This is a genomic window from Streptomyces hokutonensis (genome assembly GCF_000376565.1).
Lineage (GTDB): Bacteria > Actinomycetota > Actinomycetes > Streptomycetales > Streptomycetaceae > Streptomyces > Streptomyces hokutonensis.
In genome coordinates this window covers 55539-112212 of record NZ_BARG01000045.1, presented here as the reverse complement: position 1 = coordinate 112212, position 56674 = coordinate 55539, and the positions used below count along the sequence as shown (strand labels likewise).

Annotated in this window: 53 protein-coding genes (2 of these 53 only partly in view); 23 read left to right on the top strand and 30 right to left on the bottom strand. The window is 70.6% G+C overall.

What is annotated here, in order from left to right; translation table 11 throughout:
• Both efeB and SSP08S_RS27885 read right to left on the bottom strand, forming a co-directional pair.
• Positions 1–796: the 5' portion of an iron uptake transporter deferrochelatase/peroxidase subunit gene (efeB, locus tag SSP08S_RS27890; RefSeq protein WP_019070935.1), read on the bottom strand. Its footprint begins 422 nt before the window's first position; 796 of the gene's 1218 nt are visible here — the first part of the coding sequence; its start codon is at positions 794–796; the stop codon falls past the left edge of the window.
• Positions 793–2046, bottom strand: coding sequence for an EfeM/EfeO family lipoprotein (locus tag SSP08S_RS27885; protein ID WP_019070934.1), 1254 nt, complete (start codon positions 2044–2046; stop codon positions 793–795). The genes efeB and SSP08S_RS27885 overlap by 4 nt, the downstream gene beginning before the upstream one ends.
• A 463-nt stretch (positions 2047–2509) precedes the next feature.
• On the opposite strand from SSP08S_RS27885, the gene SSP08S_RS27880 reads away from it, so the two are divergent.
• The gene (locus SSP08S_RS27880; protein WP_245607971.1) at positions 2510–2788 is read left to right on the top strand and encodes a hypothetical protein; all 279 of its coding nucleotides are present in this window, start codon (positions 2510–2512) and stop codon (positions 2786–2788) included.
• 173 nt (positions 2789–2961) lie between these two features.
• Here SSP08S_RS27880 and rocD read toward each other — a convergent pair whose 3' ends face one another.
• The 3 genes from rocD to SSP08S_RS27865 all read right to left on the bottom strand — a co-directional run bounded on the left by rocD (position 2962) and on the right by SSP08S_RS27865 (position 5624).
• Complete coding sequence (gene rocD, locus SSP08S_RS27875; protein ID WP_019070932.1) at positions 2962–4188, bottom strand: ornithine--oxo-acid transaminase; 1227 nt, start codon at positions 4186–4188, stop codon at positions 2962–2964.
• On the bottom strand, positions 4185–4997 hold the full coding sequence (gene ddaH / locus SSP08S_RS27870; RefSeq protein ID WP_019070931.1) for a dimethylargininase: 813 nt from the start codon (positions 4995–4997) through the stop codon (positions 4185–4187). The genes rocD and ddaH overlap by 4 nt, the downstream gene beginning before the upstream one ends.
• 123 nt (positions 4998–5120) lie before the next feature.
• Positions 5121–5624: an Lrp/AsnC family transcriptional regulator gene (locus SSP08S_RS27865; protein WP_019070930.1), complete on the bottom strand. Its 504-nt coding sequence runs from the start codon at positions 5622–5624 to the stop codon at positions 5121–5123.
• Positions 5625–5701: 77 nt separating this feature from the next.
• Here SSP08S_RS27865 and SSP08S_RS27860 point away from each other — a divergent pair, with 77 nt between their 5' ends.
• The 4 genes from SSP08S_RS27860 (at position 5702) to SSP08S_RS27840 (ending at position 9906) form a co-directional block, all read left to right on the top strand.
• On the top strand, positions 5702–6451 hold the full coding sequence (locus tag SSP08S_RS27860) for a LytR/AlgR family response regulator transcription factor (RefSeq protein ID WP_019070929.1): 750 nt from the start codon (positions 5702–5704) through the stop codon (positions 6449–6451).
• A gap of 2 nt (positions 6452–6453) precedes the next feature.
• Complete coding sequence (locus SSP08S_RS27855) at positions 6454–6813, top strand: hypothetical protein (protein ID WP_019070928.1); 360 nt, start codon at positions 6454–6456, stop codon at positions 6811–6813.
• Positions 6810–8522 (top strand): sodium/solute symporter, encoded by a 1713-nt coding sequence (locus SSP08S_RS27850; protein WP_019070927.1) that lies wholly within the window; start codon positions 6810–6812, stop codon positions 8520–8522. The genes SSP08S_RS27855 and SSP08S_RS27850 overlap by 4 nt, the downstream gene beginning before the upstream one ends.
• A gap of 166 nt (positions 8523–8688) precedes the next feature.
• Positions 8689–9906 carry a sensor histidine kinase gene (locus SSP08S_RS27840; RefSeq protein ID WP_019070925.1) on the top strand — a complete coding sequence of 406 codons (1218 nt, stop codon included), beginning with the start codon at positions 8689–8691 and terminating at the stop codon, positions 9904–9906.
• A gap of 7 nt (positions 9907–9913) precedes the next feature.
• Here the strand turns inward: SSP08S_RS27840 and SSP08S_RS62590 are convergent, their stop codons facing one another.
• The 7 genes from SSP08S_RS62590 to SSP08S_RS27805 all read right to left on the bottom strand — a co-directional run bounded on the left by SSP08S_RS62590 (position 9914) and on the right by SSP08S_RS27805 (position 17673).
• Positions 9914–10072, bottom strand: coding sequence for a hypothetical protein (locus SSP08S_RS62590; RefSeq protein WP_019070924.1), 159 nt, complete (start codon positions 10070–10072; stop codon positions 9914–9916).
• A gap of 13 nt (positions 10073–10085) precedes the next feature.
• The gene (locus SSP08S_RS27830; protein ID WP_026178877.1) at positions 10086–11930 is read right to left on the bottom strand and encodes a serine/threonine-protein kinase; all 1845 of its coding nucleotides are present in this window, start codon (positions 11928–11930) and stop codon (positions 10086–10088) included.
• A gap of 25 nt (positions 11931–11955) precedes the next feature.
• Positions 11956–13296 (bottom strand): DUF6777 domain-containing protein, encoded by a 1341-nt coding sequence (locus tag SSP08S_RS56110; protein ID WP_019070922.1) that lies wholly within the window; start codon positions 13294–13296, stop codon positions 11956–11958.
• 118 nt (positions 13297–13414) lie between these two features.
• Positions 13415–14365: a cytochrome c oxidase assembly protein gene (locus SSP08S_RS27820; protein ID WP_019070921.1), complete on the bottom strand. Its 951-nt coding sequence runs from the start codon at positions 14363–14365 to the stop codon at positions 13415–13417.
• Positions 14366–14469: 104 nt separating this feature from the next.
• Positions 14470–15495: a 6-phosphofructokinase gene (locus SSP08S_RS27815; RefSeq protein WP_019070920.1), complete on the bottom strand. Its 1026-nt coding sequence runs from the start codon at positions 15493–15495 to the stop codon at positions 14470–14472.
• A gap of 189 nt (positions 15496–15684) precedes the next feature.
• Positions 15685–16413 carry a type 1 glutamine amidotransferase gene (locus tag SSP08S_RS27810; protein ID WP_019070919.1) on the bottom strand — a complete coding sequence of 243 codons (729 nt, stop codon included), beginning with the start codon at positions 16411–16413 and terminating at the stop codon, positions 15685–15687.
• A 21-nt stretch (positions 16414–16434) separates the two neighbouring features.
• The gene (locus tag SSP08S_RS27805; protein ID WP_019070918.1) at positions 16435–17673 is read right to left on the bottom strand and encodes a Mur ligase family protein; all 1239 of its coding nucleotides are present in this window, start codon (positions 17671–17673) and stop codon (positions 16435–16437) included.
• Positions 17674–17827: 154 nt separating this feature from the next.
• On the opposite strand from SSP08S_RS27805, the gene def reads away from it, so the two are divergent.
• Positions 17828–18373 (top strand): peptide deformylase, encoded by a 546-nt coding sequence (gene def / locus SSP08S_RS27800; protein ID WP_019070917.1) that lies wholly within the window; start codon positions 17828–17830, stop codon positions 18371–18373.
• A 66-nt stretch (positions 18374–18439) separates the two neighbouring features.
• On the opposite strand, the gene SSP08S_RS27795 is transcribed toward def, so the two are convergent.
• Positions 18440–19084 carry a TetR/AcrR family transcriptional regulator gene (locus SSP08S_RS27795; RefSeq protein ID WP_019070916.1) on the bottom strand — a complete coding sequence of 215 codons (645 nt, stop codon included), beginning with the start codon at positions 19082–19084 and terminating at the stop codon, positions 18440–18442.
• Between the two features lie 171 nt (positions 19085–19255).
• Between SSP08S_RS27795 and SSP08S_RS27790 the strand changes: the two genes are divergently transcribed.
• Positions 19256–20485 (top strand): acyl-CoA dehydrogenase family protein, encoded by a 1230-nt coding sequence (locus SSP08S_RS27790; protein WP_019070915.1) that lies wholly within the window; start codon positions 19256–19258, stop codon positions 20483–20485.
• 130 nt (positions 20486–20615) lie between these two features.
• Here the strand turns inward: SSP08S_RS27790 and SSP08S_RS27785 are convergent, their stop codons facing one another.
• From SSP08S_RS27785 to SSP08S_RS27775, 3 genes are read right to left on the bottom strand one after another with little or no spacing between them, the layout of a single operon-like run.
• Complete coding sequence (locus tag SSP08S_RS27785; RefSeq protein ID WP_019070914.1) at positions 20616–21137, bottom strand: cupin domain-containing protein; 522 nt, start codon at positions 21135–21137, stop codon at positions 20616–20618.
• A 7-nt stretch (positions 21138–21144) separates the two neighbouring features.
• Complete coding sequence (locus SSP08S_RS27780; RefSeq protein WP_019070913.1) at positions 21145–22359, bottom strand: cytochrome P450; 1215 nt, start codon at positions 22357–22359, stop codon at positions 21145–21147.
• 7 nt (positions 22360–22366) lie between these two features.
• Positions 22367–23431, bottom strand: a complete 1065-nt coding sequence (locus SSP08S_RS27775; RefSeq protein ID WP_019070912.1) for a type III polyketide synthase — start codon at positions 23429–23431, stop codon at positions 22367–22369.
• A 182-nt stretch (positions 23432–23613) separates the two neighbouring features.
• Here SSP08S_RS27775 and SSP08S_RS27770 point away from each other — a divergent pair, with 182 nt between their 5' ends.
• Entirely contained in the window at positions 23614–24198 is a 585-nt protein-coding gene (locus SSP08S_RS27770; protein ID WP_019070911.1) for a thiaminase II/PqqC family protein, read from the top strand.
• A gap of 47 nt (positions 24199–24245) precedes the next feature.
• Here SSP08S_RS27770 and SSP08S_RS27765 read toward each other — a convergent pair whose 3' ends face one another.
• From SSP08S_RS27765 to SSP08S_RS27745, 5 genes are all read right to left on the bottom strand, one after another.
• Positions 24246–24482 (bottom strand): DUF6213 family protein, encoded by a 237-nt coding sequence (locus tag SSP08S_RS27765; RefSeq protein ID WP_019070910.1) that lies wholly within the window; start codon positions 24480–24482, stop codon positions 24246–24248.
• Between the two features lie 25 nt (positions 24483–24507).
• Entirely contained in the window at positions 24508–25893 is a 1386-nt protein-coding gene (locus tag SSP08S_RS27760) for an NADP-dependent succinic semialdehyde dehydrogenase (RefSeq protein WP_019070909.1), read from the bottom strand.
• Positions 25894–25967: 74 nt separating this feature from the next.
• Positions 25968–26432, bottom strand: a complete 465-nt coding sequence (locus SSP08S_RS27755) for an NUDIX hydrolase (protein ID WP_026178875.1) — start codon at positions 26430–26432, stop codon at positions 25968–25970.
• Positions 26429–27967, bottom strand: a complete 1539-nt coding sequence (locus SSP08S_RS27750) for an ATP-dependent DNA ligase (protein WP_019070907.1) — start codon at positions 27965–27967, stop codon at positions 26429–26431. The genes SSP08S_RS27755 and SSP08S_RS27750 overlap by 4 nt, the downstream gene beginning before the upstream one ends.
• A gap of 99 nt (positions 27968–28066) precedes the next feature.
• Complete coding sequence (locus SSP08S_RS27745) at positions 28067–28996, bottom strand: NAD(P)/FAD-dependent oxidoreductase (RefSeq protein WP_043259751.1); 930 nt, start codon at positions 28994–28996, stop codon at positions 28067–28069.
• Positions 28997–29075: 79 nt separating this feature from the next.
• Here SSP08S_RS27745 and SSP08S_RS27740 point away from each other — a divergent pair, with 79 nt between their 5' ends.
• The 6 genes from SSP08S_RS27740 to SSP08S_RS27715 all read left to right on the top strand — a co-directional run bounded on the left by SSP08S_RS27740 (position 29076) and on the right by SSP08S_RS27715 (position 34430).
• Positions 29076–29657: a helix-turn-helix domain-containing protein gene (locus SSP08S_RS27740; RefSeq protein ID WP_019070905.1), complete on the top strand. Its 582-nt coding sequence runs from the start codon at positions 29076–29078 to the stop codon at positions 29655–29657.
• A gap of 196 nt (positions 29658–29853) precedes the next feature.
• Complete coding sequence (locus SSP08S_RS27735) at positions 29854–30831, top strand: NADPH:quinone oxidoreductase family protein (protein WP_019070904.1); 978 nt, start codon at positions 29854–29856, stop codon at positions 30829–30831.
• A complete protein-coding gene (locus tag SSP08S_RS27730) occupies positions 30828–32012 on the top strand; it encodes an acyl-CoA dehydrogenase family protein (RefSeq protein WP_019070903.1) in 1185 nt (394 codons plus the stop codon). The genes SSP08S_RS27735 and SSP08S_RS27730 overlap by 4 nt, the downstream gene beginning before the upstream one ends.
• Entirely contained in the window at positions 32009–33082 is a 1074-nt protein-coding gene (locus SSP08S_RS27725) for an acyl-CoA dehydrogenase family protein (protein WP_019070902.1), read from the top strand. Before SSP08S_RS27730 ends, SSP08S_RS27725 begins: the two co-directional genes overlap by 4 nt.
• Before the next feature lie 179 nt (positions 33083–33261).
• A complete protein-coding gene (locus tag SSP08S_RS27720; RefSeq protein WP_019070901.1) occupies positions 33262–34125 on the top strand; it encodes a phosphatidylinositol-specific phospholipase C/glycerophosphodiester phosphodiesterase family protein in 864 nt (287 codons plus the stop codon).
• Between the two features lie 110 nt (positions 34126–34235).
• The gene (locus SSP08S_RS27715; protein WP_019070900.1) at positions 34236–34430 is read left to right on the top strand and encodes a hypothetical protein; all 195 of its coding nucleotides are present in this window, start codon (positions 34236–34238) and stop codon (positions 34428–34430) included.
• A 20-nt stretch (positions 34431–34450) separates the two neighbouring features.
• Here SSP08S_RS27715 and SSP08S_RS27710 read toward each other — a convergent pair whose 3' ends face one another.
• From SSP08S_RS27710 to SSP08S_RS27695, 4 genes are all read right to left on the bottom strand, one after another.
• Positions 34451–35602, bottom strand: coding sequence for a phosphodiester glycosidase family protein (locus SSP08S_RS27710; RefSeq protein ID WP_019070899.1), 1152 nt, complete (start codon positions 35600–35602; stop codon positions 34451–34453).
• A 207-nt stretch (positions 35603–35809) separates the two neighbouring features.
• Positions 35810–36169, bottom strand: coding sequence for a DUF779 domain-containing protein (locus SSP08S_RS27705; protein WP_019070898.1), 360 nt, complete (start codon positions 36167–36169; stop codon positions 35810–35812).
• An 85-nt stretch (positions 36170–36254) separates the two neighbouring features.
• Positions 36255–39107, bottom strand: coding sequence for an ABC transporter permease (locus SSP08S_RS63635; RefSeq protein WP_019070897.1), 2853 nt, complete (start codon positions 39105–39107; stop codon positions 36255–36257).
• A complete protein-coding gene (locus SSP08S_RS27695; RefSeq protein ID WP_019070896.1) occupies positions 39104–39847 on the bottom strand; it encodes an ABC transporter ATP-binding protein in 744 nt (247 codons plus the stop codon). Before SSP08S_RS27695 ends, SSP08S_RS63635 begins: the two co-directional genes overlap by 4 nt.
• 208 nt (positions 39848–40055) lie before the next feature.
• On the opposite strand from SSP08S_RS27695, the gene SSP08S_RS27690 reads away from it, so the two are divergent.
• Together SSP08S_RS27690 and SSP08S_RS27685 are read left to right on the top strand one after the other, a co-directional pair.
• On the top strand, positions 40056–41327 hold the full coding sequence (locus SSP08S_RS27690) for a sensor histidine kinase (protein WP_019070895.1): 1272 nt from the start codon (positions 40056–40058) through the stop codon (positions 41325–41327).
• Positions 41324–42028 carry a response regulator gene (locus tag SSP08S_RS27685; protein ID WP_019070894.1) on the top strand — a complete coding sequence of 235 codons (705 nt, stop codon included), beginning with the start codon at positions 41324–41326 and terminating at the stop codon, positions 42026–42028. The genes SSP08S_RS27690 and SSP08S_RS27685 overlap by 4 nt, the downstream gene beginning before the upstream one ends.
• A gap of 6 nt (positions 42029–42034) precedes the next feature.
• On the opposite strand, the gene SSP08S_RS27680 is transcribed toward SSP08S_RS27685, so the two are convergent.
• The 4 genes from SSP08S_RS27680 to SSP08S_RS27665 all read right to left on the bottom strand — a co-directional run bounded on the left by SSP08S_RS27680 (position 42035) and on the right by SSP08S_RS27665 (position 46633).
• Positions 42035–43036 (bottom strand): MerR family transcriptional regulator, encoded by a 1002-nt coding sequence (locus SSP08S_RS27680; protein WP_019070893.1) that lies wholly within the window; start codon positions 43034–43036, stop codon positions 42035–42037.
• The gene (locus SSP08S_RS27675) at positions 43023–43703 is read right to left on the bottom strand and encodes a HEAT repeat domain-containing protein (protein ID WP_019070892.1); all 681 of its coding nucleotides are present in this window, start codon (positions 43701–43703) and stop codon (positions 43023–43025) included. Before SSP08S_RS27675 ends, SSP08S_RS27680 begins: the two co-directional genes overlap by 14 nt.
• Before the next feature lie 102 nt (positions 43704–43805).
• Positions 43806–45701 carry an ATP-binding cassette domain-containing protein gene (locus tag SSP08S_RS27670; RefSeq protein ID WP_051105999.1) on the bottom strand — a complete coding sequence of 632 codons (1896 nt, stop codon included), beginning with the start codon at positions 45699–45701 and terminating at the stop codon, positions 43806–43808.
• Positions 45702–45751: 50 nt separating this feature from the next.
• Positions 45752–46633 (bottom strand): phosphotransferase, encoded by an 882-nt coding sequence (locus SSP08S_RS27665; RefSeq protein ID WP_019070890.1) that lies wholly within the window; start codon positions 46631–46633, stop codon positions 45752–45754.
• Between the two features lie 529 nt (positions 46634–47162).
• Here SSP08S_RS27665 and SSP08S_RS58295 point away from each other — a divergent pair.
• The 3 genes from SSP08S_RS58295 to SSP08S_RS27650 all read left to right on the top strand — a co-directional run bounded on the left by SSP08S_RS58295 (position 47163) and on the right by SSP08S_RS27650 (position 50226).
• On the top strand, positions 47163–47621 hold the full coding sequence (locus tag SSP08S_RS58295; protein WP_019070889.1) for a TetR/AcrR family transcriptional regulator: 459 nt from the start codon (positions 47163–47165) through the stop codon (positions 47619–47621).
• 94 nt (positions 47622–47715) lie between these two features.
• Positions 47716–49383: a choline dehydrogenase gene (gene betA, locus SSP08S_RS27655; protein ID WP_019070888.1), complete on the top strand. Its 1668-nt coding sequence runs from the start codon at positions 47716–47718 to the stop codon at positions 49381–49383.
• A 6-nt stretch (positions 49384–49389) separates the two neighbouring features.
• Positions 49390–50226 (top strand): methylenetetrahydrofolate reductase, encoded by an 837-nt coding sequence (locus SSP08S_RS27650; RefSeq protein ID WP_019070887.1) that lies wholly within the window; start codon positions 49390–49392, stop codon positions 50224–50226.
• 28 nt (positions 50227–50254) lie between these two features.
• Here the strand turns inward: SSP08S_RS27650 and purU are convergent, their stop codons facing one another.
• Entirely contained in the window at positions 50255–51127 is an 873-nt protein-coding gene (purU, locus tag SSP08S_RS27645) for a formyltetrahydrofolate deformylase (RefSeq protein WP_019070886.1), read from the bottom strand.
• Between the two features lie 220 nt (positions 51128–51347).
• On the opposite strand from purU, the gene SSP08S_RS27640 reads away from it, so the two are divergent.
• The 4 genes in view from SSP08S_RS27640 to SSP08S_RS27625 are tightly spaced (at most 20 nt apart) and all read left to right on the top strand, a layout consistent with a single transcriptional unit that may run on beyond the window.
• Complete coding sequence (locus SSP08S_RS27640) at positions 51348–52817, top strand: aldehyde dehydrogenase family protein (RefSeq protein ID WP_019070885.1); 1470 nt, start codon at positions 51348–51350, stop codon at positions 52815–52817.
• 20 nt (positions 52818–52837) lie between these two features.
• Entirely contained in the window at positions 52838–53926 is a 1089-nt protein-coding gene (locus tag SSP08S_RS27635) for a quaternary amine ABC transporter ATP-binding protein (RefSeq protein WP_019070884.1), read from the top strand.
• Complete coding sequence (locus SSP08S_RS27630) at positions 53926–55932, top strand: ABC transporter permease (RefSeq protein ID WP_019070883.1); 2007 nt, start codon at positions 53926–53928, stop codon at positions 55930–55932. The genes SSP08S_RS27635 and SSP08S_RS27630 overlap by 1 nt, the downstream gene beginning before the upstream one ends.
• A gap of 14 nt (positions 55933–55946) precedes the next feature.
• On the top strand, positions 55947–56674 hold the 5' portion of the coding sequence (locus tag SSP08S_RS27625) for an ABC transporter substrate-binding protein (RefSeq protein WP_019070882.1). Its footprint extends 244 nt past the window's final position; only the first 728 of its 972 coding nucleotides appear in the window; the start codon lies at positions 55947–55949; its stop codon lies off the right edge, out of view.

The following is a 56674-nucleotide window of genomic DNA, read 5'->3' as shown; positions in this document are numbered from 1 at the left end:
CCCAGAACTCCACCAACATCCTTATCAGGCGTACGACTTGATAGCTTCCGCCGGTCGTCCACGCCGGTTCGCCGCCGCCGGCCCCCACCCATACGAGGTCGTTCATCGCGCGGGCGTCGGTCACCTCCGGGTTGGCGATGCCGTCCTTGAAACCGAGGTGGTTGCGCGGGGTGCCCGAGGGACGCGGCGGGCTGATGAAACCGTCCGTCCGCCACCGCACCTGCATGCCCCCACGCGTGTGCCGGGCGACATCGCGCAGGGCGTGCAGCACGGTGTCGGAGGTGTCGGCGCAGAACTGCACGCTCAGATCACCGTGACACCAGGCGGAGTCGAGGTCGTCGTCGGGGAAGGCGGGCATCGCGGTCAGCCGGCGGGGCACGCGCTTCGCGAGCCCGTAGCGGTCGTCGAAGAGCGAGGCCCCGACGCCGACCGTGACGCTCAGCCGGTCGGCCGGGAGGTCCGGGCCCAGGGTGCCGGAGTCGGCGGGCGGCGCGGTGATGCCCAGGTCCTCCGGACTGCCGCCGGAGGTCAGGAAACGCGCCCGGTCGGTCAACGTCCGCAGTAGATCGGAGAGTTCGGCCCGGTTCTCGGCGGTCGTGTCGAAGGAGACGAACGCTGTCGCGCGCTGGGCGGGGGTGATGATGCCCGCCTGGTGGAGCCCGTGGAAGGGCACGCGCGCGGCCGTATCAGCCGCGGCCGACGCCGTACCCCGGTCGGCGGCCACCAGACCGGCACCGGCCACGGCCGCCGCGCTCGCCAGGAATCCCCGGCGGCCCACCTCGTTCACGCGCTTCACGCGGTCCTCCGTACGTCCGTGAGGGCGGCCACGTCGGCCAGCCGCTCCACCAGTCCGCCGAGGTCGGAGTCGACCTTCTCCCTTTGCGGACGGGTGAGTTGAGCCAGCGGCGTCCACTTCCCGGAGTGGTCGAAGCCGTCCAGGGTGTGCTGCGCCCGGTCCATCCAGTCGCCGAGTTCGCCGTAGCCCGCGTCCCGGGTCTTCAACAGCGGGGCCAGGTATCCGAGCAGTACGCGGGTGCCGCCGAGGTTGGCGCGGGCGGTGGCCAGGTTGGTGCCGCTGCCGTAGTCGGTGCGGCCGGTCAGCTCGAACTGCACGGTGTTCTCCAGGATTTCGTGCGCGCGCAGCCCGGTGTCGGCCGGGTCCATCCGCTGGCTGGGCCAGCTGCTCTCCAACGCGTGGACGTCCTTGGCGAGTTGATCGGCCGGTCCGCGCAGAGCGCTCGCCGACTCGCCGTGCCACAGCCCGTACTCGACCCGGTGGAACCCGGTGAACCCGGCGTCGCGCACCCCGCCGTTCAGTCCGGCCGTGGTGCCGTTGATCGCTCCGTCGGAGTCGCCGAACGTGCCGTAGGCGGCGCCCATCCGCTCGTAGACGAGATGCGCGGGCAGCCAGGCCTTGCGGGCCGCCGCGAGATCGCCGCGATCGACGGCGGCCTTCAACACGTCGGTCTTCTGGGCCAGTTCGACGGTCCGGCCCTGAATCCACTTCTGATAGGCGAGCGTGGGCGGGATCAGCTCCTGCTGGGTGATCGGCACGGCCGCCGGTCCGCTCTTCACCTTCGACCCGGTGATCCGCACGGTGGGTCCGGTCACGGCGTCGGCGTCGTCGGGCAGACACTTGAAGGCGTACGAACCGTTCCCCAGGGTCACCCCGAGCGGCCGCACCGTCCCCGGTGCCAGCCCCTCGACCTCGCCGTAGACCGCGCCGGTCGTCGGATCGGTCAGATACACCTCGGCCGCCGTGCTCGACGTGTTGTGCAGCTCGAAGACCTGGTGTCCGGCTTGCGGATGCGTCCAGCCACTGCCGCAGCCCGAGGTCGCGACCTCGACGGTGGTGTGCGGCGGCCCGCCGGCGGCAGCGGTCGCCTTCCCATCCGATCCGGATCCCCGGGCCGCCAGCACACCGGCCACCACGGCCGCGACGGCGACCAGGGCACCGGCCGCGAGCAGGACGGTACGGCGATGTCCGGCGGCGGGAGCGGGCTCGGTCTCAGGTTCGGCTTCGGCGCCGCGCGCGGTTCCGGGCACGCCCGGCCTCCAGGGGGAGTCGTACGAAAGATGGCGGTACCAGCGATCTTATGAGGGCGTCACGGCCCCCACCGCGCCCCTTGACCCTGTCCTGACCGGAGGGCGGGCGAGAATTCGCCCGGGGTTCACCCGGGGGTCCGTGACCACCACGGTCCGCTGCGCGGCGCTGCACGGTGGGCTACTGCGGCCCCGCCCGCAGACGCGGCCCGGCCGGGACCGTCGCCGTGATCGGGACCGCTCGGCCGCCATCACACGGTCCCGCGCCCGGGGCCGGGGGATTCCGGATCGTTCCCGGCGGAGCAGCGGGACGGCGACGCCCCGCTGCCGGCCGAGGCCGAACACGATTCGCTGTTCCTGGTGGCGGTCCGCACGGGTGGCGGAGCCGGTGCGCGGGAACAACCCGGGCCCGTCCGGCGCTGCTCCTGATACCTCGCCGGGTATTCAGAGAAGGGTCGTGGACGAGATGATTCGGTCAGGGCAGGAGTCGCTCCCGCCGTCGGGTGAAGCGCCGTTGGTGACCACCTGCGGTCGGCAGGTCGCGGTGAAGCGGCTGCTGCTGGCGCTACCGGAGCGGCCGATCACCCGGGTCACCCTGGACGTGGGTCCCGTCGTGCGGGGCGAACCCGGCCTCTGGGCCTCACTGACGGTGGCCGAGGCCCGCGACCTGGCCCGCCGTCTCCTGGCGCAGGCCGCCCTGGCGGACGCCGGTCCTTCGGCGGAGCGGTCCGCGGTGGACAACTAGCCGATTCTGTGGGGGAGTCGGGCGCGTCCATGCGATCCCGGCCGAGGCCCGTGACCTTGCCGGGCGGCCGCTCGCGCGCACGGCCCGGGTCGACACCGTCACCCCCAGAGGCCGCCAGCGGTCGGGACCGGTGGTTGGACCGACTCCCCGCGCCGGTCCAACCACCCGTCACCTCACGCCCCTTGCGTCAGCACCCTCTCCAACGCGCCCATGGCCGACCGGAGTTCGTCCGCCGTGATGGTCAGCGGCGGGGCCAGTCGGATCGTGGAGCCGTGGGTGTCCTTGGCCAACACGCCCTCGCGCATGAGGCGTTCGCTGATCTCGCGGCTGGTGCCGATCGCCGGGTCGACGTCGACACCCGCCCAGAGGCCGCGGGAGCGGAAACCGACGACACCCTTGCCGACCAGCTCGGTCAGACCGTCCCGCAGGACCACGCCCAACTCGGCCGCCCTGCGCTGGAATTCACCGGTCTCCAGCAGTTCGACGACCGCCGTGCCGACCGCCGCGGCGAACGGGTTGCCGCCGAACGTCGAGCCGTGCTCGCCCGGGTGCAGCACCCCCAGCACCTCGCGCCGCGCGACCACCGCCGACACCGGCACGATGCCACCGCCCAGCGCCTTGCCGAGCAGCAGTACGTCCGGGACGACGCCCTCGTGCTCGACGGCGAGGGTGCGGCCGGTGCGGCCGAGACCCGACTGGATCTCGTCCGCGATGAACAAGCAGCCCTTGCGGGTGGTGAGTTCGCGGACACCGGCCAGATAGCCCGCGTCCGGGATGATCACCCCGGCCTCGCCCTGGATCGGCTCGATCAGCACCGCCGCAGTCGTCTCGTCGACCGCCGCCTCCAGCGCCGCGAGGTCGTTGTACGGCACGATCCGGAAGCCCGGCGTGAAGGGACCGAAGCCCGCCCGCGCCGACTCGTCGGTGGAGAAGCTGACGATCGTCGTCGTACGGCCGTGGAAGTTCTCCGCCGCGACGACGATGGTGGCCCGGTCGGCGGGGACGCCCTTCACGTCGTAGGCCCACTTGCGGGCCACCTTGATGCCGCTCTCGACCGCCTCCGCGCCCGTGTTCATCGGCAGCACCATGTCGAGGCCGGTCAACTCCGCGAGCCGTTCGGCGAATTCGGCGAGGCGGTCGTTGTGGAAGGCGCGGGAGGTGAGCGTCAGCTGGTCGAGCTGGCGGTGGGCCGCGTCGATCAGCACGGGGTGGCGGTGGCCGAAGTTGAGGGCCGAGTAGCCGGCGAGCATGTCGAGGTAACGGCGGCCCTCGACGTCCTCCACCCAGGTCCCCTCGGCACGGGCGACCACCACGGGCAGCGGGTGGTAGTTGTGCGCGAGGACCGGCTCCTCGGCGCGGATGAGGTCGGCGGACGTACGGGCACTGGCGGGTGCGGTCATGAGCGGATCTCCTGGGTGCAGCACTTGATGCCGCCGCCGGCTTTGTGGAACTCCGACAGGTCGACGGGGACGGGGACGTAGCCGCGTTCGGCGAGACGCGCGGCCAGAGCCTCGGCCTGGGGCGCGATGAAGACGTGCAGGCCGTCGGAGACGGAGTTGAGGCCGAACGTCATCGCGTCCTCACGGGTCGCGAGCACCGCGTCCGGGAACAGCCGCGCGAGCACCTCGCGGCTGCCCGGCGAGAACGCCTCCGGGTAGTAGCAGATGTTGTCCTCGTCGAGGACGAACAGCGCCGTGTCCAGGTGGTAGAAGTACGGGTCCACCAGCGTCAGGCTGATCACCGGGACGCCGAAGAACTCCTGCACCTCGCGATGGGCCTCGCGGGTCGTACGGAACCCGGTGCCGGCCAGCAGATAGCGGCCGGTCGGGATCAGGTCGCCCTCGCCCTCGCTCACCGACTCGGGGCGGTAGACGTCGTAGCCGGCCGCCTTGAACCACATGTCGTAGTGGTCGGACTCGGGCCGCCGCTCGGGCGCGTGGAAGAGGGAGCCGAAGACGCGGCCGTCGACGACGACCGCCGAGTTCGCGGCGAACACCATGTCCGGGAGGCCGGGGGCCGGGGGCACGGTGTCGACGGTGTGGCCGTGCTCGCGGTAGGTGTCGATCAGTGTTCGCCACTGCTCCTGGGCGAGATCGACGTCGACCTGGGCGTCGGGATGCATCCAGGGGTTGATCGCGTACTGCACGGCGAAGTGTCTGGGTTCGCAGACGAGAAAGCGCCGCCGGCGCCGCACACGGGTCTCGGGCACAGAGGGGTTCCTCCGCTTCCTGTGATGTCGACTGGGGTTGACACCAAGGTAGGAAGAGACCAATACGCGCGACAAGCGATGAAGGCTGCGTGTCCGCGCAGGAATGCTGCGTCTTGGACGGGGTCAGCGCACGTCTGATGCGTCGCCCGGCGCGGGGTGGGTGGCACCCGCTTCGGGGCTTTCCGGGAGGAGGTGGGACAGCACCATCACACTGATCGTCTTCCGGATGAACGGCTCCTGCCGGATCCGTTCCAGCACCTCCTCGAAGTGGTCCACATCGGTCGCCCGCACATGCAGCAGCGCGTCCGCGCCGCCGGTCACCGTCATCGCCGCGGTGATCTCCGGATGGTTGCGCACCACCTCCGCGAGCCGCCTGGGGGGCGCGGCGCCCTCGCAGTACACCTCCACGTACGCCTCCGTGCGCCACCCGAGCGCGGACGGCCGTACGGTCGCCGTGAACCCGGTGATCACACCCGTCTCCCGCAGCCGGTCCACCCGCCGCTTCACGGCCGTCGCGGACAGCCCGATCGCCGCGCCGATCTCGGCGAAGCTGGTCCTCGCGTTCGCCATCAGCGCGTTGATGATCTTCCGGTCGAGCTCGTCGAACGGCGTGGTCCTGCTGTTCATGTCGGCACTGTATCCAGCGGGGACGTCCACGCCGGGTACATGTCCAGGCGTACGAATTCCTCCTACACTCCACGTTCATGCTGCGCGCCCTCGCCGTCGACGACGAACGCCCCTCACTGGAGGAGCTGCTCTATCTGCTGAACGCCGATCCACGCATCGGCAGCGCGGAGGGCGCGGGCGACGCGACCGAGGCGCTGCGCCGCATCAACCGCGCCCTGGAGTCCGGCCCCGGCGGACCCGAAGCCATCGACGTCGTCTTCCTCGACATCCAGATGCCCGGGCTCGACGGGCTCGACCTGGCACGGCTGCTGACCGGATTCGCGCAGCCGCCGCTCGTCGTGTTCGTCACGGCGCACGAGGACTTCGCCGTACAGGCCTTCGATCTCAAGGCAGTCGACTACGTGCTGAAGCCCGTCCGCAAGGAACGGCTCGCCGAGGCGGTGCGCCGGGCGGCCGAACTCGGCGGCGCGGCACCGCGGATACCCGTGCACGAACCCGACCCCGACCACATCGCCGTCGAACTCGGCGGTGTCACCCGCTTCGTGGCCGTCGACGACATCACCCACGTCGAGGCCCAGGGCGACTACGCCCGCCTCCACACCGACCGCGGCAGCCACCTCGTCCGTATCCCGGTCTCCACCCTCGAGGACCGCTGGCGCTCGCGCGGCTTCGTCCGCATCCACCGCCGCCATCTCGTCGCCCTGCGCCACATCGGCGAACTCCGCCTGGACGCAGGGACGGTGAGCGTCCTGGTCGGCGGCGAGGAACTCCAGGTCAGCCGCCGCCACACCCGCGAACTGCGGGACCTGCTGATGCGGAGGTCCTGACGGTGCCTCAGGAACCCACCGAGCGCAGGGTCGTTGTCACCGGGCCGCCCCGCCGCACCCGCCGTGCCTCCGGCTACTCCCGCCCCCGCACCGAGATCGACGAACAGACCACCCTCGGCCACACCTACGTCCGCTCCCTCATGCGCACCCAACTCCGTGCCGCCCTCACGGTGTTTGCGGTCCTCGTCCTCCTCGTCGGCCCGCTGCCCCTGGTGTTCGCGGCGACCCCGGACTCCCGCCGCCTCGAATGGCTGGTCCTCGGCTTCTGCCTCTACGCCCCGCTCGTCCTGCTCGCCCTCTGGTACGTGCGCCGCGCCGAACGCAACGAGCGTGACTTCGTGCGCCTCGTCGAGGACCGATGAACTCCAGTTATGCGGTACCGGCGGTCGCCCTCGTCGTCGTGGCGACCGTCCTCGTCGGCGCCTTCGGCCTGCGCATATCCCGCACCACCTCCGACTTCTACGTCGCCTCCCGCACCGTCGGCCCCCGCCTCAACGCAGCCGCCATCAGCGGCGAATACCTCTCTGCCGCCTCATTCCTCGGCATCGCGGGACTGGTCCTCGTCCAGGGCCCCGACATGCTCTGGTATCCCGTCGGCTACACCGCCGGATACCTGGTCCTGCTGCTCTTCGTCGCCGCGCCGCTGCGCCGCTCCGGCGCCTACACCCTCCCCGACTTCGCCGAGGCCCGGCTCGCCTCGCACGGGGTACGGCGGCTCGCGGGCGCGTTCGTCGTCGGGGTCGGCTGGCTGTATCTCCTGCCTCAACTCCAGGGCGCGGGGCTGACGTTGACGGTTCTTACCGGGGCGCCCGATTCACTCGGCGGGCTGATCGTGGCGGTCGTGGTCGTCGCGACCGTCGCCGCGGGTGGCATGCGCAGCATCACCTTCGTCCAGGCCTTCCAGTACTGGCTGAAGCTCACCGCGCTGCTCGTCCCCGCGCTCTTCCTGGTCCTCGCCTGGCAGAGCGACGGAGCGCCCCGGCACGCCTTCGAGGAACCGGCCGCCTTCCGCGAACAGCGCGTCGTCCGCGTCGACGACACCCTCGACCTCAAACTCGACCACCCCCTGACCGTCACGGTGAACGGCACGGTCGACGGTCGGCGCCACCGTGCCGAGCGGCTCCAACTCCCCACCGGAACCCACCACATCGGAGCCGGCACCCGCCTCACCTTCGCCAAGGGCGCCACCGTCCCGGTCGCCGACCGCGGCACCAACGGCGGCATGTCGACGTCCTTGGCCGCCAGCCGCGAGGAACGCCCGCTGTACGCCACGTACGGCCTCATCCTCGCCACCTTCCTCGGCACCATGGGCCTGCCACACGTCGTCGTCCGCTTCTACACCAGCCCGCACGGCGTCGCCGCCCGCCGCACCACGGTCGCCGTCCTCGGCCTCATCGGCGCCTTCTACCTCCTCCCGCCTGTCTACGGCGCCCTCGGCCGCCTCTACACCCCCGAACTCACCATCACCGGCGACGCCGACGCGGCCGTACTCCTGCTGCCCGACCGCATGATCGGCGGCGTCGGCGGCGATCTGCTCGGCGCGCTGGTCGCGGGCGGCGCCTTCGCCGCGTTCCTGTCCACCGCGTCGGGACTCACCATGGCCGTCGCGGGCGTTCTCACCCAGGACGTCCTCCCGTCGCGCGGGGTACGGCACTTCAGGCTCGGCACGGTCCTCGCCATGGTCGTCCCGTTAGTAGCGAGCGTCGTGGTCGGCGGGCTGCCCGTCGCCGACGCGGTGGGCCTCGCGTTCGCCGTATCGGCCTCCTCCTTCTGCCCGTTGCTGGTCCTCGGCATCTGGTGGACCCGGCTCACCCCACCCGGCGCGGCGGCCGGAATGCTGGTCGGCGGCGGCTCGGCGTTCGTCGCGGTGGCCGCGACCATGGCAGGCTTCCCCGGCACCGGCCCCCTGCACGCCCTGCTCGCCTGGCCCGCCCTCTGGTCGGTACCGCTGGGCTTCCTCACCATGGTCCTGGTGTCCCTGGCCACCCCGGGCCGCGTGCCCACAGGCACGGCGGCGATCCTGGCCCGCTTCCACCTGCCGGAGGAACTACGGGCGGAGGTGAAGGCGTGAGAGCGCGGCACAGGATGGCACGCCATGTGGCCATGCCCCACGTGGCGGCGGCGCCTGGCACGGCGACGCGGCACGTGGCCGCGTTCCACATGACGGCCGCCCCCATGGCAGCGCGGCACATGTCAGCGCCCCACACCATGGCGTCCCGCAGCGCGGATGTGGGCCCATGAGCGGATTCCTCGCCGGTCTCTGTGTCGCCGTACTCCCGCTGCTCGCCGCCGGGTTCTGGCTCGGGCGGCGTACCGCGCGGCCCGAGAGTCTCGGCGGGCTCGGTACCCCCGTCGAGCACGCCACCTTTCAGACGCTGCACACCGCCTCGCTCGCCGCGCCGCCGCTGCGCGGGGGCCTCACCGAGGAGACGGCCCGCCGTTCCGCCCGTAGGCTGCGGACCCTGCTCGGTACCGACGCGCTCTGTCTGACCGACCAGAAGCAGGTCCTCGCGTGGGACGGCGTCGGTGACCATCACCGGGCCGAGATCATGGAGCGGCTCGCGGGCCCGCTGGAGACCGGTCGCGGCGAGGCGTTCCGGCTCAACTGCGATGCCCCGGACTGCCCGTTGCGCTGGGCGGTGGTCGCCCCGCTCACCGTCGACGACCGGGTCCACGGCGCGCTGGTCGCCTGCGCGCCGCGCGAGTCCGCCGTCCTTGTGCGGGCCGCGGGAGAGGTCGCGCGCTGGGTCTCCGTCCAACTGGAGTTGGCGGATCTGGACCAGTCCCGCACCCGGCTGATCGAGGCCGAGATCAAGGCACTTCGGGCCCAGATCTCCCCACACTTCATCTTCAACTCGCTCGCGGTGATCGCCTCGTTCGTCCGCACCGACCCCGAGCGCGCCCGCGAACTGCTCCTCGAATTCGCCGACTTCACCCGCTACTCGTTCCGCAGGCACGGCGACTTCACCACCCTCGCGGACGAACTCCACGCCATCGACCACTACTTGGCACTGGTCAGGGCCCGCTTCGGCGAACGCCTCTCGGTCACGCTCCAGATCGCCCCCGAGGTGCTCCCGGTCGCGCTCCCGTTCCTGTGCCTGCAACCGCTCGTGGAGAACGCCGTGAAACACGGCCTGGAGGGCAAGGCTGTGAATGCCGCGGGCAAGAGCCGCATCAGCATCACCGCGCAGGACGCGGGCGCCGAGGCGCTCGTCGTCATCGAGGACGACGGCGCCGGCATGGACCCCGACCTGCTGCGCCGCATCCTGGCGGGCGAGGTCAGCCCCTCGGGCGGCATCGGCCTGTCCAACGTCGACGACCGGCTCCGCCAGGTCTACGGCGACGACTACGGCCTCGTCATCGAGACCGCCGTGGGAGCGGGCATGAAGATCACCGCCCGGTTGCCGAAGTACCAGCCGGGCGTGCACTCGGCGAGCCGCCGCAGCGAGCAGTGATGAGCCCTCAGGTGCTGCGCGTGGCCACCATCCCCAGGGTGATGAGCCCCAGCACGACCCAGCCGAACCACAGCCAGCCGTTGCTGCCGAGCGCCACCGTGTAGGCCGTCACCACCACCAGCCCGCCGACGGTGATCACCCCCATGGTCTTCGTGGAACCGGGCATCGCGACACCCTCCTCATGGTCCGTCCCCCTCCATGGTGCCTCCGTTCTGCTTCCGCACGGCGCACACGACGAAATGAGTGCCCGACTTCCACGGTCCCTCACTGGTCCAGGAGGCGGCCTGGTAGACCGAGGGATCGAAGCCGTAGTCGGCCGGCGGGACGTCCCGCGCGCACGCCGCGTCCGACCGCGTACGCGCCTGGGCCAGCGTGACGTCCGCGCCCAACCGGGTGAACCCGACCACTACCTGATCGTGCTTGCCGGCGCAGGAGACCAGGCTCGCCGCCCGGTTCGAGGGCACGTCCAGACAGTCCCGCTTCTGCATGGTCGACGTGTCCGCGAACGCCGAACCGAGGGCGCGATGGCTGCCGAGCGGCCCGTAGACCGGCCCGTGCGCGCCCAGCACCAGGCAGGCGGTGCGGCGACCGGCCGCGTCGAAACCCGCGTCGGTCGGTACGACGGCGTAGCCCCGCACGTCCGCGAGCTTCTCCCGGATCTCCTGCGTCCGCTGCGCGCACCGGTCCGCCCCGACCTTCCGCGCCTCGCCCGCGGACGCGGTGGACACGAACGCCATCACCTGCCCGTCCGGCACGGTCGTCCGGCAGCCGGCGTCCACGGCGAGCCGCGGGGTCCCCTGGAAGAGGTGCCCGCCCGGCCAGTCGGCGGTGACACAGTCGCCGTCCTCGAGCGGCGCGGAGAGCCCGACGGCCGTGCCGTACGGCGGACTCTTCCTGTCGGTGTCCTTGCCGGGCGGCTGATGCGCCATCGCGTACCAGACACCGCCCAGGGCGAGAACGAGCCCGAGCAGCCCCGCCAGGACGGACTGGAGCAGCCGGGGGCGGGCCCGCCGACGCCTGCCGGGCGCTGGGACCCATCCGTACGGCGGCGAGCCCTGCGTCGGCACCGGCACGGCCACGGGCACGGCCAGGCCCTCCCAGGGCGACGGCGAACCCAGGTCCGTCTGCGTCCGGGCGTACGCCTCCGCCTCGGTCTGCGGCGTCACGATCCGCGACAGCGCCGCCTCCGCCTCCGCCGCCGGGATCCGCCGTAGCGGATCCTTCTCCAGCATCGCGTGGAGCACCGGTGCCAGGGCGCCCGCGCGGGCCGGTGGCAGCGGGTCCTCCATGACCACCGCGGTGACCTCGGCGAGCGGTGACTCGCGGGTGAAGGGGCCGTGGCCCTCGACGGCGTGGTACAGCGTGCAGCCCAGCGAGAACAGGTCGGCGGCGGCCGTCGGCGGCCCGCCCGTTGCCCGCTCCGGCGCCAGATAGCCCGCCGTGCCGACGAGCACGGACGTCAGCGTGTACCGCGTCTCCCCGGCGTCCGGCTGCACCGAGATGCCGTAGTCGGTGAGCAGGACCCGCGCGTACGGCGAACCGTTGCGGTCCGGGGCGAGCAGGATGTTCGCGGGTTTCACGTCCCGGTGCATGACGCCCCGCTCGTGCCCGGCGGTCAGCGCGTCGAGCACGGCGAGTCCGATGCGTGCGCACTCCGCAGGGGCGAGCGGGCCCTGCCGGCCGACCAGGTCGCGCAGGTCGACGGCGTCCGCCACGTACTCCATGACGATCCACGGCAGCCCGTCGTGCTCCAGCACGTCATGGACGGTCACCACATGGGGGTGGCCGCGCAGCCCCGCCGCGTGCCGGGCCTCCGCCTGGGCGCGGGCGACCCTGGCCTCCCGCTCGGCGTCGGCGGAGGCCGGGTTGCTGAACACGATCTCCTTGAGCGCGACTTCGCAGGCCAGCCGCTGGTCATGTGCGAGCCACACATGTCCCATACCGCCACTGCCCAGCCGGTTCAGCAGGAGATAGCGGCCGGCGATGACCCGGCCCACGCCCGACGTCGGCGATCCCTGAGGCATCCGGTGTCCCCCTCCCGGTTCCGCGTCATGTCTCGGTCGTGGTGGGGGTGCCGGTCACAGGGTCTCTGGTGACCGGTTCGCTCGTGACCGGCGCGCTGCTCGTCACAGGGGCGCTGCTGGTGACCGGCGCGCTACTGGTCACGGGGACAATTGTCACGGGCGCCGCGCTGGTGGTGGCCGGCACGCTGGTGACGGGCGAACTGGTCACCACCGAGGGCGAACCGGTCGTAGGAGAACTGCTCGGCGGCGAACTGCTCGGCGGCGGCTCGCTCTTGGGCGAGGACGGAGGCGGCGACGAGGGCGGTGAGGCAGGCGGAGAGGAGGTCGTGGGCGGCGCTGTAGGGGACGTGGAGGGCGGTGCCGTGGAGGTCGGCGGGCCCACCGTCGGTCCGGAGGTCGTCGGAGCCGGGGGAGTGGACGGCGTCCTAGTCGCTCCACCGCTCGTCCCGCCGGACACCGTCAGCGTCACGTACTGCCCGAACCCCAGCTCGGTCCCGGCGGGCGGATCGGACGCGGTGACCCGCGCGTCGTCGGACGGCGCCGCGCTCCCGCCGTACCCGACGGCCAGCCCACTGCTCACCAGTTGCCGCCGCGCCTCCCCGAACGTCGCCCCCATGACGTTCGGCACCGCCTGCTGCCGCCGGGCGTCGAAGGTGCTGTCGTGCTTACCCGTCGTACCGACCGGACGCGTGATGCCGACGTCGGGATCGTCGACGTCCACGAGGGCGAGCCGCTCCATCTTCCGGGGCGCCGGCTGCACGGCCACCACCGAGGACGGCTCATATCCCTGCCACTTCTTGTTGCCGTCCGCGAACTTGACGGAAATCCTCCCCGCGTCGCCCTTGAACGGGCGCAGCGGATTTCCGCACGAGCACTTCGCGGCGGGTTCCCCCTGCTCGTCGACGAGAATCGCGATTCCCGCCTGCAGAAGGGAGTTGTAGGGCGTGGCCTTTCCCTTTCTGTAGTCGTGGTTCTGTACGAGAGTGTCGTGACGCAGGAGTACGGGTGTGAGCCGGTCGAGATAGCCCGGGATCTGGTCCGTGGTGATACCGAGCACCGACGACCACGCCACCGCCTTCTGGTGGTTCGCGGGATCGGTCAGGAACCTCTTGAGTTTCGCCACGTCACAGATGGTCGGCTGCCTGGTGCCCCCGTACAGTCCGGGCGTGTCCCCCTGCTGCAAGGTGCCCCGCACCGGCATCGACCGGACCTGGGTGTCGTGGCCCAGTCCCTGTTTCTCGTCGAAGAAAGGCGCGAGCGACGGAACTCCGGCCGCGACCGCCTTTACGACGAACGTATGTGCGCCCCCGCCGCAGCCACTCACGACCAGGACGCAGACGAGCAGCACGGCGATCCTGCGGATCACCGCAATTCCGGTCCTTTGCACAACCGCGCGAAATGTCATTACCGCTCCCCCCGGTCGCGGTTCCCCCATCGCGCTTTATGCTACTGAACGAATTTTCCGTTCAGTGAGCCGCGTGCGTTCAATTGCCTCGTGTGTTCAATGAGGCCAAATAGGCGTTGTACGCCTCGAGTTCCTTGTCGCCGTCCCGGTCGGCGGCCCGGTCCTGCCGCTTGGCCTGTCGCTGCTCCGAGCCGTACCACTGGAACAGCAGGGCGATCAGCACCAGGACGGAGGGGATCTCGCTGAACGCCCAGGCGATACCGCCGGCCGCGTTCTGGTCGGAGAGCGCGTCGATGCCGAGCGAGGAGGGCGGGTGCTTGAACGTCTCGACCATCGGCTCCGACGCCATCATCAGCGCGATGCCGAAGAACGCGTGGAACGGCATCCCGGCGAACAGCTCCAGCATCCGCATCAGATAGCCGGGCCGGTTGGGCCCCGGGTCCACGCCCATGATCGGCCAGAAGAACACCACGCCCACGGCGAGGAAGTGCACCATCATCGCGATGTGCCCGGTCTTCGAGCCCATCAGGAAGTCGAAGATCGGCGTGAAGTACAGGGCGTACAGGCTCGCGATGAACAGCGGGATCGTGAACGCGGGATGCGTGATGATCTTCATGTACCGGCTGTGCAGGAACATCAACAGCAGCTCGCGCGGCCCCTTGCGCCCCCTGGCCGCGGGCGGCAGCGCCCGGAGTGCGAGCGTGACCGGGGCGCCGAGCAGCAGCAGGATCGGCGACAGCATGCTGATGATCATGTGCTGAACCATGTGCACGCTGAACATGACCATGCCGTAGTCGTTGAGCTTGGTGCACATCACGAGCCCGACGGTCAGCACACCGATGACGTACGAGATCGTCCGCCCCACGGGCCAGGAGTCCCCGCGCCGCCGCAACCGCACGACCCCCCACGCGTACAGCCCCAGACCCAGCAGGCAGGCGGTGAGGAAGAACGGGTCGGCCGACCATTCGAGCCCGCGCCCCAACGTGAACGGCGGCAGATCCATGGTCATGCCGTGCCCGCCGTGATCCATCGGACGGCTCCTGATTCGTGGGGGTTGTGCAAGTCTGTCCGGACACAGACTAGAACTGCCCCCGGTCACGATCATGACCGGGGGCAGTTTCGTTCATGTACGAGCTACAGCACGCACTCAGCCTCTTCATACCGATCAGCGGGAACGGTCTTCAACGTCTCCACCGCATCGGCCAACGGCACCATCAAGATGTCGGTCCCCTGAAGCGCGGTCATCTTCCCGAACTCCCCACGGTGCGCGGCCTCCACCGCGTGCCACCCGAACCGGGTCGCCAGCACACGGTCGTACGCGGTAGGCGTACCCCCACGCTGCACATGCCCGAGGATCACCGGCCGCGCCTCCTTGCCGAGCCGCTCCTCCAGTTCGAGGGACAGCTGCCGCGCGATCCCCGCGAAGCGCTCATGGCCGTAGACGTCCTTCTTGCCCTCGTCGAACTCCATGGAGCCCGCGCGAGGCTTCGCGCCCTCCGCGGCCACCACGATCGCGAACCGCTTGCCCGCCTCGAAGCGTTCGCCGACGCGCGCGGCCAACTCCTCGATGTCGAAGGGGCGTTCGGGTACGACGATGGCGTGCGCGCCGGCCGCCATGCCGGAGTGCAGCGCGATCCAGCCGGTGTGCCGGCCCATGACCTCGACGACGAGGACGCGCTGGTGGGACTCGGCGGTGGTCTTGAGCCGGTCGAGCGCCTCGGTCGCGACACCGACGGCCGTGTCGAAGCCGAAGGTGACGTCAGTGACGGCGATGTCGTTGTCGATGGTCTTGGGGACGCCGACGATCGGGAGCCCGGCGTCGTACATCAGCTTGGCGGCCTTGAGCGTGCCCTCGCCGCCTATCGGGATGATCGCGTCGAGGCCGAGTTCCTCGACATGGCCCCGGGCCCGCTCCACGCCGTCACGGAGATGGGAGGGCTGGACCCGGGAGGAACCGAGGATGGTGCCGCCGCGAGCGAGGATGCCGCTCACCGCGTCGAGGTCGAGCTTGAGGTAGTCGCACTCCAGGAGGCCCTTCCAGCCGTCCCGGAAGCCGATGACCTCGTCGCCGTGGTCCACGACGGCGCGGTGCACGACGGACCGGATGACGGCGTTCAGGCCGGGGCAGTCGCCGCCGGACGTGAGCACACCAATGCGCATAGCCCGAAAGAACCTTCTCAACGTGGGCGGGACCGGACCACTTTGTCCGGCACGATCCCCGCCACCCTAACGGCAGGAGGGGGCGGGGTCGTAGCGTGCGTCCGCCTGCTGGACGACCCCGCTCACCTGCGCGGACGAGCCGTCAGACGGGCTGGTTGCCGACGTCCGAAGCCCAGGTGTACGCGTCGCTTACGCGGGCTGCTGAGCTGCGGCGATGCGCTCGTTGCGGAGCGCCTCGTACCAGCGGTCGTCGATCGGCGGCAGCGCGTTGACGTCGAGGGCCAGCTTCAGCAGCAGGTCCGCGATCAGCGGGTTGCGGGCGAGCACGGGCCCGTGCATGTACGTACCGAACACCGTGTCGTTGTACGCGCCCTCGGTGCCGTCGCCCGTGCCGTTGCCCTTGCCGAGCCGCACCTGCGCGAACGGGCGCGCGGAGGGGCCGAGATGGGTGACGCCCTGGTGGTTCTCGAAACCGGTCAGCGGGGGCAGGCCCAGGCGCGGGTCGATGTCCCCGAGGACGTCGCCGACGCAGCGCTCGCCCTCGCCGCGCACCGACACCACGTCGAGCAGGCCGAGGCCGGGCTCGCGCTGGCCGAGGTCGTTGATGAACTCGTGGCCGAGGATCTGGTAGCCGGCGCACACCGAGAAGACGATCGCGCCGTTGCCGATCGCCCGGTGCAGGCCGCCGTCCCGGCGCAGCCGCTCGGCCGCGAGCCGCTGCGGGCGGTCCTCACCGCCGCCGATGAGGTAGATGTCGCCCGAGGTCGGGATCGGCTGGTCGCTGCGCACGTCCAGCCGGGCCACGTCGAGGCCGCGCTGCCGTGCCCGGCGTTCCACGACCAGGGCGTTGCCCTGGTCGCCGTAGGTGCTCAGCAGGTCCGGGTAGATCCACACCAGACGCAGCTGGTTGTCGCTCATGGTCAATTCGTCCTCTGAGTCTCAGTTGCCGACGCGGCGGCGCAGGTCCTGGAACGCGGTGTAGTTCGCGATGACCTCGATGCGGCCGGGCGGGGCCTGCTGCACGGCCTGGTCGAGGTTGTCGCAGACCTGGAAGTGCTGGTTGGCCACTTCCAGTCGGACCGCGAGGTCCAGCTTGCGGTCGCCGATGACGAAGATGGGGTGGCCGGTCAGTCGCGTGTAGTCGACGTCCCACAGCCAGGAGGTGTCGGTGCCGTCGGCGCCGCGCGCGTTCACCGAGAGGATCACCGGGGTCGGCGGCGGATCGATCAGGCTGAACGTTTCGAGCCAGCCCGCCGGGTTCTTCGCCAGCAGCAGCCGCAGGTCGCGCTGCATGAACTGGACGACGTCATAGCGCCCCGCGACGGCCTGCACGCGGTACATGCGCTCCAGGGCGACCTGCGGCGGCACCCCGAACACGGCGGCGACGGCGGCGGAGGACGCGGCGTTGGCCTTGTTGGCGCGCCCCGGGAGCTGGAGGTGGATCGGCCAGGCGGACCCGTGCGGATCGAGCACATGGTCCCCGGAGAGCGCCCAACTCGGCGTAGGACGGCGGAACCCGCACTCACCGCAGAACCAGTCGTCACCGGGCCGCTGCATCACGCCACCGCACGAAGGACACGACCAGGCGTCGTCCTTCCACATCTGCCCGGCGGCGACCCAGATCACGTTGGGGGAGGAGGACGCGGCCCACACGACCAGCGGATCGTCGGCGTTGGCGACGACGACGGCCTTAGAACCGGCGAGCCCCTCACGCCAGGCCTCCGCGAGCATGCGGGTCTCGGCCGCGCGGTCCAGCTGGTCGCGGGAGAGGTTGAGCAGCGCGATGCACTTGGGGTCGGTGTCCCGGGCGACGCCGGCGAGGTACTTCTCGTCGACCTCGATGACCCCGAACTTGGCGTCCGAGCCACCGGCCAGCGCCGAGGTGATACCGGCGGGCATATTGGCACCGAGCGCGTTCGACACGACGGGCCCGGCGGCCCCGAGCGCCTCGGCGATCAGCCGCGTGGTCGTGGTCTTGCCGTTGGTGGCCGAGACCAGGGTCACATCCAGGCTCTGCGCGAGCCGGGCGAGGAGGTCGGGGTCGAGTTTGAGTGCCACTCGGCCGCCGATCACCGATCCGCTGCCCCGCCCCGCGGCACGCGATGCCGCCGCGACCGCCTTGCCCGCCGTCACGGCGAGCTTGGCCCGCGGCGTGAGCGGGTCCGAGTTGCCTGCCATCAGTTCTCGATCCTCCTTGCGTACGCGCCGCGCCTCTGCCTCCGGCAACGTGGTGTGGACCTCAGCCTATCGAGATCCTTATCAGTGCCCGAACCGCGGCACCGCGAACGCCTCGCGGCGGGCGTGCGCCGTAGAGAACCGTACCCTTGCGCCCATGCGATACGGCTCCATCCCGGGCGCCCACGGGCGAGTCCGTCCCCTCACCCTGCTCGGCGACCCCCTCCTGCATGCCCCGTGCGAGGAGGTCACGAACTTCGGCCCCGAACTCGCCCGCCTCGTAGAGGACTTGTTCGCGACGATGTACGCGGCCCAGGGCGTGGGCCTCGCGGCGAACCAAGTCGGCGAATCCTTGCGGGTGTTCGTCTACGACTGCCCCGACGACGAGGAGGTCCGCCACCTGGGTCATGTGGTCAACCCACGTCTCGTCGAGGCGGACGGGCTGGTGCTGCGTGGCCCTGAGGGCTGCCTCTCCCTGCCGGGCTTGGAGGCGGGGACGGATCGCTACGACCACGCGGTGGTGGAGGGTTTCACGGTGACCGGGGAGCCGATCACCGTGCACGGGACGGGTTGGTTCGCGAGATGCCTGCAGCACGAGTGCGACCACCTGGAGGGCAAGGTGTACGCGGACCGCGTGACGGGCTGGCGCCGCAGCCGCTTGATGCGACAAGCGGCCCGAGCTTCATGGTCGCGGCAGGCTTAGGTTTTTTTAGGGGCGCGGGGAACTGCGCGACCAGCCCCCACCGGCCCGCACCCGAAACACAACCCCCTAGAACCCCGGCCCACCAACCTTGTCCCCGGCGGCAGCCAACCGCCCCCACAACAGATCAGCCAAACTCCGCACCAACTCAGCCCGAGAACAAGGCCGTTCCCCCAACCACCAGTCCCCGGCAGCGTGCATCATCCCGACAATCCCATGCCCCCACACCCGAGCCAACTGCTGACTGTTGGGCCCGAGATCCACCCGCTCCTCGATGACCTGAGCCAGTTCCTCCCCCATCCGCCGAAGTAGCGGAACGGAGTGATTCCCCGTGTCGAACCCCTGGTCCGCGGTCTGCCCACCCTCGACGGGATGCATCAGGAACCGGTACACCTGAGGCAGCGCCTCGATCGCGGCGAGGTACGTGTCGAGCGTCGCCTCGACCCGCTCCCGCCGCTCCGCGGGCGCGTCCAGCGCGGCCCGCAGGGAGGACAGCAGCGCGTCCGTGTGCCGCTTGGCGAGGGCCGCGTACAGTCCGCCCTTGTCACCGAAGTGCCGGTACAGGATCGGCTTGGTGATGCCGGCCTCCGCGGCGATCGCGTTCATCGACGCCTGTGGGCCGTCACGCAGCACCACTCTGTCCGCGGCCTCCAACAGCTCGCGCCGTCGGCGGTCGGCGGACCGCTGTTGATCGGTCCGCTGCGTGGTGTCCATGGTCTCTCCCCACCCGTGCTGAATCGGTAACGCCTGCGCAAACTAACACTCAACGTGCCACACACCTCGAACGGGCTGCCGAGACGTCATCGGGAGTTGACTTTTCCTACCCGTCGGTAACAGACTCTGTCGTTACCGCAAGTAACATGCTAGTGCGCTGCTGGAGGAGTCATGGCCGAGTTCACCATGGAACTCAACGACGAACAGAAGGAGGTGCGGGACTGGCTGCACGGCTTCGCCGCCGATGTCATCCGCCCCGCCGCCGCCGAATGGGACGAGCGTGAGGAGACTCCCTGGCCGGTCATCCAGGAGGCCGCGAAGGTCGGCATCTACTCCCTGGACTTCTACGCCCAGCAGTACTTCGACCCCACCGGCCTCGGCATCCCGATGGCCATGGAGGAACTGTTCTGGGGCGACGCGGGCATAGCCCTCTCCATAGTCGGCACCGGCCTGGCCGCCGTCGGCGTCCTCGCCAACGGCACCGAGGAGCAGATCGGCACCTGGATCCCCCAGATGTACGGCGACGCCAACGACGTCAAGGTCGCCGCCTTCTGCTCCTCCGAGCCCGACGCCGGTTCCGACGTGGCCTCCATGCGCACGCGTGCCGTCTACGACGAGGCCAAGGACGAGTGGATCCTCAACGGCACCAAGACCTGGGCGACCAACGGCGGTATCGCCAATGTCCACGTCGTCGTCGCGGTCGTCGACGCGGACCTCGGCTCCAAGGGCCACGCCTCGTTCATCGTCCCGGCCGGCACGCCGGGTCTGTCCCAGGGGCAGAAGTTCAAGAAGCACGGCATCCGCGCCTCGCACACCGCCGAGGTCGTCCTGGAGAACGCCCGCGTCCCCGGTTCCTGCCTCCTCGGCGGCAAGGAGAAGCTGGACGAGCGCCTCGCCCGCGCCCGTGAGCGCGCGAAGGCCGGCGGCGGCGAGCGGGTGAAGAACGCGGCGATGGCCACGTTCGAGGCGTCCCGCCCGGCGGTCGGCGCCATGGCCGTGGGCACGGCCCGCGCCGCGTACGAGGTCGCCCTCGACTACGCGAAGACCCGCGAGCAGTTCGGCCGCCCGATCATCGACAACCAGGGTGTCGCCTTCCAGATCGCCGACATGCGTACGTCCATCGACGCGGCGCGGCTGCTGGTGTGGCGGGCGTCGTGGATGGCGGTCAACGGCAAGCAGTTCACGGCGGCCGAGGGGTCGATGTCGAAGCTCTTCGCCAGCGAGACGGCGAAGAAGGTGACCGCGCAGGCGATCCAGATTCTCGGTGGAAACGGGTACACGCGTGAGTATCCGGTTGAGCGGATGCATCGGGATGCGGCGATCTACACGATCTTCGAGGGCACGAGTGAGATCCAGCGGCTGGTGATCGCGCGGACGCTGTCGGGAATGTCGATTCGCTGAGTCGATATCTGAGGGCCGGTGGGGGCCGGCCGTGCAGTTCCCCGCGCCCCTAAAAACCGGCGTGCGTTTCAGGGGCGCGGGGAACTGCGCGCTCAGCCCCCACCGGCCCGCAGCCAACGAACTACGCGATCTACCGGTGTTTGAGCGGCGTCAACTGCTCGATGTCATAACGCGCCCGCAGCTCCTCGATAGCCGCATGATCCGGCGGCCCCCCACCCCCGAGGATCTCCAACAGCTCCTCGAAATACCGCTCGTGATCCGGCGGCGGAGACGCCTGGAAGAACATCTTCGCGGGCGTCTCCGTGGGGTTGGCGAACGCGTGCGGACAACCGGGCGGTACGACGATCACCGTGCCCGGTGTCGCCCGTACCACCCGGGTGCCCGAACTGGACTCCCAGCGCTGCCAGTTGTCCGGTGTCCGGATGCGCGGCTCGAAGGCGAGCACGTCCAGCTCGCCTTCGAGCACGTAGAACAACTCCTCGCTGCGCGTGTGGACATGGGCCCCGACGTCGAACCCCGGCGGCACCACCACCTCGAAGGTGGACGCCGTCCGCGAGTGCGAGCCGGTCACCTTGAACGTCACGTGCTGCGCGGGTGTCTGTACGATCCGGCCGTGCCCCGGCGGCACGAGCAGCCCCTCCGTCGCCGTCATCGGCACCTCACCACGTCACAGGCAGTGCCTCGGGACCGCGGATCAACGCGCCCTTCTTGAACGGCACTTGATCGGCCGGCACCGCCAGCCGCAGCCCCGGCAGCCGGTCGAGCAGCGCGTCCACCAGCAGCTCGGACTCCATCCGCGCCAGCATGTTGCCGGGACAGAAGTGCGGGCCGAAGCCGAAGGAGACGTGCGGGTTCGGGCTGCGCGAGAAGTCGATCTTCTCGGGGTCGGGGAAGACGTCCGGGTCACGGTTGGCGGCCAGGTACGACACGTACACCGGATCGCCCGCCCGCATCCGGACCCCGCGGATCTCCACGTCCTCCATGGCGATCCGGGACAGCCCGACCGCGTTGCGGTGCGGGATGTAGCGCAGCAGTTCGTCGATGGCCTGGGGCCTCGACTCCGGCTCGGCGCGCAGCCGTTCGACGAGATCGGGGCGGGTCAGCAGCAGATAGAACATCTGCCCGCTGTTGTTGGTGACCGCCTCGCCGCCGATCTGCAGCAGCACCGCGAGCCCGACCGCCTCCTCCAGGGTCATCTCCTCCCGGCCCACGGCGGCACCGAGCAGCGAGGCGACGTCCTCGCCGTCACTGCCCTCCCGCAGGCCGATGAGATCGCCGAAGTAGGCGCCCATCTCCTGCTTGGCCTGCTCGCTGACCTCGGCGCCGTGCGAGGAGGACAGGATGAGCTGGGTCCAGGTGTGCATGCCGTGCCGGTCGGCCGGCGGCACACCCATCAGCTCGCAGATCACCGCGATCGGGAACGGGCTCAGCACGGTCTCGGTGAGATCGGTGGGCGGTCCGTCCTGGAGCAGCTCGTCGACCAACTCGTCGAGCAGCAGCCGGGACTGCTCCCGCACCCGCTCCACCCCGCGCGCCGTGAACGCCGGGGCGACCGAGCGTCGTAGCCGCGTGTGGTCCGGCGGGTCGAGGAACCCGACCGCGCCACGGGCCGGGATGAAGTGCGGGGCGAGCCGGGTCACCGGCTGGTCCATCACCGCCTCGCGGCTGAACCGGGGGTCGTTGGTGACCATCCGCACGTCGTCGTGCCGGGTGACCAGCCACGCCCAGCCCTCGCCGTTGGGCAGCTTGATCCGGTTGACCGGACCCTCCCGCATCAGCTTGGCGAGGACGGGGTCGAAGTCCACCCCGGTCAGGTCCAGGGCCGGCCACGGCCTGACCGGGGGCAGGGTCTCGGTGAGCGTCTCTTCAGTCATGCCGTACTCAAGCCGTCTCTCGGTTGTCGTTGTGCCAGCGGCCCAGGGCCATCTCGGCGGTGATGCCGGGTCCGAACCCGGCGAGCAGTCCGCGCGCCCGGTGTTCGGCGCCGCCCTCGTCGAAGAGCCGGCGCAGCGCGTCCAGGACGACGGCGCTGGCGATGTTTCCGTACTCGGTGAGGGTGGCCCGGCTGAACCGGAACGCGTGCGGGTCGACCTGGAGGAACTTGCTCAGGTCGTCGAGTATTCGGGGCCCGCCCGCGTGGACTATGTAGAAGTCCAGGTCGGCCGCGTCCCAGCCGTGCAGTCCCGCGAGGTCCTGGAGCGCCGGTGCGAGGGGCTCCATGGTGGCCGGCACCCGCTTGTCCAGCAGGAAGTGGAACCCGGTGGCCCGGACGTCGTACATGATCCACTCTTCGGTCTTGGGGATCAGGTACGACCCGTTGCGCTCGAGCTGGATGCCCGTCCCGCCCCGCCCGCGCACCACGGCCGCGGCGATGCCGTCGCCGAAGAGCCCGTTGGAGAGCAGCGAGCCGATGCCGAGGTCGGTCGGCTGGTAGCACAGCGAGCAGAACTCGCAGGCCACGATGAGCGCGTTGGCGTCCGGGTACGCCGTGCAGAAGTCGTGCGCCCGGTTGATCGCCGCACCGCCGGCCGCGCAGCCGAGCTGGGCGATCGGGATCTGGCGGGTGGTGGACTCGAAGGCCATCTCGTTGATCAGCCAGGCCGTGAGCGAGGGCATCATGAAGCCCGTGCACGAGACGTAGATGATCACGTCGATGTCGGTGGTGAGGAGTTCCGCCTCGTCGAGCGCCCGCTGCACGACCGACGGGACGCGGGCCTTCGCCTCGGCCGTGTAGATCTTGTTGCGGTCCTCGAACCCGGGGTGCTTGAGGGTCTCCTCGATGGGCTGCACGATGTGCCGGGTGCGCACACCGGTGTTCTCGATCAGCCGGAGGGCCAGCGGCAGGTTGGGGTGGTCCGCGTGACGGGAGCGCGCCAGCTCCAGCGTCTCCTCCATCGTGATCACGTGCTCGGGAACCGACACCGAGGGCTTGCACAAAGTCGCCATGAACCGTCCCTGCTTTCGCCTTCCGGAAGGCCTTCGCCCGCCGGTCAGAAGGTGGTTCACCTCAGAGGGTGGTGCACCCACGATCACCCTTGAGGGCGACGATCTCTCGGTGGACTACTCCAATTCAGGGACCCTGTGTAAAGGTCGGATCAGTATCCGGACCCCGCCCGAAGAAGGACGCGATGACCACGAACCCTCTGGTAGCCCGGATCGCGACCGGCACGGCGCCCATCGAAACCCTCGCAACCCTGGCCCTGGAACAGCACCGCGTGATCCCCGCCGACCGCCGCGCCTTCCTGCATCTGGCGCAACGCGAAACGGCCACCCCGGAGGCGGCCGACTTCTTCGAGTTCCTGGCGGCGGGGGAGGCGATGGCAGGGGAGCGGCTCATCGCCTTCGCGGAGGCCTGCGGGGTGGACGAGGCACGGTTGCGCACGTACGAGCCGCTGCCGGGCTGCCAGGCGTACCCGGCATACGTGGCGTGGCTGGCCCTGAACGCCGAACCGACGGACGTAGTAAGCGCGTTGACGTCCAACTTCGCGGAATGGGGCGGCTATTGCGCGACGATCGCCGGCGCGCTGCGATCCCAGTACGGCTTCACTGACGAGGCCTGCGGCTTCTTCGATTTCTTCGCGGAACCGTCGCCGGAATTGGACGAGAAGGCATTGAGGGTGAGTGGGTCGAACAAGGGGTTTGTGAACACCTACAGCACCTTGCTCAGGCACTACGAGGGGATGTTCTGGACCACGCTAGGCGCAACTCCCTAGGGGCGCGGGGAACTGCGCGCCCAGCCACAACGCACCCGCACCCGCCGTCAGCCGGAACCCCCACTGCTATGGGCGATGCAAGCCACGTCAATCCGATCAGCCAACTTCGCAAGCTCGATCGTCAGGGCAGCCACAGTGTCCTCGTCAAGCCCGTCTTCTCCAGCCTCGACAAGGTGCAGCCACCTCCCGCCCACGGTACGGAGAAGCTTGCTCACATCGGCGGCAGCCACCTGCAAGGTCCCGCGGTCGTCGACGATCAGAGGCAGAGTCACTTCGCGGTTCACACAGGGGATCGTAGCCGCGGAACGCTCACGCTCCGTGCCATACCGTGGTGATGTTGCAGAACTCCCGGATTCCGTGCCCCGACAGCTCCCGCCCGTACCCGGACCGCTTCACCCCGCCGAACGGGAACGCCGGATGGGACGCGGTCATCCCGTTGACGAACACCCCGCCGGCCTCCAGATCCCGTACGAACCGGTCGACCTCGGCCTCGTCGCGCGTCCACACGTTGGAACTCAGCCCGAACGGTGTGTCGTTGGCGAGGAGGACGGCCTCGTCGAGGTCGGCGACGCGGTACAGCGTGGCGACGGGCCCGAACGTCTCCTCGCGGTGGACGCGCATCTCGCGGGTGATGTCGGCGAGGACGGTCGGCGGGTAGTACCAGCCGTCCCCGTCGGGTCGCTCCCCGCCGCACAGCACGGTCGCGCCGCTCTCCACGGCGTCGTCGACGAGTTCCTCCAGGTCCTCGCGCCCCTGTTCGCTCGCGAGCGGTCCGACCTCGGTCTCCTCCGCCAGCGGATCACCGACAGTGAGCGCCTTCATGCCGGCCACGAACCGTTCGGCGAAGGCGTCGAAGACGTCCGTGTGCACGATGAACCGCTTGGCGGCGATGCACGACTGCCCGTTGTTCTGCACGCGTGCCGTCACCGCGATCCTCGCGGCCCGGTCGATGTCGGCGGACGGCATGACGACGTACGGGTCGCTGCCGCCCAGTTCGAGGACCGTTTTCTTGACCATGTCCCCGGCGACGGAGGCGACCGCCCGTCCGGCGGGTTCGCTGCCGGTGAGGGTGGCCGCCTTCACGCGCTCGTCGCGCAGGATCTCCTCGACCGCGCCGGAGCCGATCAGGAGGGTCTGGAAGGCGCCTTCGGGGAAGCCCGCGCGGTGGAACAGGTCCTCCAGGTAGAGGGCGGTCTGCGGGACGTTCGAGGCGTGCTTGAGGAGGCCTACGTTGCCCGCCATCAGCGCGGGCGCGGCGAAGCGGACGACCTGCCAGAGCGGGAAGTTCCACGGCATCACGGCGAGCACCGGGCCGAGCGGCCGGTAGCGCACCAGGGCCCGGGAGGCGCCGGAGTCCTTGACGTCCGCCGCGTCGGGCTCCTCGTCGGCGAGGAGACCCTCGGCGTGGTCGGCGTACCAGCGCATCGACTTCGCGCACTTGGCGGCCTCCGCGCGGGCCTGCTTGACCGGCTTGCCCATCTCGGTGGTCATGATCCGGCCGATGTCCTGCTGGTCCTCGTCGAGCAGATCGGCGGCCCGGTGCATGAGCCGGGCGCGCTCGGCGAAGGAGGACGTCCGGTAGGTGCGGAACGTGGCCTCCGCGAGCTGGAGCCGCCGCTCGATCTCCTCGTCGCCCATGGCCTCGTACGTCTTGAGCGTCTCGCCGTTGGCCGGGTTGACCGTCGCGATGGGCATGGCTGACCTCCTGGAGCAGGCTGTGCTTTGACCTTCCCGCGTGCTGCGGGTGACCGCAACGCGTACGCGGTCCTTCAGCCCGAGTGCTCCGCCAGCCGGTCGAGAAACGTGGCCTGCGCCTTGACGACGACGGCTCGCGCCCGTTCGAGGCCCATCCACTCGACCCGGTCCAGCTCGGGGAACTCCTGGACCTGCCCGGACTTCGGCGGCCACTCCATCCGGAACGTGCCGGGCACCATCGCCGCCGGGTCGAGATCTGCCTCGATCGCCCACGCGGTGACGACCTTCCCGTTGGTCTGCCGTACCTCGCCCAGCTCGATCGCCTCGCCCTCGGGCGGCGCGAGCCCCAGCTCCTCCTCGAACTCGCGCCGGGCCGCGTCCCAGGCCGTCTCGTCGGGCTCGTACTCGCCCTTGGGCACACTCCACGCCCCCGCGTCCCGTCGCGCGAAGAACGGCCCACCCATATGCCCGAGCAACACCTCCAGACCGCGATCGGTGTGCCGGAACAGCAGCAACCCAGCACTGCGCTTCCCACTCACGGCTTCACCTCCGGATGCGCGGCCAGCAGCGTCTCCACGGTGTCCGCCTCCTCCGCCCGCTTGTCCTCCCGATAGCGCACGACCCGCGCGAACCGAAGCGTGACACCGGCCGGGTACCGCGTGGACTTCTGCAGACCGTCGTACGCGATCTCTACGACGAGTTCGGGCCGTACGGTCACCACGTGGCCGTCGCTCTCCACGGCCAGCTCCTGGAGGCGCTCGGTCTGCCAGGTCAGCACGGCGTCGGTCATGCCCTTGAAGGTCTTGCCGAGCATCGCGAAGGAGCCGTCGGGGTTGCGGGCGCCGAGGTGGAGGTTGGAGAGCTTGCCGGTGCGGCGGCCGTGGCCCCACTCGGCGGCCAGCACGACCAGGTCGAGCGTGTGGACGGGCTTCACCTTCAGCCAGGAGGCGCCTCGGCGGCCGGCGCTGTAGGGGGCGTCGAGGCCTTTGACGACGACTCCTTCGTGGCCGCGCTTCAGGGTCTCGGCGAGGAAGGCCTCCGCCGCGGGGATGTCCTCCGGACCGGACACGAGCGTGCGGCGGACGCGCATTGGTTCCGGCACCAACTGGGCCAGTTCCGCGTGCCGTTCGGCGAAGGGGAGGTCCAGCAGGTCGCGGCCGTCGACGGACAGCGCGTCGAAGAACACGGGGGAGACGGGGACGGTCTCGGCGGCCGTGGCCACGTCCACCCGGGAGCCGACCCGGCCCGCCGTCTCCTGGAAGGAACGGGGCCGCCCGTCCTCGTCGAAGGAGATGACCTCGCCGTCCAGGATGAACCGCTCGCCTCTCAACTCCCTTGCTGCGGCAGTTAGTTCGGGCAGGCGGTCGGTGATGTCGTCGAGGGTGCGGGTGTAGAGCCGCACGGTCTCGCCGTCGCGGTGGACCTGGACGCGGATGCCGTCGAGCTTCTCCTCGACCGCGCACTCGCCCAGTTTCTCGACGGCTTCCGCGACCGAGGAGGCGGTGTGCGCGAGCATCGGCAGGACCGGGCGGCCCACGGTCAGCCGGAAGCGGTCGAGGGAGGCGGGGCCCTCGGCGAGCAGGGCCTCGGCCACCGTCTGGAGGGAACCGGCCAGCATGACCGCCCGCCGTACGTCCCCCGGAGGGGTGCCGGTCGCCTCCGCCAGGCCCTCCACGGCGACCGCGTCCAGCGCGCCCTGCCGGACCTCGCCGGTGATCAGACCGAACAGGAAGCGCTGTTCGTCGACGGTGGCCGCGCCCATCAACTCGCCGACCAGGCGCGCCCGTTCGGCCTGCGAGCCGGCGCCCGACACCTTGCCGAGAGCGGTGAGGCGGGCGTCCACCTCGCGCACGGTGAGCGTGGGTTCCGGGGCCGGTGCGACCGGCTGGCTGAGCACCTTCCAGCCGACGCCGAGTCGGCCCTGTGGCAGGCGGCCCGCCAGGTACGGGATGACGATCGGGACGTCGTCGGCCTCCGCGTCCCGGAAGAGCTCCGCGAGCAGGGCGATCTTCCGGGACCGCGCCGAGGTGGCGGCGACCTCCTGGGACACATGCGCGAGCCGGGTCAGCAGCATGCAGCCATCGTGCGGCGCGCTCCGCTGTTTTTCACGCCGACGAACGGTCGCTTTTCGTCTGCGGGTGCGTTGTGGCTGGTCGCGCAGTTCCCCGCGCCCCTAGGGGGCGGTGTCGAGGTCGGTCATGAGTAGTTCCCCGTTGATCGTGGCCCCGGCCCGGTAGCCGCTTGCCGCCGCGTTCACGACCTGCTCCGCGAAGCCCATCGCGTTGCCCGCCGTCCAGACGCCCGGCACGGTGGTCAGGCCCGTCTCGTCGACCACCGGGTACGCGCCGAACGGGGTCTCCTGCATTTCGGCGCCCAGCTTCTCCAGGAGGCCGGTCCCCGGGATCGGACGGGGCGCGACGAACACGGCGTCGCGGGGGTGCGTGGTGCCGTCCGCCAGGCGGACACCGGTGAGTCTGTCGTCCTCGACGACGAGCTCCGCGACCTCGCCGGGGACCACGGCGACCCCGGCCGCGGCCAGTCTGCGCAGGTCGTCGTCCGTCAGCCCGGACTCGGCGACCGTGTGCAGGAACAGGGTCACGTCCTTGGACCACTGCGAGACCATCAGCGCCTGGTGCACGCTCAACGGCGTCGTCGCGAGCACGCCGAAGGCCTGGTCGCGGACCTCCCAGCCGTGGCAGTACGGGCAGTGGATCACATCCCGGCCGAAGCGCTCGGCGACTCCGGGGACGGCCGGCAGCTCGTCCTTGAGACCGGTGGCGATGACGAGCCGCCGGGCCCGGACGGTCTCCCCGCCGGCCAGGGTGACCGCGAAGCCGCTGGTCACGTCCACCACCCGGTCCTGGACCAGCTCGACGCCGTAGCGCGCGATCTCCTCGCGGCCCAGGGCCAGGAACTCGGCGGGCGACATGCCGTCCCGGGTCAGATAGCCCTGCATGTGCGCGGCGGGCGCGTTGCGCGGCTCGCCCGCGTCGACGACCAGCGTGCGGCGCCGGGACCGGCCCAGGACCAGCGCGGCGGAGAGTCCGGCCGCGCCGCCGCCGATGACGACCACTTCGTAGGTCCCGGTGTGTGTCTCGGTCATGGTGACCACCTCCACCCCCGAAGGTCGCTCCACCACTGCCGTATTGACAAACCTGTTTGCCGAAACTGCAATATCCGTCATGAGCGACGACACGGACGAGGTCCTGGCCGACGTCGGCCCGCGCCTGCGGCGGATCCGGAAGGAGCGGGGCGCGACCCTCGCCGGACTCTCGGAGACGACCGGCATCTCGGTGAGCACCCTCTCCCGGCTGGAGTCCGGCCTGCGCAAGCCCAGCCTGGAACTGCTGCTGCCGATCGCACGGGCCCACCATGTGCCGTTGGACGAACTGGTGGGGACACCGGCGGTGAGCGACCCCCGGGTGCGGTCCGAGCCGATCCAGCGGCACGGCCGCACCTACTGGCCGCTCACCCGCCAGCCGGGCGGACTCCAGGCCTTCAAGGTGCTGGTGCCCCAGCGGCAGGAGGAACCCGACCTGCGGACCCACGAGGGCTACGAGTGGCTGTACGTGATGTCCGGACGGCTGCGGTTCGTGCTCGCCGAGCACGATGTCGTGCTGGCGACCGGGGAGGCCGTCGAGTTCGACACGCGGATGCCGCACTGGTTCGGGTCGACGGGGGAGGGGCCGGCGGAGTTCCTGAGCCTGTTCGGGCCGCAGGGGGAGCGGATGCATGTAAGGGCCAGACCGAAGCGGGGCCAGTGAAAGGGACGGCCGCTGGAGCGCCCCTTCAGGGGCGCGGGGCTGTATCGATATGCGGCTCCGCCGCGTGGGCGCGACCAGCCCCCACCGACCCGCAGCGAACCACGACCCGTGACGAACCCGACGGTTCCAGATCCGCAAGCGACCGCTTAGTATGCGACCGAGCCCGGTAAGACAGAGCAGTCCGTGGAGGCCCCGCATGCAGGCATGGCAAGTGCACCAGAACGGCGAGCCGAGTGAGGCGATGCGCCTGGAGGAGGTGCAGCAGCCGACACCCGGCGACGGCCAGGTCCTGCTGAAGGTACGCGCCGCGAACATCAACTTCCCGGACGTCCTGATGTGCCGGGGTCACTACCAGGTCAGGCCGCCACTCCCGTTCACCCCCGGCGTGGAGATCTGCGGCGAGACCGAGGACGGCCGCCGCGTGATCGCCAACCCCGCGCTGCCGTACGGCGGTTTCGCTGAGTACGCCGTCGCGGACGCCGCCGGACTGCTGCCCGCGCCCGAGTCGCTGGACGACGCGGAGACCGCCGCGCTGCACATCGGCTACCAGACGGGCTGGTTCGGCCTCCACCGGCGCGCCCATCTGGAGGCCGGCGAGACCCTGCTCGTGCACGCCGCCGCCGGCGGGGTCGGCAGCGCCGCCGTACAGCTCGGCAAGGCCGCCGGTGCCACCGTCATCGGTGTCGTCGGCGGTGCCGACAAGGCCGCCGTGGCACGGGAGTTGGGCTGCGACGTCGTGATCGACCGGCGGACCGAGGACGTCGTCGCGGCCGTCAAGGAGGCCACCGGCGGACGCGGTGCCGATGTGATCTACGACCCGGTCGGCGGCGACGCCTACACCCAGTCCACGAAGGTCGTCGCCTTCGAGGGCCGGATCGTGGTCGTGGGCTTCGCGAGCGGCACCATCCCGAGCCCGTCGCTCAACCATGCCCTGGTGAAGAACTACTCGATCCTGGGCCTGCATTGGGGCCTGTACGCCACCAAGAACCCGAAGCTGATCCTCCACTGCCACGAGCAGCTGACCGACCTGGCCGCCCGGGGTGTCATCAAGCCCCTGGTGAGCGAGCGCGTGCCGCTGGGCGGTGCGGCCGCCGCCGTGCAGCGGGTCGCCGACGGTGTGACGACCGGCCGGGTCGTCATCGTGCCGTCGCTGGGGAACGGAGCCGCCGCATGACCATCGACGCAGCCGAACTCAGCCGCCGCACAGGCGAGTTGCTGACCGCGCACCCGCCCCTGGAGACCGACAGGACGGCCTTCCTCAAGGCCCGCTTCGACGCCGGACTCGCGTGGGTGCACTACCCGGAGGGCCTCGGTGGCCTCGGCGCCCCGCGCGCCCTCCAGGCCGTCGTGGACGCCGAGTTGGCGGCCGCGGGCGCCCCCGACAACGACCCGCGCCGCATCGGCATCGGCCTCGGCATGGCCGCCCCGACGATCCTCAAGTACGGCACGGAGGAACAGAAGCAGCAGTTCCTACGGCCGCTCTGGGTCGGCGAGGAGGTCTGGTGCCAGCTCTTCAGTGAGCCCGGCGCCGGGTCCGACCTGGCCGCGCTCGGCACGCGTGCCGTCCGTGAGGGCGACGGCTGGATCGTCAACGGGCAGAAGGTGTGGACCTCCAGCGCCCATCTCGCCCGCTGGGCCATCCTCATCGCACGCACCGACCCGGACGTGCCCAAGCACGCGGGCATCACCTACTTCGTCTGCGACATGACCGACCCCGGTGTCGAGGTCCGGCCGCTGCGCCAGATCACCGGCGAGGCCGAGTTCAACGAGGTCTTCCTCACCGACGTCCGCATCCCCGACGCCCACCGCCTCGGCGAGGTCGGCGACGGCTGGCGGGTCGCGCAGACCACGCTGATGAACGAGCGCGTCTCCATCGGCGGCATGCGCATCCCCCGCGAGGGCGGCATGATCGGCCCGATCAGCCAAACCTGGCGCGAGCGCCCGGAGTTGCGCACCCACGACCTCCACCAGCGCCTCCTCAAGCTCTGGGTGGAGGCGGAGGTCGCACGGCTCTCCGGCGAGCGGCTGCGCCAGCAGCTCGTGGCGGGCCAGCCCGGTCACGAGGGCGCCGGCATGAAGCTCTCCTTCGCCCGCCTCAACCAGGAGATCAGCGGTCTGGAGGTCGAACTCCGGGGCGAGGAAGGCCTGTTGTACGACGACTGGACCATGCGCCGCCCGGAACTCGTGGACTTCACCGGCCGCGACGCCGGCTACCGCTACCTCCGTTCCAAGGGCAACAGCATCGAGGGCGGGACCAGCGAGGTCCTGCTGAACATCGTCGCCGAACGCGTCCTGGGCCTCCCGGCCGAGCCGCGCACCGACAAGGACGTCGCCTGGAAGGACCTGGCCCGATGACAGACCTGCTCTACTCGGAGGAGGAAGAGGCGCTGCGCGCCGTCGTCCGGGACCTGCTCACCGACCACTGCGACGCGGCGGGCGTCATCGCGCGCACCGAGTCGGACGCCCCGCACGACCTGTCCCTGTGGAAGTCCCTCGCCGAGGGCATGGGCCTCGCCGGCCTCCTGGTGCCCGAGGCGCAGGGCGGCCAGGGCGCCACTCACCGCGAAGTCGCCGTCGTACTGGAGGAGTTGGGCCGCGCGGTCGCCCCCGTCCCGTACCTCACGAGCGCGGTCGTCGCCACCGAGGCGCTCCTTGAGTGCGGGGCCGAGGACCTCCTCGCCGAGCTGGCGTCCGGGCGCAGGATCGGCGTCCTCGCCGTCTCCCTGAGCGTCGCACCGGGCGCCGTCCACAAAGCCGTACGGCTCGAAAACGGCTCCCTGCACGGGGAGTTGACCGGGATCGCGGACGCGGTCGCCGCCGATGTCCTGCTCGTGCCGGGCGAGGACGGCGGGCTGTACGCCGTGGACGCGGGCGCCGTGACCGTCGTACCGCAGGTGTCCCTGGACCTGACCCGGCCATTGGCGCGTGTGGTGTTCGACGGGGCCGCGGGGCGCCGGATCGGCGACGCGGCACCTGCCGTACGGCGTGCGCTGCGGGCCGGGGCCGGGCTGCTCGCGTCCGAGCAACTGGGCGTCGCGGACTGGACGTTGACGGAGACGGTCCGGTATCTCAAGGAGCGCAAGCAGTTCAACCGGCCGGTCGGCGGGTTCCAGGCGCTCAAGCACCGGCTCGCGCAGCTGTGGCTGGAGGTCGTCAGCCTGCGGGCCGCCGCACGGAACGCGGCCGACGCCCTCACGACCGGCGAGGACACCGACGTCGCGGTAGCCGTCGCGCAGGCCTACGCGGCGTCCGTCGCCGTCCACGCGGCCGAGGAGGCCGTCCAGTTGCACGGCGGCATCGGCATGACGTGGGAGCACCCGGCCCACCTCTACCTGAAGCGGGCCAAGGCCGACTCGATCGCCTACGGCACGGCGGGCGCCCATCGCGAGGCACTGGCGGAACTGGTCGATCTGCGCGCCCCCTGACCACCGGCCGACCATCCGGTGAAGCCCGTCCCACCTGGGGCGGGCTTTTCCGTGCGCCCCCGGCGAAGGAGTGAACAAGCAAGGACGGTCCGGCCAACTCCTGGCATGTACAGGTTCATTGGGGGCCGTACAGCCCCATACTCCCTGTGGTTCGAACCCGCCCCACAGGGAGGAACACCATGGCCCTCATCACCCGTCGCAGAGCCCTCACCGCGTTCGGCGCCACCCTCGCGGTCGTGCTCGCCCCGCCCGCCGGCAGCGCGTTCGCCGCCGAACAGGGGCACCGCCGACGCCCGTTGTGGCGCGCCCACGCCCACAACGACTACGAGCACCCCCGGCCCCTCTTCGACGCCCTCGACCACCGGTTCGGCAGCGTCGAGGCCGACATCTTCCTCGTCGGCGACCAACTCCTCATCGGACACGACGCGTCCGAACTCGACCCGAGCCGCACCCTCGAATCCCTCTACCTGGACCCGCTCTCCGCCCTCGTGAAGGCCAACCACGGTTCCGTGTACCGGGGTTGGCACAAGCCGCTCCAGCTCCTGATCGACATCAAGACCGAGGGCTCCTCGACGTACCGCGAACTCGACCGTCATCTCCTGCGCTACAAGCACCTGTTCACCACCTACGCCCACGGACGCGTCCACCAGGGCGCGGTCACCAACGTCATCTCCGGCGACCGCGCGGCCCGTATCCCGATGGAGGCGCAGACCGTGCGCCGCGCCTTCTACGACGGTCGGCTCACCGACCTCGGCACCTCGGCGCCCGCCTCCTTCGTCTCGCTCATCAGCGACAACTGGCAGAACAACTTCACCTGGCTCGGCGACGGCGCCTTCCCCGACGCCGAGCGGCAGAAGCTGCGCGCCATCGTGGCGCAGGCGCACAAGGCCGGGCAGACCGTGCGGTTCTGGAACACCCCGGACCTGGCGGGCCCCGCCCGTGAAGCGCTGTGGGAGGAATTGTTCGCCGCCGGTGTGGACTTCCTCAACACCGACGACCTCGCCGGTCTGGAAGCCTTCCTGGACGCCCACCGCACGACGTGACACCACACGTTCGGGGGACACGTCGGTAGCCCGGATGAACCCTCCGCTACGCCACACTTGCGGCCGAACGCCGCGAACCAGACACGTCGGCGTGGCGGAGGAGGGTGACGATGGCCATTTCCATCTCTGTGGTGCTGCTGCTCCTGATCCTTGCGGTGATCTTCATGCGCAGCGGCGGGCTGAAGGTCTCCCATGCGCTCGTCTGCGCACTGCTCGGGTTCTTCATGGCCAGTACCAGCATGGCGCCCACGATCCACAGCGGCCTCACGGCCACCGCGGATCTGGTGAGCGGACTCCATCCATGAGGTCGGCGGGTCATCCGAGGTCAGCGGGTTGAGAAGACCCCGACACCGTTCGGTACGGGCCGCTCGGCGCCTCCGCTGGGGTGGTTCCGTACCGTGACGGCGCTCGCGCCGGGCGCGCGGGCGACCAGCGTCGTCGAGCCGCCGCCGTCCAGACTGAAGGCGTCGACCGAGCCCAACTTCTTCATCTCGGCGGCGACTTCGGCGATCGTCAGACCCCTGCGGTACGCGACCGCGCCGTCCGTCGCGAAGAGCAGCAGGCGATGGCCGTTCCGCGCGATGCCCACGGCGGTGCGCACGGCCGAGGTCGTGCTGTCGAGGCCGGCCAGCGGCCGGCCGCCCCGCAGCACCGGGTAGCCGCCCAGGGCGAAGCGGTACGGGACCCCGGACCTCGACGCCACCAGCCGGTGCAGCACCTGCACCCGCTCGCCGACGGACAGCTTCCGCAGTTGCTGCGCGCCCGCCTCACGGCCGACGAGGACCGTCGTGCCCGCGGCGATGGCACCACTGCCGGGAGTGTTGGACGCCGACACGACCCGTGCGTGCCGAATGGTGACTTCGTACGTGTCCGTGCTGCACGCGGCGGCCCGGTTCGTGTCCGTGCCACAGGTGGCACGCACCCGGGAGACGCTGCCCCACCGTGTGGTGAACGCACCGATGGAGTTCACCGGCAGCGCGTACTGATTGAACCCGCCGAGCGGCATCCGGCCCTGAGGGGTACCGACCGTCCCTTTGAGGGTGAGGCTGTCCAGCCGGGCCACGCGGTCGATGCCCACGCCGAGCACGTTCCGCGTGTTCGTGCCGGGCGGCAGCGCGGGCCCGAAGCGCTGGCCGTCCGGCACCGACCCCTTGAGCGCGACACCGCTCGCGACGGCCGGTCCGTCCGTGGAACCCGTGGCCGCGACACCCGGGTGCTGGGTCTCGCTGATGTTGAAGAAGTCGCCGTTGACGCCCGCGACGGCGCCCGCCGAGTCGGCCAGCTCGGAGACGGGCTCCCGGGCCGCCACCGCACCTGGGTACAGCAGGTTGACCCGCACATGGGTGTTGCGCAGGTCCACCACGACCACGTGGGCGTGGGTCACACCCCTGGCGGCCGTGATGTCGAACTGCCGGTAGGTGACGCCCGGCGCGAGCCGCGTGGTGCCCGGCACGGCGCCGGCCGGTGCCGCCCCCACCAGGGCCGCACCGGCCAGCGCACTGAATGCCGTGAGAAACGCGAGTGCCGATCTGCCTGCTCTTGAACGCTCGGCTCTTAAATGCACAGCTCTGAAACGTGCTGCTCCGGAACGCTCTTGACGGTGCGTCACAGTGCCCCCTGATGTCTCGTCAACTCCTCCAGGACTCAGGGGAAGTGCAGCAGAAGACGATGACCGGCGGGGCTCCTAGGCGCCGACTACACGGGAACGGGTGAGAAAACGCACCCCCTCGGGTGCTTCCAGCGAGAAACCGCTGCCGCGACCCGCTACGACGTCCACGATCAGCCGCGTGTGGCTCCAGACCTCGTACTGGCTGCGCGAGATCCAGAACGTCACGGGTTCCGGCACGCCCTCGACCGCCAGCTCGGCGAGCAGCACGTCCGAGCCGCCGGTCCGGAACTCGCCCTCCGGGTAGCACATGGGCGCACTGCCGTCGCAGCAGCCGCCGGACTGATGGAACATCAGCGGGCCGTGCTGTGCGTGCAGTTGGCGCAGCAGGTCCTCCGCGGCGGGGGTGAGTTCGACGCGCGGGGTGTTGTCGTCCATGTCTGCCGTCCCGAGGAAGCCGGATGCGATGGCCCATCGCAGCACATGCGAGGTTGCGAGAAGGTTGCGTGCCCATTCGGCTCGTCTACTCGGCTCGGAGCGCGGTCGCCGTGCGGATACGTGCCGCCCAGCCGGCGGGGAGCAGGGAGCCGAGGACGGCGACGGCGACTCCGGCGAGCCCGAGCAGGACCAGGTCCCCGGCGCCGTAGACGTCGACGACGAGGTCGGGCAACCGCAGCCCCGCCGCACGGCCCATCGCGGGGAGCACCGCGTGGTGCACGGCCAGGCCCAGCGGTACGCCGAGGGCGCCGCCGGCCAGTCCGGGCAGGACGACCGAGGCGACGACCATCGTGACCGTCTGGCGGGGTGTCATGCCGAGCGCCTTGTGGATGCCCAGGTCGTGCACGCGCTCGTGGGTGTCGAGCACCACTCCGCCCAGCACACCGAGCCCGGCGACACAGACCAGCAGCACGGTGAGCAGAGCGGTGAGCGAGTCTAGAACGGTCGCGGTGCCACTGCCGTTCGCGTACTTGGCACTCGTCGCGCTCATTCCAAGAGGCTTCAACTCGGCGTTGAGCGCGGTGACATACGCGTCCGTGTCGGTGCCCGGTTTCAGATCGACGTACTCGGCCGTGGACTTGAGGCCGGGAGCGGCGGTGCTGAGTGTGGCGGCGTCGGTGAAGACCCGGCGACCGTCGTTGCCGGTGTCGAACACTTCGCCGACGATCCGCACCACAACAGGCTTGCCCCGCACGGTGATGGTGACGCTGTCGCCGACCTTCGTGCCCGTGGCGCTCAGAATCGTGCTGGGCACCACGACCTCGCCCGCCCCGCTGAACCACCGCCCACCGACCATCGTGAACCCGCCCCAGGAGGCGTCACCGTCGAACGCGGTCACGCTGACGGGTCCGCTCATCCCCGACACGGCCGCGTCGAGGGAGGCGCTGCCGTAGTAGGCCCGGGTGCCGGGTTGGCCCGCGATCGCGGCGACGACCGAAGGGGAGAGCGCGACCGGACCGGAGGCGGCGCCCGTCGGCTGCCCTCGCCGAACTGCCTTGCCGGACCCGGCAGTTCCGACCGACGCGCCGACCGTGACGTCCGCCGCGTTGTGGTTCTTGGCCGCGATCACCTCACCCAACGACGCGGACAGCCCGGTGGCGAAGGTGACGGCCACGGCCCCGAACAGCACCGCCACGACCATCGCGACCGCACGGCCGGGCCGCGCGAACGGCCGCGCCAGCCCGAGCCCGACCGGCCGCGACAGCGGAAGCCGGGCAGCCGCGCCGGCGGCCCATTGGCCTCGGCCCGTCTCTGGTGGTCGGGCGGTTGTCGAGGCAGCCCGCTGGTTTCGGTCTGTGGCTGGGGGTCGGATGGTCGTCGCCCCCGCTGTCCGCTGGTCTCGGTCCGCCGCTGAGAGTCGGTCGGCTGTCCGGGCCGCCCGCCGGTCCCGGCCCTCCACGGGAAGTCGGGCTGCTGCCCTGGCCGCCCGCTGGAGCCGGCTCGCCAGGGGGAGGCGGGCGGTTGTCCCCGCCGTCTGTCGATTTTGGCCCGCCGCTGGTCGCCGGGCGGCCGTCGAGGCGGCCCGCCAGTCCCGGCCCACCACGGGAAGTCGGGCTGCTGCCCTGGCCGCCCACCAGCTCCGGCCCGTCCCTCGGGGTCGGGCGGTTGTCCCTGCCGTCCGCCGGTCCCGGCCCGCCGAGGGAAGCGGGGCAGCTGCCCCGTCCGTCCGCCGGTCCCGGCCCGCCGCGGGAAGCCGGGCAGCCGTCCTGGCCGCCCACCGACCCCGACCCGCCACCGGAGTGCGCCCCACGGCCAGTGCGTCGGCCGTCCGCAACCGGCCGGACCGCCAGGCGCTGGCGCACGCCGTGGTGGTGACGATGCCCAACATCCCGCCGATCACCGTGACATCGACCCACGCCTCGATGCCGAGGCCGGCCGTGCCGTAGGCGTCGGCGGTGTCGGAGAGGATCGGTGTCGCGAGCAGGTGGCCGGCGGCCGTGCCGAGGGCCGCGCCGGCCGTGGCCGGGATCAGGGCCTGGGCGGCGCAGGCCCGGACGACCTGGCCGGGGGTGCAGCCGACTGCCTTGAGGACGCCGATTCGGCGGGTCCCGGTGGTCACCGCGCCCGCGACCACGTTGCCCACGATCAGTACCGACATGACCAGCCCCAGTATCCCGAAGGCGACCAGGAACGGTACGAACAGGGCCGTGTCCCGGGTGGCGATCTTCTTCACGCCCAGCCAGGACTGGGCGCCGGTCAGGGACTTGGCGGGCAGCGTGGCCGTCAACGCGGCGCGGTCCTGGGCAAGTTGGGCCGCGGTGCGGGCGTGTGCGAAGCGGTACAGCATCTGGTAGCCGCCGACCCTGCCGGATGGCGTCAACTTGGGGATCTGCGACGGGAGTACCCAGGCGTCGGCGGTACGGCTGACCGTGCGGGCCACACCGACCACGGTCAGTGTCGGGCTGCCGGGCAGATCCGGGAGCTCCAGTTTCTGGCCGAGCCGTACCTCGGGTCCGGTGTCCGCCGATACGACGATCTCGCCGGGCTTCTCGGCCCAACGGCCCCTGAGCACGGTCACTTTGTCGATCTCGCCGCCGGACGTCGCCCGGCCCGCCACCGAGAGCGGGGCGCCGCTGTGTCCGCCGAATCCCGGGGTGACGGTCGTGGTCGGGAACGGACCGGCTGCCGCAGTCACCCCCGACGCCCGTGCGGAGGCGGCGAGTTGGGTGGTCGTGGCCCTGCTCGCGTCGAACTGCGCGGTCAACTGCGCCCCGTGCTGCCGCTCGAAGGCCTTCTCGAAAGGTGCCTCGGACGACACGAGCAGCGCACCGCCGAGCACGGACGCTGTCACGGCCAGCAGCGTTGCCAGCCCGATCACCAGCGTCTGCACCCGGCGCCGCGCCACCCCCGAGCCGATCACCTTCCCCAGCACGCTCATCGGACCGACCTCGGCTCCGCGCCAGTGCCGGACGGGGTGGAGGGGACGAGCCGGCCGTCCTCCGCGCTCGTGTCGGACGTGACGCGGCCGTCGGTGAGCCGGACGGTGCGCCGGGTACACGACTCGGCCAGCGCCAGGTCGTGCGTGACCACGAGGATCGTCTGACCGTCGGCGTTCAACTCCCGCAGCAGTCGGCTGACTTCCTCCCCGGACGCGGAGTCCAGCGCGCCGGTCGGTTCGTCGGCCAGGAGGAGAGCGGGGCGGTTCATCAACGCCCGCGCCACCGCGACCCGTTGACGCTCACCGCCGGACAACCGGCCGGGGAACGCCCCGGCGTGACGGGCGATGCCGAGCGACTCCAGCAACTCGGCCGCCCTGCTCCGAGATTCGCGTCGCCCGAGGCCGGTCAGCCGGGCGGGCAGGGCCACGTTGTCGGCGACCGACAGCTCGTCCAGCAGATTGAAGAACTGGAACACCATCCCGATCCGCGCCCGCCGGTAACGGGCCGCCCCCGCCTCGCCCAACCCGTCGACACGTATCCCGTCCACCGTGACCGTCCCCGAGTCGGGCCGGTCCAGACCGGCGACGAGATTCAGCAGCGTCGACTTGCCGCTGCCCGAGGGGCCGAGGACCGCGACGGCCTCACCGGCCCGCACACTCAGCGACACGTCCTCCAGCGCGGGCGGCCCGCTGCCGTAGCGGCGGCTCACATCGACGAGTTCGATGAGCGGTGTCGTCATGGTGGCCTACTTCAAGGTGAGTTGCTCGGATCGGACGCCACGACGCTAGGAACACCACCGCCGCTCGCGCGCCGGGCGCCAGGGGTAATTGCCGTACCGCACTGGGCCGATGGCCCGGGAACTCATCCCTGAGATGTAGCCGCCGGATGTAGGCGGCCCGCCCCCGGGAGGGATTCCGGGCGGTGCGGTCACCCGGGACAATGGGCCGGTGACGGTGGGAGAGGAAGTACCGGCCCGGCTGCGCCGGGCGGCCCGGGCGCTGCTGCGTCCCGGTGGCCTGCTGCCGCGCCCCACGGGGCAACAGCGGCTCGTGGACGCCGCGTTGGCGCTCGTCCTCACCTTCGTGGCGATGCAGTACGCGTGGGGCGACGGCTACGACGAGGCGCACCGGCACCGTATGACCGACCTGGTGCTCGTCGTGTTCCTGGCCTCGGCCTCGCTGGCGTGGCGGCGCCGCTACCCGCTCGCCGTGCTGTGGATCGTGACGTTCGCGATGGCACTGACCCCGGACGACGTGGCCCGCCTCACCTTCTACTCCTGCGTCATCGCCGCCTACAGCGCGGCGGCCTACAGCCCCCACCGGCTGCCCACCCTGGCGAGCCTCACCGTGACGATCGTCCTCATCAGCAGGTCCGGCGCCACGGGCCCGCCCAACCCGTACGCCTACGTCGCACCCACCGTGCCCACCCAGTACGTCGCCCTCTTCATCTCGGCGCCGCTCGTCGTGGCCGCCATCGGCCTCAGGACCTGGAAACTACGGGCGGCCGAGACCCACACCCGGCTGACGGCGGTGGAGAACGCCAGGACCGAGGAGCTCCACCGGGCCGTGGAACACGAACGCGCCCGGATCGCCCGCGAGTTGCACGACGTCGTCACGCACAACGTCAGCGTGATGGTCATCCAGGCAGGCGCCGCCCGCAAGATCATGGACAAGTCCCCCGACCGGGCGCGCGAGGCCCTCCTCGCGGTCGAGGCGGGCGGCCGGGCGGCCATGGGGGAGCTGCGCGACGTGATGGGCCTGCTCACGATGGACCTGCGCACGGAGACGGACGCGGGTGCGGAGCCGGAGACTCTCGCCCCGCAACCGGGCCTGGACCGGCTGGAGGCACTGGTCGGCCGCATACGCGGCGCCGGAGTACCGGTCGAACTGACCGTCACCGGAACCCCCCGCCCCCTGTCCCCGGGAGTCGAACTGGCCGCCTACCGCGTGGTCCAGGAATCCCTGACCAACACCGTGAAGCACGCCGCCGGAGCCGACGCGAGGGTCCAGGTGTCGTACGACGAGGACGAACTCCACGTCGAGGTCACCGACACCGGCGGCAGGCCCGGCCCCGCCGCGGCCACCGGCAACGGCCGCGGTCTGATCGGCCTGCGCGAACGCCTCGTCGTCTACGGCGGCACCCTGCGCACGGGCCCGCGCCCACTCGGCGGCTACCGCGTACAGGCCCGGATCCCGCTGCTTCCCCTGGGGGACCTGTGAACGGCCCACCGCGCGTCGTGGTCGCGGACGACCAGGCCCTCGTACGCACCGGCTTCCGGCTGATCCTCGACGCCGACGGCATCGAAGTCGTAGCCGAGGCGACCGACGGCGCCGAAGCCGTCGAGGCGGTCCGGCGCACCCGGCCCGACGTGGTGCTGATGGACATCCGCATGCCCGACATGGACGGCCTGGAGGCGACCCGGCGCATCCTCGGGGGCGCAGCGGACGCACCACGCGTGGTCATGCTCACCACGTTCGACCTGGACCACTACGTCTACGCGGCGCTCGCCGCCGGAGCCAGCGGCTTCCTCCTCAAGGACGTCACGCCGGAACACCTCGTGGCCGCCGTCCGCACGGTCCGGGCCGGCGACGCGCTGCTCGCCCCCGCCATCACCCGCCGCCTGGTCGAGCGATTCGCCCGCCGCAGCTCGGAACGGCCGTCCCTGCACCGCGACTTGGCCGCCCTCACGCCCCGCGAACTGGACGTCCTGCGCCTGCTCGCCCAGGGACTGAGCAACGCCGAACTGGCCACCGGACTCCACCTGTCCGAGGCCACGGTGAAGACCCACGTCTCCCACATCCTCGGCAAACTCACCCTCCGCGACCGCGCCCAGGCGGTTGTCGTCGCATACGAGACGGGCCTCGTCAGCCCGGGGTCGTACGACAGGGGTGACGACGGCACGGAGACGCGCCGGACGTAGGCCTGGTCACCGCGCGTCGCGGACCCGAAGAAGGTAGGTGGCGGTCAGCGCGACGGCGCGGTCCCCGTCCTGCGACAGTTCCAGGAGGACACGGGATGCCGTCGGCCCCGGAATGTCCGCGAGTGCCTGGGTCAGCCGTCCGCGTGCGGGCGCCTCGGTGGTGTCGTCGGCAAGGCGGTCGACGAGCCTGGCCGCGATCCGATCCGCTGTTTCCGGGTCGCTCGCCAGCACGCTCAGCGCATCGGCCGCGTCGGTGTCGTTCCTTCCCTCCACGATCATGTCGACGAGCACGGGGACCGCGTCGGCCACACCACGTGTACCGAGCGCCAGAGCCGCGTGCCCGCGGACCACGGCGTCGGGGTTCGCGAGGGCGTCCCGCAGCCGCGCGGCGGGTTCCTCGCCGGGCAGCTCGACGAGGGCTTGAACGGCACGTTCCCGTACCGCGGCCACCGGCGAGTCGAGGGCCTCCGCCAGCAGCGCCGGGGCGCCGCCGTCCTCCGACCGTGCGAGCGCCCAGCGCAGGGCGCCCGCGACGTTCGGCTCGGTCTCGCCGAGTGCCGCCTCGACCAGAGCCTCCACCGGCACCTCGTCGCCCGAGGAGAGGACCGCGCGCTGACGCGCGTCGGCGCTCTTCGAGCCCAGTGCCTGGAGGAGCGCGACGATCTGGAGCACGTCCTCCCAGCCGACGGGGTCCGCGGCACGGATCCGGCCGAGCCGCGTGAGCAGCTCGGTCTCGGCCGCGATGCGGTCGCGTGTCTGCCGGACGAGGTCGCCGACGAGCGCCGAGGGCGTGAAACCGGGGTCGTCGAGCGCGCGCCCGATCTCACGCAGCGACAGGCCCAGCGACCGTAGGCTCTCGATGTGGAAGATCCGCCGGATGTCCGCCGCAGAGTACTCCCGATAGCCGGATCCCGTACGACCCGAAGGCCGCACCAGGCCGAGGGACTCGTAGTGCCGGAGCATGCGGGCACTGACCCCGGACCGTCTCGACACCTCACCGATCAGCACGGTTCTCATCGTCCGTCCTGGGCGCCCCGGTGAGGGCCACGACGCGCTTGGCCTCCTCGATCGCCGACTCGAACCCGGCGTCCGGGTCGCGCAACAGCCCTTGTGTCGCGAGCGCGTGCGCACGTGCACGCGGGTCGGAGACCGTCGTCGCAGCGTCCAGAGCCGGCACGATCGCTTCGCCCAGTGCGACGAGCGCCTGGCTCAGACTCAGCTGTGTCTCCCGCTCACCGCGCCCGAGTTGCGTCGCCAGCACGGTGGCCAACGCGGACTCCTCGCCGCCCGGCACCAGCACGACCGCGGCCCGCCAGGCGCTCCTCGCCACCTCGTCGTCGGCGTCGGAGAGCAGCTCCTGGGTGATCGCCGGCCACGCCTGTCGGTCCCCGATCTTGGACAGCGTGTGCAGCGCCTGACTGCGCGCCTGCGGACGCTCCGAGCGCACTTCGCGGAACAGCGCGGGGAGTGTCAGGGACACCGGGTGACGGGTGAGCGCCCAGGTCAGCATGTCCCGGACGAAGAACTCGGGCTCGACCGCGCACCGCTCGACGAGCTTGCCGACGAAGCGCGAGTCAGGCGCCGTTCCGACCGCCAGAGCCGCCCGCAACCGCACGGACGAACTCGCGTCCTCCAGCGCCTGGAGCGCATCCGCCTTCTGTCTCGTCATGGTCATGGGGACCACCTCCTTGGGCAGCAGTGAAGACCTTGCCACCGTGTCAAGGTCAAACGGCCTCCGCTCCTCGATGTCGGACCGCGGCCACGGTGGCAAGGAGGGTCAGCGATCGGTCGACAGGGCCAGGAGGTCGGCGAACAAGCCTCCTCCGGCGGCGAGTTGGTCGTAGGGGCCCTGTTCGGTGATGCGGCCGTGGTCCATGACGAGGATTCGGTCGGCGATCTTGGTGTTGACGAGCTGGTGGGTCACCACGATCGTGATGCAGTCGCCGGAGAGCGCCTTGATCTTGCGGAGGATGGTGTGTTCGCCGCGGGCGTCCATCTCCGAGGTCGGCTCGTCCAGGATCAGCAGTCCGGCCCTGCGGTAGAGGGCGCGTGCGCAGGCCAGACGCTGCCACTGGCCGCCGGAGAATTCGCTGCCGCCCCAGACGTCCCGGGCCAGCAACGTGTCGAGTCCGGCAGGGAGTTGGTGGACGGCCTCGGTCAGGCCGACGGCGTCGATCGCCTCCCGGACCAGGGCGTCGCCGTCCTCGCGGGGCTGGCCGAGGGTGACGTTGTCGCGTACCGACAGCGGCCACTGCGCGAAGGACTGAGGCACAAGCCCGGAGCGGACCCACAGGCTGTCGGGGTCGAGGCGGGTGACGTCCTCGCCGTTCCAGGAGACCGTGCCCTTGTCCGCCAGGAAGATGCCGGCGAGCAGTCGGACCAGGGTGGACTTCCCGGATCCGTTCTCGCCGACCAGGGCGAGGATCTCGCCCCGGCGCACGGTCAGTGACACTCCGGCGACGGCCGGGGTCTCCTTGCCCGGATACCGGTACGCGGCCTCCTCCACCCTGATCTCCGTGACCGGCCCTGTCACCGTCAACTCGCCGCGTTCGGGCGCGTGTTGGTCGGCGTAGTCGAGGAAGGAGTCCATGTCGGCGAGGTAGAGCGAGGTGTGGAACATGGCCGCGCCGTAGATGACGACCTGGGAGAGCGCGCCGAGGGTGGTCTGCACGGCGACGACCGCGGTCCCGGCGATGGCCGGCTCGATCCTCCCGGTGCTCACCAGCCACGCGAGCGCCGCCCAGGTCGCGACGAGGAAGATCCCGCCGATCGCCGAGCTGGACAGCACGATCCTCAGCATCCGGGGAGCGGCGGTCAGGGTGCGGGCGTCGATGCGTTCGGAGATCGTCCGGTACCAGAAGTTGAGATAGCCGGTCATGGTGTTGGCGCGGATCTCGTCGGTGAACTTCGCGCTGGTGGCCCAACCCCGAAGGTTCTGGCGGACGTTGCGGTCGCCGACGTTCGCGTAGTGCGTCTCGTAGGTGACCCGGGCGTGCAGCACGGCACCGACTCCGGCGGGGACCACGGCGAGCAGCAGCAGGGGCAGCAGCAGTGGGTGCAGCACCGTCAGCACCCCGCTCGCGGTGACCATCCGGATGACGGCGGCGGTGAGACGGGTGGCGTCCTGGACCATGACGTGGCTGCGGACCACGCCCATCTCCGCGGCCTCCTGCCGGTCCGCGCACCCGTCCTCGGCGCGCGCGGCGGCCTCGATCCGGCACACCGCCGCCACTAGGGAGCTGTCCGCCTCCGTGGTCAGCACCGGTGTGATCCGCCCGTCGGCGTACGACGACAGCGCGGTCGCCGTCCTGCTGATGACCGCGGCCACGGTGATGACGAGGAGGGCGGGCAGCGCCTGGTGGAGGCGGTCGGGCACCGGGCCGGTGCCGAAGACCGCCCGCATCGCGTGCGCGGTGGCCGTCAACTGGACCGCGGCACCGGCGCCGACCGCCAACTGGCAGGCGGCCAGCAGCAGTACGGCCCGCCGGTCGATCGCCCAGGCCGTCCGCGCGGTCCGCGACAGCACCGACGGCAGCCGCCGTACCATCGCCGCGAACGCGGCCTCCTCCAGCGGGTTCTTGCTGTACTTGCCGCCGTAACGCAGCTCGGCGGGCGGAGGTGGAGCGACCCGCCCCGCCCCAACGGGCGCCGCCCGCCGCGACGCGGCGCTCACCCGGGCCCCGCCCGTGCCTCGGCCGGACGGGACGGCGTTCAGGTCGGGCCTCACACGCCCACCTCGCTCTTGAGCCGGTCCAATGCCGTCCGGGCCGTCGCCCGGTCCCCGCACGTCGAACCTTCCGCCAGTGACCGCACCGCGTGCAGACCCGTCAGACAGCGCAGGGCCTGCTGCTCCTCGGCGCCCAGCGCGCGGCCGTAGCCGTCGAAGAACGCGGCGCGCAGCAGCGGCCGTTCGGCCCACAGCCCGCAGTCGAGGTGGACGAAGTCGACGACGACCGGGGCGAAACGTGCCCGGTCGAAGTCCTGGAGGGCCGGCCGCGCGGCACGTGACCAGCGGAGGGCGGACTCGATGCCGCCTCCGTGGACGAAGCCCAGGGGCAACCGGTCCAGGACACGCAGACGGTCGGCGAGCGCGGTGACGAACTGCCGTTCCGCTGGGGATAGTTGGTTGCCGGCCGCGTCGGCATGGCGTGCGGCCGCGTCGGCGAGACGGGACAGGAACGCGGATGCCTCACGGCGCGCGGTGGGAGTGGGGCGTCCGGCCTGGTGCAGTTCGGCGACGAGCATCCCGGCCCGCCAGTGGACCGTCAGCAGCGCGGTCTCCGACAGCCGCGCCTGCGACAGCGGTGCGCCGGGCAGAGCGGTCAGGATCATGGCCAGGTGCCGGGCCGAAGTCGCCACCAGGCGCGGCGCGTTGCCGGGACCGAGAGCGGGCGCGGCGTGCCGGTAGGCGAACGTCTCCCGGGTGAAGGCCCCCGGCGACGGCGCGGTCTTGAGGTGGAAACGGGCGTTGTCCGACCCGCGGACCACCTGCCATACGGCCGCGGTTGACGAGCCGGGCGGGAGACGGCGTACGGCGGTGACCGGGCCCAGGGTCTTCTCGGCCCACGAACGGAGCGGCGCCGCAAGGGAGTTCGGGTCGGTCATGCCCCCCACCTCGGTGTCGGACGTGACGTATCCGCGACGGGCGACACGGCGGCACTGACACCGGCACCGAATGTCGTACGGGGACCGGCAGCCGCCCGAGTCGCCTCGGGCCGTCCGGGGACGGGATGGGCGCAGACGACGGGGTTGGGGTTGGGGTTCATGGTTCCTCCAGCGGTCGGTCGGGTGGGTGAACGGGCATGGACCGGCGGCGGTGCGCACGGCGACCACCGGCATGCGTCACCAACAGGGCTGCGTACAGGCCGGATTGGGGACGACTGATGATGACCGGGACAACGAGCCCGCCGCTGGTTTCGAACACGCGTGTTTGAGTCGCTTCCTCGCCGCGTGGTTACGGGGCGCCTGGGTCGGCCACCCCCGAATTGCGGGGCGCACGGGGGTACCGGGCGTGGCCGAATCGCCGCCCCACCTTTCCGTCGACTCGAAGACTCGATGGACTCCCATTTGTGACCAGCGGCTTGAGATCGCTCGGCAGCGGCTTCAGCCGGAGGGCTGTATCAAGTCGCGCGGGATGTCCCGGGCGACGCTCGTCCGCTACTTCCCCACCAAGGAAGACGTCCTCCTCGTCATGACGGAGGACCACGCCCGGCACGCGCAGGACGCCCTTGAGCGGCGGCCGGACGACGAACCGATCTGGACGGCGCTGCGGCACGCCCTGGAGCCCGCCGTTCGGCAGGACAAGGACAGCGGCGCCGCACTCGAGACAGCCTGGGTGATCGTTCCGTCGCCCTCGGTGCGCAGCCGTTGTCAGGAGCGCTATCTGCAGATGCGGGACCTGCTGCGCCCCGAGGTGGTCCGCCGGACCGGCGGTTCCGCTGCCGCAGCTTCTCGACCGGGCCATGGGTGCGGTGCACCCGCTCGCCCCGTAGCCCTGCCCCACCTGCCGCGCGCCTCGATGCCCGGGGCCCCCGAGTGCTGCCCGTCCCCGGCCCCGAGACACTCCACCACCGGTAACAATCCGGAAATCTAGACCTTGCAAGTTGCGTTGCTCGCAACCTGGTGCGTATGGCGATACCCGTATTAGCATGCCTCGCGTATCTACGGCGCGAGCGAGACGAGAGATCATGGCTCCCCTGCAATACGACTTCGTCATCGTCGGCGGTGGATCCGCCGGCAGCGCACTGGCGAACCGGCTCTCCGCGGACCCGGGCAACAAGGTGCTCGTCCTGGAGGCCGGCCGGCCCGACTACCCGTGGGACGTCTTCATCCACATGCCCGCCGCGCTGACCTACCCGATCGGCAGCCGGTTCTACGACTGGAAGTACGAGTCGGAACCCGAGCCGCACATGGGCGACCGGCGCGTCTACCACGCGCGCGGCAAGGTGCTGGGCGGCTCGAGCAGCATCAACGGCATGATCTTCCAGCGCGGCAACCCCATGGACTACGAGCGCTGGGCCGCCGACGCCGGCATGGAGAGCTGGGACTACGCGCACTGTCTGCCGTACTTCAAGCGCATGGAGAACTGCCTCGCGGCCGAGCCCGACGACGAGTTCCGCGGCCACGACGGCCCGCTCGTCCTCGAACGCGGGCCCGCCAGCAACCCGTTGTTCGGCGCCTTCCTCAACGCCGTTCAGGAAGCGGGCTATCCGCGCACCGACGACGTCAACGGCTACCAGCAGGAGGGCTTCGCGCCCTTCGACCGCAACGTCAGCCGGGGGCGCCGACTCTCCGCCTCCAAGGCGTACTTGAAGCCCGTACGCAAGCGGCCCAACCTCACCGTCACCACCCGCGCGATGGTCAACCGCGTCCTCTTCGAGGGCAAGAAGGCCGTCGGCGTCGAGTACAAGCATCGCGGCAAGATCCACCAGGTGCGCGCCCGCGAGGTCATCCTCTGCGGCGGCGCGATCAACTCCCCGCAGCTGCTTCAGCTTTCGGGGGTCGGCAACGCGGAGGAGCTGAGCGCCCTCGGCATCGACGTCGTCCACGACCTGCCGGGCGTCGGCGAGAACATGCAGGACCACCTGGAGGTGTACATCCAGTACGCCTGCAAGCAACCCGTCTCCATGCAGCCGTACATGGCGAAGTGGCGCGCCCCCTTCATCGGCCTGCAGTGGCTCTTCCGCAAGGGCCCCGCCGCCACGAACCACTTCGAGGCCGGCGGCTTCGCCCGCAGCAACGAGGACGTCGACTACCCCAACCTGATGTTCCACTTCCTGCCCATCGCGGTCCGCTACGACGGCTCCTCGCCGGCCGGCGGCCACGGGTACCAGGTGCACGTCGGGCCCATGTACTCCGACGCCATCGGCTCGGTGAAGATCAAGAGCAAGGACCCGCTGGAGCACCCGGCGCTGCGTTTCAACTACCTCTCCACGGAACAGGACCGGCGCGAGTGGGTCGAGTCGATCCGGGTCGCCCGCAAGCTCCTCAACCAGCCCGCGCTGGCCCCGTACAACGACGGCGAGATCTCGCCCGGCCCGTCCGTCGAGACCGACGAGGAGATCCTCGCCTGGGTCGCCAAGGAGGGCGAGACCGCGCTGCACCCCTCCTGCACCTGCAAGATGGGCACCGACGAGATGTCGGTCGTGGACCCGACCAGCATGCGGGTGCACGGAGTCGAGGGGCTGCGGGTCGTCGACGCGTCGGTCATGCCGTACGTGACCAACGGCAACATCTACGCGCCCGTCATGATGATCGCCGAGAAGGCGGCCGACCTGATCCTGGGCAAGGAGCCGCTGGCTCCCTCCAAGGCCGTGTACTACCGCCACCGCGACGCCCAGAAGCAGGCCGGGTAGGCCGGGTTGGCCGGCGAAGGTCTCAAGGCGCTGCTGTCGAGCGTCCGTTACGAGGTGCTGCCCGCGAAGGCGACCGAGGAGAAGGTCCTCGCCCATGTACCGCGCGATGTCGTCGTCACCGTGACGGCGTCGCCGGTCAAGGGCCTGGAGCCGACCCTCGACCTCGTCGGACGGCTCGCGGCACACGGTTACCGCGTGGTCCCGCACGTGCCCGCGCGGCTGCTGCGGGACGACGCGCACCTCAAGGACGTCGTCGACCGGCTCCGACAGGCCGGTGTCGACGACGTGTTCGTCCCGGCCGGCGACGCCGATCCGCCGGCCGGGGTCTACGACGGGGCGCTGCCGGTGCTGCGCAGGGTCGGCGAACTGGGCAGCCCGTTCGCCCGCGTCGGCATCACCGGCTATCCCGAGAGTCACCCCCTCATCCACGACGACCTCACCATCCAGGCCATGTGGGACAAGCGCGCGCACGCCACGTACATCGTGAGCAACCTGTGCTTCGACGCGCGCGTGCTGGGGGAGTGGGTCGGCCGCATCCGCCGCCGTGACGTCACCCTGCCGCTGTACGTGGGCGTCGCGGGGCCGGTGCAGCGCGCGAAGCTGCTGGCCATGGCGACGAAGATCGGCGTGGGGGAGTCGACCCGCTTCCTCACGAAGCACGCGTCCTGGTTCCTGCGGTTCGCGACGCCCGGTGGGTATTCGCCGGACCGGTTGCTGGAGCGGAGTGCGGAGGCCCTCACGGCGCCGCCGGCGGGGGTCGCCGGCCTGCACGTCTTCACCTTCAACCAGCTCGCGGAGACCGAGCGTTGGCGTCGCGCGGCGCTGGACCGGCTGGGCGGCTAGCCGGTCTGCGCCCGTATACGACCGTCGGTCAGCGGAACACCACCGTGCGGTTCCCGTCCACCATCACCCTGCTCTCGCTGTGCCACTTCACCGCGTGCGCCAGCACCTGCGCCTCCACGTCCCGCCCCACCGTCACCAGTTCCTCCGCGTCGAGGGAGTGGTCGACGCGGACCACGTCCTGGTCGATGATCTGGCCCTCGTCCAGCTCCGGCGTGACGTAGTGCGCGGTGGCGCCCACGAGCTTAACCCCGCGGTCGTACGCCTGCTGGTAGGGGCGGGCGCCCTTGAAACTGGGGAGGAAGGAGTGGTGGATGTTGATGGCGCGGCCCTCCAGCTCCTTGCACAGGTCGTCGGAGAGGACCTGCATGTAGCGGGCCAGCACCACCAGGTCGATGTCCAGCTCGCGCACCAGCTCCAGGAGGCGTGCCTCGGCCTCGGCCTTCGTGTCCCTCGTGACCGGGATGTGGTGGAAGGGAATGCCGTACGTATCCGCGAGGCCCTCGAAGTCCCGGTGGTTGGAGACGATCGCCGGGATCTCGATGTTGAGGGCGCCGGTGCGCTTGCGGAAGAGCAGGTCGTTCAGGCAGTGGCCGAATTTGGACACCATGATCAGGGTCCTGGTCGGCGTCGAGGCGTCCCGGAGGGTCCAGGAGATGCGATACGCCTCGGCGACCGGACCGAATCGGTAACGCAGTGTTTTCAGGTCGGCGTTTGGATCGGAAACGTCGAAGTGGACCCTCATGAAGAAGCGGCCCTTGAGCCGATCATCGAATTGCCGGCTCTCCAGGATGTTGCCGGAGTTCCGGACGAGGAAGCCGCTCACGGCGTGGACCAGTCCGGTGGTGTCCGGGCACGAGAGGGTGAGGACGAATTCGCGGCCAGGGTGCGGTCGAGGGGACATGAACGGCCTCCGTCGGTGCGTGTTGCGCAACATGGTGAGCGATACGCAACATGGTTGGGCCGGGCGCGGCTCGCGGTCAAGAGGTGGCCGGGCAATGGGAGGCATGGCGAAATCGTCATCTGCCAACCCCTTGACGTATGTCTGCACATTCGCCAGGGTGTTCCACCACAAGCAATACGGTGCACAATGCGCAACGGAATTCGCTCGAAGGGCTCCACACGTGGCAGACCTGTATGTGGACGGAGAATGGCGCGACGCGGTGGCCGGCGGTCACCGCGAGATCCGCTGTCCCGCCGACGGCACGCTTAGCGCGACCGTGTCCGAGGGATCACGTCCCGACACCGAGGCCGCGATCGCCGCCGCCCGCCGCGCCTTCGACGAGGGACCCTGGCCGCGCACTTCCGAGCGTGAGCGCGCCGCCCTCCTGCTGCGCACCGCCGACATCCTCGAGCGCGACGCCAAGGAGTTCGCCCGCGCCGAATCGCTGGACACCGGCAAGCGGCTGGTGGAGAGCGAGTACGACATCGCCGACGTCGTGTCCTGCTTCCGCTACTACGGCGGGATCGGCGGCACCGACGCCGGACGGGTCATCGACACCGGACGCGACGACGCCGTAAGTCGGGTCGTCTACGAGCCTGTTGGGGTGTGCGGGCTCATCACGCCCTGGAACTATCCGCTGCTGCAGGCCAGTTGGAAGGTCGCCCCGGCGCTCCTCGCGGGCAACACGATCGTCCTCAAGCCCAGTGAGCTCACCCCCTCCACCTCCATCCTGCTGATGAAGGCGCTGGAGGAGGCCGGGCTGCCGGCCGGGGCCGCGAACCTCGTCCTCGGGACCGGGCCCGAGGTGGGCGCACCGCTCTCCGAGGACCCCGCCGTCGACATGGTCTCCTTCACCGGCGGCCTGGAGACCGGCAAACGCATCATGGCCACCGCCGCCGCGACCGTGAAGAAGGTCGCGCTGGAGCTGGGCGGCAAGAACCCCAACGTCGTCTTCGCCGACGCCGACTTCGAGACGGCTGTGGACTTCGCGCTCACGGCCGTCTTCCTGCACTCCGGCCAAGTCTGCTCGGCCGGCGCCCGGTTGATCGTCGAGGACTCGCTGCACGACCGCTTCGTGGACGAAGTGGTGCGCCGCGCACGGCAGATCAGGCTCGGCGGCCCCTTCGACCCCGAGGCCGAGACCGGCGCGCTGATCTCCGCACAGCACCGCGAGAAGGTCGAGGCGTATGTCGCGGCCGGAATCGCCGAGGGTGCCGTGCTGCGGTGCGGTGGCGAGCGGCCGACCGAACTCGCCCTCGCCGACGGGCACTTCTACCCGCCGACCGTCCTCGACGGCTGTACGCAGGACATGCGGGTGGTGCACGAGGAGTCCTTTGGACCGGTCCTGACCGTCGAGCGCTTCACCGACGAGGACGACGCCGTACGCATCGCCAACGACACCGAGTACGGACTCGCCGGCGCCGTCTGGACCCAGGACGCGGGCAAGGCCCAGCGGGTCGCCCGGCGGCTGCGGCACGGCACGGTGTGGATCAACGACTACCACCCCTACGTGCCGCAGGCGGAATGGGGTGGCTTCGGACACTCGGGCGTGGGACGGGAGTTGGGACCGACCGGCCTGAACGAGTACCGAGAGCCCAAGCACATCTGGCAGAACATCCAACCCCGGCCGCAGCACTGGTTCCGCGGCTGAACGCCGAAAAGAGGTCGATCGTGACCCCAGCACAGACCGAGGTGCCGCAGCGGCGCGGCACGCCCCAGGACTCGGGCCCCACCCCGGTCATATCCGTGCGCAAGCTGTGGAAGGTGTTCGGGCCGAAGGCGGACCAGGTACCCGACTCAGAGGAACTGTGCGGGCTCACCCGCCGTGAGCTGATGGACCGCACCGGCTGCACCGCCGCCGTACGCGATGTGAACTTCGAGGTCTCGCCCGGCGAGGTCTTCGTCGTCATGGGCCTTTCCGGCTCCGGGAAGTCCACCCTGGTGCGATGTCTGACCCGGCTGATCGAACCCACCGCGGGCGAGATCGTCTTCGAGGGCGAGGACATCCGGGACGCGGACGCCAAGCGGCTGCGCGAGCTGCGGCGCCGTAAGTTCTCCATGGTCTTCCAGCACTTCGGGCTGCTGCCGCACCGCCGGGTCGTCGACAACGTGTCGTTCGGCCTGGAGATCCGCGGCATGAGCAAGGCCGAGCGCACCAAACGGGCCCTGGAAGTCGTCGAGTTGGTGGGGCTCTCGGGTTACGAGAACTCCTACCCCGACCAGCTCTCCGGCGGTATGCAGCAACGCGTCGGTCTGGCCCGGGCGTTGGCCGGTGACCCGGACGTCCTCCTCTTCGACGAACCGTTCTCGGCGCTCGACCCGCTGATCCGACGCGACATGCAGAACGAGGTCATCCGGCTGCACCACGAGGTCGGCAAGACCATGGTCTTCATCACCCACGACCTGTCCGAGGCCCTGAAGTTGGGCGACCGCATCCTCATCATGCGCGACGGCAAGATGGTGCAGTGCGGTACGGGTGATGAGCTGGTCGGTGCTCCCGCCGACGACTACGTGCGCGAGTTCGTCAAGGACGTGCCGCGCGGTGACGTCCTCACCCTGCGCTGGATCATGCGCCCGGTCGTGGACGAAGACCCCCTGGACGGCCCGGAGTTGGGCCCGGACGTCGTCGTACGCGAGGCCACCCGTGCCGTTCTCGCGGCCGACAAGCCGGTCAAGGTCGTCGAGAACGGCAAGCTGCTCGGCATCGTCGGCGACGAGGAGATCCTCGCGGTCGTCGCCGGGCGGGAAGGCGACGCGTGATGACCGTCGCCGTGGAGAAACCGGAGCCCGCACAGCAAGTCGAGGACGCCGTACCGGAGTTGAAGGGCCCGCGACGCAAGGTCACCCGGCCCATGATGGTCGGTGCGATCCTCGTCGTGTGGCTGGTGCTGTTCGCCGTGCTGCGCGGGAAGCAGACGCTGACGCTCGCGGCGGCCGATCTCACCGGACTGCACCGGTGGTTCAACGACCTCAACGACTCGGTCGGCGCGAACCGCAACTCCAACCCGCTGTTCCTCTACTTCTTCAACGAGATCCGTCTGGTCATCGACAACCTGGTGACCTTCGTCCAGGACCTGATCTCGCAGCCGAGCGGCGACCGGCCGGTACCGCAGATCGGCTGGCTCGGGGTCGTCGGCATCGCCGGCTTCGTGTCCTGGGCCGTGGGCAACTGGCGGGTCGCGCTCCTCGCCATGGCCGGCTTCGCCTTCTTCGGGCTCCAGGGCCTGTGGCAGGAGAGCATGGACACCCTGGCGCTCACCCTCTCCGCCGTGCTCGTGGCGCTGGTGTTCGCGATCCCGCTGGGGGTCTGGGCGGGGCTCTCCGACCGCTTCAACCGGATCATCACGCCCTTCCTCGACTTCATGCAGACGATGCCGACCTTCGTCTACCTGGCCCCCCTCACCCTGATCTTCCTCATCGGCCCGGCCTCCGCCGTGATCGCCACGGTGATCTACGCGGCCCCGCCCGCGATCCGCATCACCGCGCACGGCATCCGCAACGTGCCCGAGACGACCGTCGAGGCTGCCGACTCCATGGGCTCGACCCGCTGGCAGTCGCTGCTCAAGGTGCTGCTCCCGATGGCCAAGCGGACCGTGGTGATGGGCGTCAACCAGACCATCATGGCCGCCCTCGCCATGGTCACCATCGCGGCCCTGATCGACGCGCCCGGCCTCGGCAAGACCGTCATGCAGGCCCTCCAGTCCCTCGACGTCGGTACGGCCTTCAACGCGGGCCTCGCGATCGTCATCATGGCCATCGTCCTGGACCGGGTCACCACCGCGTCCAGCACCAGGGCGGAACAGGCCCGCAATTCGTCCGGCCGCTTCCTCAAGTGGCGCCGCCCGCTGCTCGGTTCGGGCGCCGTGGTCGTCGTAGTACTGATCTACCTGTCGCACACCTACCTGTGGGCGGCGCAGTACCCCGGCGAGGGAACCACCGGCAGCCATATCGCCAACGCGGCGGACAGCGTGACCACTTGGGCGCAGGACAACCTCTCCGGCGTCACCAACGCCTTCCGGGACGCGATCACCAACGGTCTGCTCAACCCGTTCCAGTCGCTGCTCACCGACTCCCCGTGGTGGCTCGTCGGCGCGGCCCTGATCGGCATCGGCGTGGTCGTCGGAGGCTGGCGCTCCGGGGTCACAACCGCCGTGTGCGTGGGCCTGCTCGTCGGAACCGGCGTGTGGTCGGACGCCATGACCACGCTGGCCTCCACCGTCGTGGCGACCGTGATCGTGATGCTGTTCGGCATCGCCTTCGGGGTGTGGATGGGGCGCAGCACGATGGTGGACCGGCTGCTGCGGCCCACGCTGGACGCGGCGCAGGTCATGCCGCCGTTCGTCTATCTTGTACCGTTCCTGGCGCTGTTCGGCGCGACCCGCTTCACCGCGATCGTCGCCGCCGTCGTCTACGCCGTACCGGTGGCCATCAAGATCACCGCCGACGGGGTGCGGGCCGTGCCCGAGACCACCGTCGAGGCGGCCACCGCGGCCGGGTGCAACACCTGGCAGATCATCACCAAGGTCCAGCTGCCGATGGCACGCAGCGCCCTGACCCTCGCGACCAACCAGGGCCTGATCTATGTGCTGTCGATGGTTGTTGTGGGCGGCCTGGTGGGAGCCGGCGCCCTCGGCTACGACGTCGTAGCCGGATTCTCCCAGAGCGAGCTGTACGGCAAGGGGTTGGCGGCGGGGCTGGCCATCGTCCTGCTCGGAGTCATGTTCGACCGGATCACTCAGGCGGCCGCGCGCCGAACCAGCGCTTAAAGGAGCACGACACCATGGCAAGACACTGGCGAACCGGCGCGGCCGGCCTGGCCGTTCTCGGCCTCTCCCTCACCGCCTGCGGCGGGGCGAAGGTCGGCGACACGTCCTCCGGCTCGGACAACAGCTCGGGCAGCTCGGCCAAGTGCGGGACCTTCAACCTCGCGGTCAACCCGTGGGTGGGCTACGAGGCGGACGCGGCGGTCGTCGCGTACGTCGCGCAGCAGAAACTCGGCTGTACGGTCAACAAGAAGGACCTGAAAGAGGAGATCGCCTGGCAGGGCTTCGGGACCGGCGAGGTCGACGCGGTCCTGGAGAACTGGGGCCACGACGACCTCAAGAAGAAGTACATCACCGAGCAGAAGACCGCCGTCGAGGCCGGCCAGACCGGCAACAAAGGCATCATCGGCTGGTACGTGCCGCCGTGGCTCGCCAAGGCCCACCCGGACATCCTGAACTACAAGAACCTCAACAAGTACGCGTCCAAGTTCAAGACCTCCGAGTCGGGCGGCAAGGGCCAACTCCTCGACGGGGACCCGTCGTACGTCACCAACGACGCGGCGCTGGTGAAGAACCTGAAGCTGGACTTCAAGGTGGTGTACGCGGGCAGCGAGACCGCGCTCATCCAGGCCTTCCGCACCGCCGAGAAGAACAAGCAGTGGGTCATCGGCTACTTCTACGAGCCGCAGTGGTTCCTCTCGGAGGTCGCGCTCAAGAAGGTGTCGCTGCCCGCGTACACGACGGG

Bases quoted from the DNA above. Each gene is read 5' to 3' on its own strand.
- SSP08S_RS27675 (WP_019070892.1), bottom strand. From the start codon at position 43,703: ATGACCATGACGAGACAGAAGGCGGATGCGCTCCAGGCGCTGGAGGAC.
- SSP08S_RS27775 (WP_019070912.1), bottom strand. From the start codon at position 23,431: ATGGCGACTTTGTGCAAGCCCTCGGTGTCGGTTCCCGAGCACGTGATC.
- SSP08S_RS27720 (WP_019070901.1), top strand. From the start codon at position 33,262: ATGGCCCTCATCACCCGTCGCAGAGCCCTCACCGCGTTCGGCGCCACC.
- SSP08S_RS62590 (WP_019070924.1), bottom strand. From the start codon at position 10,072: ATGCCCGGTTCCACGAAGACCATGGGGGTGATCACCGTCGGCGGGCTG.
- SSP08S_RS27790 (WP_019070915.1), top strand. From the start codon at position 19,256: ATGGCCGAGTTCACCATGGAACTCAACGACGAACAGAAGGAGGTGCGG.
- SSP08S_RS27840 (WP_019070925.1), top strand. From the start codon at position 8,689: ATGAGCGGATTCCTCGCCGGTCTCTGTGTCGCCGTACTCCCGCTGCTC.
- rocD (WP_019070932.1), bottom strand. From the start codon at position 4,188: ATGACCGCACCCGCCAGTGCCCGTACGTCCGCCGACCTCATCCGCGCC.
- def (WP_019070917.1), top strand. From the start codon at position 17,828: ATGCGATACGGCTCCATCCCGGGCGCCCACGGGCGAGTCCGTCCCCTC.
- SSP08S_RS27740 (WP_019070905.1), top strand. From the start codon at position 29,076: ATGAGCGACGACACGGACGAGGTCCTGGCCGACGTCGGCCCGCGCCTG.
- SSP08S_RS27695 (WP_019070896.1), bottom strand. From the start codon at position 39,847: ATGACGACACCGCTCATCGAACTCGTCGATGTGAGCCGCCGCTACGGC.
- SSP08S_RS27830 (WP_026178877.1), bottom strand. From the start codon at position 11,930: ATGCCTCAGGGATCGCCGACGTCGGGCGTGGGCCGGGTCATCGCCGGC.
- SSP08S_RS27665 (WP_019070890.1), bottom strand. From the start codon at position 46,633: ATGACCGACCCGAACTCCCTTGCGGCGCCGCTCCGTTCGTGGGCCGAG.
- SSP08S_RS27760 (WP_019070909.1), bottom strand. From the start codon at position 25,893: ATGCCCATCGCGACGGTCAACCCGGCCAACGGCGAGACGCTCAAGACG.
- SSP08S_RS27735 (WP_019070904.1), top strand. From the start codon at position 29,854: ATGCAGGCATGGCAAGTGCACCAGAACGGCGAGCCGAGTGAGGCGATG.
- SSP08S_RS27705 (WP_019070898.1), bottom strand. From the start codon at position 36,169: ATGGACGACAACACCCCGCGCGTCGAACTCACCCCCGCCGCGGAGGAC.
- purU (WP_019070886.1), bottom strand. From the start codon at position 51,127: ATGTCCCCTCGACCGCACCCTGGCCGCGAATTCGTCCTCACCCTCTCG.
- SSP08S_RS27715 (WP_019070900.1), top strand. From the start codon at position 34,236: ATGGCCATTTCCATCTCTGTGGTGCTGCTGCTCCTGATCCTTGCGGTG.
- SSP08S_RS27730 (WP_019070903.1), top strand. From the start codon at position 30,828: ATGACCATCGACGCAGCCGAACTCAGCCGCCGCACAGGCGAGTTGCTG.
- SSP08S_RS27745 (WP_043259751.1), bottom strand. From the start codon at position 28,996: ATGACCGAGACACACACCGGGACCTACGAAGTGGTCGTCATCGGCGGC.
- SSP08S_RS27810 (WP_019070919.1), bottom strand. From the start codon at position 16,413: ATGAGCGACAACCAGCTGCGTCTGGTGTGGATCTACCCGGACCTGCTG.
- SSP08S_RS27785 (WP_019070914.1), bottom strand. From the start codon at position 21,137: ATGACGGCGACGGAGGGGCTGCTCGTGCCGCCGGGGCACGGCCGGATC.
- SSP08S_RS27725 (WP_019070902.1), top strand. From the start codon at position 32,009: ATGACAGACCTGCTCTACTCGGAGGAGGAAGAGGCGCTGCGCGCCGTC.
- SSP08S_RS27805 (WP_019070918.1), bottom strand. From the start codon at position 17,673: ATGGCAGGCAACTCGGACCCGCTCACGCCGCGGGCCAAGCTCGCCGTG.
- betA (WP_019070888.1), top strand. From the start codon at position 47,716: ATGGCTCCCCTGCAATACGACTTCGTCATCGTCGGCGGTGGATCCGCC.
- SSP08S_RS27880 (WP_245607971.1), top strand. From the start codon at position 2,510: ATGATTCGGTCAGGGCAGGAGTCGCTCCCGCCGTCGGGTGAAGCGCCG.
- SSP08S_RS27770 (WP_019070911.1), top strand. From the start codon at position 23,614: ATGACCACGAACCCTCTGGTAGCCCGGATCGCGACCGGCACGGCGCCC.
- SSP08S_RS27780 (WP_019070913.1), bottom strand. From the start codon at position 22,359: ATGACTGAAGAGACGCTCACCGAGACCCTGCCCCCGGTCAGGCCGTGG.
- SSP08S_RS27850 (WP_019070927.1), top strand. From the start codon at position 6,810: ATGAACTCCAGTTATGCGGTACCGGCGGTCGCCCTCGTCGTCGTGGCG.
- SSP08S_RS27795 (WP_019070916.1), bottom strand. From the start codon at position 19,084: ATGGACACCACGCAGCGGACCGATCAACAGCGGTCCGCCGACCGCCGA.
- SSP08S_RS27630 (WP_019070883.1), top strand. From the start codon at position 53,926: ATGACCGTCGCCGTGGAGAAACCGGAGCCCGCACAGCAAGTCGAGGAC.
- SSP08S_RS27860 (WP_019070929.1), top strand. From the start codon at position 5,702: ATGCTGCGCGCCCTCGCCGTCGACGACGAACGCCCCTCACTGGAGGAG.
- SSP08S_RS27820 (WP_019070921.1), bottom strand. From the start codon at position 14,365: ATGGATCACGGCGGGCACGGCATGACCATGGATCTGCCGCCGTTCACG.
- SSP08S_RS27750 (WP_019070907.1), bottom strand. From the start codon at position 27,967: ATGCTGCTGACCCGGCTCGCGCATGTGTCCCAGGAGGTCGCCGCCACC.
- SSP08S_RS27815 (WP_019070920.1), bottom strand. From the start codon at position 15,495: ATGCGCATTGGTGTGCTCACGTCCGGCGGCGACTGCCCCGGCCTGAAC.
- SSP08S_RS27865 (WP_019070930.1), bottom strand. From the start codon at position 5,624: ATGAACAGCAGGACCACGCCGTTCGACGAGCTCGACCGGAAGATCATC.
- SSP08S_RS63635 (WP_019070897.1), bottom strand. From the start codon at position 39,107: ATGAGCGTGCTGGGGAAGGTGATCGGCTCGGGGGTGGCGCGGCGCCGG.
- SSP08S_RS58295 (WP_019070889.1), top strand. From the start codon at position 47,163: ATGTCCCGGGCGACGCTCGTCCGCTACTTCCCCACCAAGGAAGACGTC.